Origin of the sequence: Blastococcus sp. LR1 (assembly GCF_020166105.1) — a bacterium.
GTDB lineage: Bacteria > Actinomycetota > Actinomycetes > Mycobacteriales > Geodermatophilaceae > Blastococcus.
In genome coordinates, this window is sequence record NZ_JAIUJY010000004.1 from 560,528 (window position 1) to 605,301 (window position 44,774).

A 44,774-nucleotide genomic window follows, 5' to 3' on the forward strand; every position below is an offset into this window, starting at 1 on the left:
CAGCTGGAGTTCCGCTACTCGGCCACTGCCGACCAGTTCACGACGATCGCCGCGCTCCGCGCCGCCCGACGGCTCTGGGACCGGGTCGGCGAGGTCAGCGGGGTCTCGGCGGAGGTGCGCGGCCAGCGCCAGCACGCCGTCACCAGCTCGGTGATGACGACGAAGCGCGACCCGTGGGTCAACATGCTGCGCACCACCGTGGCCTGCTTCGCCGCGGGCGTGGGTGGTGCCGACGCCGTCACCGTCCAGCCGTTCGACGCCGCCCTCGGCCTGCCCGACTCCTTCTCCCGGCGGATCGCGCGGAACACCCAGAGCCTCTTGGTGGAGGAGGGGCACCTGGGCCGCGTGCTCGACCCCGCGGGTGGCTCCTGGTACGTCGAGTCGCTGACCGACGAGCTCGCCCGCGCCGCGTGGGACTGGTTCACCGAGATCGAGCGGGCCGGCGGGCTCTCCGCCGCGCTCGCCTCCGGTCTGGTGAAGGACCGGATCGCACAGGCGTGGGACGCCCGGGCGGAGCGGCTGGCCACCCGCGCCGAGGCGATCACCGGCGTCAGCGAGTTCCCGAACCTCACCGAGAAGCTGCCCGAGCGGCAGCCGGCGGCCGACCTGCACCCGACCGGCGGGCTGCCGCGGGTGCGCGCCGCGCAGGAGTTCGAGGCGCTGCGCGACGCCGCCGACGCGGCGGGGGAGCGGGCGGGTGGGCGGGCGACGGTCTACCTGGCCACTCTCGGCCCGATCGCCAAGCACACCGCCCGCGCCACCTTCGCCGGCAACCTCTTCCAGGCCGGCGGGCTCGCGACGCCGTCCGGCGACGGGGCGTCCGGTCTCGCCGAGGCCGGGACGACGGTCGCCTGCATCTGCGGCACCGACAAGGACTACGCCTCCGACGCCGCGGCCCTGGTCGCGGAGCTGAAGGCCGCCGGGGCCACGCAGGTGTGGCTGGCCGGCAAGCCCGACCTCGCCGTCGACGGGGTCGACGGGTACGTCTACGCCGGGTGCGACGCCCTCGCGGCGCTCCGGACGGTGCACGAGCAGCTGGGAGTGAAGGCATGAGCGCGATCCCCGACTTCGGCGACGTCGAGCTGGGCCGTCCGGCAGCGGAGGTCTCGGCCGACGACTGGGCCAAGGCGTTCAAGGAGACGACCGGGCGCGGCGTGGAGGAGGCGGCCTGGGAGACCCCCGAGGGCATCACCGTCCCGCCGCTCTACACCCCGGCCGACCTCGCGGACCTGGACTTCCTGGAGACGCTGCCCGGGCTGCCGCCGTTCCTGCGCGGCCCCTACCCGACGATGTACACGACCCAGCCGTGGACCGTCCGCCAGTACGCGGGCTTCTCCACCGCGGCGGAGTCCAACGCGTTCTACCGGCGCAACCTCGCCGCCGGCCAGAAGGGTCTGTCGATCGCCTTCGACCTGCCCACCCACCGCGGCTACGACTCCGACCACCCGCGCGTGCCCGGCGACGTCGGCATGGCCGGTGTCGCGATCGACTCGATCCTGGACATGCGGCAGCTCTTCGACGGCATCCCGCTGGACAAGATGTCGGTCTCGATGACGATGAACGGCGCGGTGCTCCCGGTGCTGGCGCTCTACATCGTCGCGGCCGAGGAGCAGGGGGTGGAGCCGGAGCAGCTGACCGGCACCATCCAGAACGACATCCTCAAAGAGTTCATGGTGCGGAACACCTACATCTATCCGCCCAAGCCCTCGATGCAGATCATCAGCGACATCTTCAGCTTCACCTCGCAGAAGATGCCGAAGTTCAACTCCATCTCGATCTCCGGGTACCACATCCAGGAGGCCGGGGCGACGGCCGATCTGGAGCTGGCCTACACGCTGGCCGACGGCGTCGAGTACCTGAAGGCCGGCCAGGCCGCCGGGATGGACGTCGACACCTTCGCCCCGCGCCTGTCGTTCTTCTGGGCCATCGGCATGAACTTCTTCATGGAGGTCGCCAAGCTGCGGGCCGGGCGCCTGCTGTGGGCGAAGCTCGTGAAGGAGGCCGGGGCGACGAACCCGAAGTCGCTGTCGCTGCGCACCCACTCGCAGACCTCGGGCTGGTCGCTGACCGCGCAGGACGTCTACAACAACGTCGTCCGCACCTGCCTGGAGGCGATGGCCGCGACCCAGGGGCACACCCAGTCGCTGCACACCAACGCCCTCGACGAGGCGCTCGCGCTGCCCACCGACTTCTCGGCCCGCATCGCCCGCAACACCCAGCTGATGCTGCAGCAGGAGTCGGGCACCACCCGCGTCGTCGACCCGTGGGGCGGCTCGGCCTACGTCGAGAAGCTGACCTACGACCTCGCCCGCCGCGCCTGGGCGCACATCCAGGAGGTCGCCGAGCACGGCGGCATGGCCCAGGCGATCGACGACGGCATCCCGAAGCTGCGCATCGAGGAGGCCGCGGCCCGCACCCAGGCCCGCATCGACTCCGGCCGCCAGCCGGTCATCGGCGTGAACAAGTACCGCGTCGACGCCGACGAGACGATCGAGGTCCTCAAGGTCGACAACAAGGACGTGCTCGCCCAGCAGAAGGCCAAGCTGGAGCAGTTGCGGTCCGAGCGCGACGGCAAGGCCGTGGAGGAGACGCTGGCCCGGCTCACCGACGCCGCCCGCGCCGCCGCCGAGGGCACCCGCGGCAATGACCTCGACTCCAACCTGCTGAAGCTCGCCGTCGACGCCGCGCGGGCGAAGGCCACGGTCGGGGAGATCTCCGACGCGCTGGAGGCGGTCTACGGCCGGCACGCCGGCCAGGTCCGCACCATCTCCGGCGTCTACCGCGACGAGGCAGGAGATTCCGGGCCGATGGAGGAGACGCGCCGTCAGGCCGAGGAGTTCGCCGAGGCCGAGGGCCGCCGGCCGCGCATCCTCGTCGCGAAGATGGGCCAGGACGGGCACGACCGCGGGCAGAAGGTCATCGCCACCGCCTTCGCCGACCTCGGCTTCGACGTCGACGTGGGCCCGCTGTTCCAGACCCCGGACGAGGTCGCCCGGCAGGCGGTGGAGGCCGACGTGCACGTCGTCGGCGTCTCGTCGCTGGCCGCGGGCCACCTCACGCTGGTGCCGGCGCTCAAGGACGCGCTGGCCGAGCTCGGCGCCGAGGACGTGCTGATCGTCGTCGGCGGCGTCATCCCGCCCGACGACGTCCCGACGCTCAAGGAGATGGGGGCCGCCGCGGTCTTCCCGCCCGGCACGGTCATCGCCGAGGCGGCGCAGGAGCTGCTCAGCACGCTGTCGCAGCGCCTGGGTCACTGATGCCGAGGGACGTCGACGTCCCGGCGCTGGTCGAGGGCGTGCTCGCCGGGGACCGCCGGGTGATGGCGCGCGCCATCACGCTGGTGGAGTCCCGGCGGGCCGACCACCGCGAGCGGGCGCAGGAGCTGCTGGTCGAGCTGCTGCCGCACGCCGGGGGAGCGCGCCGCATCGGCATCAGCGGCGTGCCCGGCGTGGGCAAGTCCACCTTCATCGACCAGCTCGGCGTGGACCTGACGGCGGCCGGCTCGAAGGTCGCGGTGCTCGCCGTCGACCCGTCGTCGGCCCGGTCGGGCGGCTCGATCCTCGGCGACAAGACCCGCATGGCCCGGCTCGCCGTGGATCCGAACGCGTTCATCCGGCCCTCGCCGACGTCGGGCACCCTCGGCGGGGTCGCGCAGGCGACGCGCGAGTCGATGGTGGTCGTCGAGGCGGCGGGCCACGACGTCGTGCTGGTGGAGACCGTCGGCGTCGGGCAGTCGGAGATCACCGTCGCCGAGATGGTCGACTCGTTCCTGTTCCTGACCATCGCGCGCACCGGCGACCAGCTGCAGGGGATCAAGCGCGGCATCCTCGAGATCGCCGACGTCATCGCCGTGAACAAGGCCGACGGGCCGGCCGCCGCCGACGCCCGCAAGGCGGCCCGCGAGCTCTCCTCGGCGATCCGGATGCTGCGCGGCCGCGGCGAGCCCTGGGAGGTGCCGGTGCTCACCTGCGCCGGGCTCAGCGGCGAGGGGCTCGACGAGGTCTGGGCCAAGCTGGTCGAGCACCAGGAGCGGGCCAAGCTCGACGGCAGCTTCGACGAACGCCGCCGCACCCAGCAGGTGCGGTGGACCTGGCAGCTGGTGCGCGACGGCCTGGAGCACTCGCTGCGTGCGCACCCCGGCGTCCGGGCCGCGGTGCCCGACCTGGAGAAGCGGGTGCTGGCCGGCGAGCTCACCCCCGCGCTCGCGGCGCGGGACATCCTGGAGACCTTTCGGGCGGCCCCGGACGCCGGCCCCGCCTGACCCATCCGGCCCGGTCCCACCCGTCCCATCGTTCACGCCGGACGCAGCGCCCCCGGGGGCCTCCGTGTCGGACGAATCCGTCACGATGCGTCGTCGCCACGCCGATAACGTCGCACTCGAATTCGATCGAGGGAGACGCGTGGTCGCACACCGCGAGCAGGGGATGCACGGACGACTTCGCGTCGTCGACAGCCTGCGCTTCGTTGCGGCGCTCGCCGTGGTGTTCTTCCACTACACCGGCCGCGACAGCGTGGCGTGGGGCGAGAGCGTCCGCGAGGTCTTCCCGTTCCTCAGCCGCTTCACCGTCTACGGCGGCTTTGGCCCCTACCTGTTCTTCATGATCAGCGGGTTCGTGATCCTGATGAGCACCTGGGGCCGGTCGGTGCCCTCGTTCCTCGGCTCCCGCGTCGGACGGCTGTATCCCGCCTACTGGTTCGCCGTGGTGTTCACCGGGCTGGTGCTGGTCACCAACCAGGATCTCCTCGGCGCGGAGTGGGACGCCGTCGGCCCGGCCGGCGCCGCCCTGAACCTCACGATGTTCCAGACGGCCTTCGGCGTCGAGCACCTCGACGGCGCCTTCTGGACGCTCTGGGTGGAGCTGAAGTTCTACCTGCTGCTGCTCGGGATGGCCCTGATCGGGATCACCCGCGAGCGGATGCTCGCCCTGTGCCTGGTCTGGCCGGTGGCCGGTGCGCTGGCCGCGCGCACGGACTCCGTCCTGCTGTCGGAGCTCCTCGTGCCCAAGTACGCGCCGTTCTTCTGCATCGGGATCCTGATCTACCTCGTGTACCGCGAGGGCTGGAGCGCCGGCATCGGCCTGCTGCTCGGCCTCAACTACTGCATCGCCCTGTGGGTGTGCTCGGTGCACTACATCCCGTGGTCCGAGCGGGTCGCCGGCGTGCCGGTGTCCTTCCGGGCGCTCGCGGTGCTGCTCACCCTGTGCATCGCCGCCCTGGTGGTCGCGACCCTCACGCCGGTCAGCCGAGTGGACTGGCGCTGGCTGACGGTGCTGGGCGCGCTGACCTACCCGCTGTACGTCATCCACCAGGTCAGCGGCTGGGTCCTGCTCAACCGGCTGGGCCCGGTGCTGCCGGCCTACGTGGCCGTGGCCGTCGTCATCGCCCTGATGCTGGCCCTGGCGTACCTGGTGCACCGCTACGTCGAGCGGCCGCTGGGCACTCGGCTGCGCCGCGCCGTGGAACGCGATCTGAGCGGCGCCCTGGCGCGCACACAGCCGGCGGTCTCCCGACCGGAGACCTTCGACCGCCACACCGGCACGCTCCACCACGGTGTGGACCGGGGCCGGCGGCTCCCGCCGCTGCCCTCGTCGGGGCTGTCGGCGGGGCCGGCCGGCCGGACCGGCGAGCTGGTGGACGCCTCCCGCGCTCGCTGAGCGCGGGACCCGTCGCCGGGCCCTACTGGCGGACGACGAGGTTGGTGCTGTCCACGAACCGGCCGACGTCGGTGCTCAGCATCTCGATCACCGAGGCCACGTGCTGCGGCTGCATGATCGTCGACGGGTCCTCGTCGGGCGCGAGCGTGCGACGCAGGTCGGTGGCGGTGCGGCCGGGGGAGATGCAGACGACGCGGGTGCCGTAGATCGCCAGCTCCTCCCGCATGACCTCGCTCATGTTGATCACCGCGGCCTTGGACGCCGAATAGGTGAGCCAGCCCGAGCGGCCCTGGATGCCCGCCGTCGAGGCCACGTTCACCACGACCTCGAACCGATTGCCCAGGTGGAGCAGCTCCTGGACCAGGGTGAACGGCGCGTAGAGGTTAACCGCCATGGTCCGCTCGAACTCCTCGAAGCGGATCTGGTGGATCGGCTGCGGATTCGTGTAGCCGGCGTTGTTCACCAGGACGTCGACGTTGCCGTGCGCCGCGTGCATCTCGCGCACCAGCGCCGGCAGCCCGGCCCGGTCGCCGAGGTCGTAGGCGTGCGCGGAGACCGTCACGGACGGATTGACCGCCGCGACCGCGGTGACGGCGTCGTCGAAGGCCGAGGAGCTGCGGGCCACGAGCACCAGCTGGGTGACGTCGTCCCGGGCGGCGAACCGCTTGGCGGTCTCCAGGCCGATGCCCTTGGAGGCACCGGTGATCAGGACCGTGCGCCCGTCACTCATCGTCGGTCTCCCCGTGCAGCAGGGACACCGCGAGGTGGATGTCGGTCGGGGTGGTCACCTTGATGTTGGTGTCCTGGCCGTCGATGTAGTGCACCGGCAGCCCGGCGGCTGCCATCAGCGTGGCGTCCTCGGTGTAGACCGTCTCCTGACCGGCGGCGAACGCGTGGGCCTGGCGCAGGTCGGCGAGGTCGAACTTCTGCGGCAGCTGCACGTTGCGCAGCCGCTCCCGCTCCAGGTAGCCGGTGACCGCGCGCGACGACGGGTCCACCGGCGCCACGGTGAACGGGATCGGGATCATGTAACTGACGTTGCGCTCCGGCGAGCCGATCAGCCGGGCGAAGTCGGCGGTGCGCACCAAGGGGCGGGCCGCCTCGTGCAGCACGACGGCGTCGTTGGTGCACAGCGCCAGTGCCGCCGCCACCGAGTCCTGCCGGGTGCCGCCGGCCGCCACGTACTCGACCGGGGTCTTGATGGCGTAGTCGCGCACGATGCCCTCGACCTCGTCCCGCCAGCCCTCGGGGTAGTTCAGCACGATCTGGTCGATCTCCGGCACGGCGTCGGCCGCGACCAGGGAGTACACCAGGATGGGCAGTCCGTTCACCTTGATGAACTGCTTCGGCTGCGGTGCGCCCATCCGGCGTCCGCTGCCGCCGTTGAGCAGGATCAGTGAGTACACGCCCGTCCTTCGCGTTCGAGGGGCCCGGCCGTCCGGCCGGCCGCGCTGCGGCTCCATACTGACAGGCCCGGATCCCCGGCGAGGGCTCAAGCCCTCGGGCGCCCCACCGGTCACGGACCGGCGGAGCGGCACTCCCTCCCGCGCAGTTCCCGCACGTAGTCGTCCGGCGCGCCGGCCGCCTCCGCGCCGTCGGCGATCGCGCCGAGATGCCGGGCCGAGGGCAGGCCGCCCTCGAAGGCGTCGAGCACGTAGACGTAGGCGACGACGTCGCCGCCGAGGGTGTGCGCCCGCAGGTGCACCCGCCGGTAGAGCCCGGAGTCGGCGCCCTCCCACGCGTCCAGGGCGCGCTCGTCGGCCTCGGTCAGGTCGTACAGCGCGACGAAGACGGCGTCCGACTCCTCGGCCGGGACCAGCGTCGCCAGCGCGCCCTCCCAGCCCAGTTCCTCGCCGCCGAAGGTCAGCCGCCACCCGTGGATCCATCCGGTCCCGGTGTGCGGGGAGGAGGGGCAGCGGCGCAGCATCTGCGCCGGGTCCATGTTCGACCCGTAGGCGGCGTAGGAGGCCATGGGAGGCGAGACTAACCAGGGCCGGGGCGTGCCCGGGCAGGGCGGTTCCACGGAACGGCGTCGGCACCGGGGACAATGGACCCCGACACACGGCTCGGCGACGAAAGATGGACCCCATGACCCGCATCGTCATCATCGGTGGTGGACCGGCCGGCTACGAGGCCGCCCTGGTGGCCGCGCAGCTCGGCGCGCAGGTCACCGTGGTCGAGCGCGACGGGATCGGCGGCGCCAGCGTGCTCACCGACTGCGTGCCCTCCAAGGCCCTCATTGCCGCCGCCGGCGCGATGACGGCGGTCCGGGACTCCTCGGTCCTCGGCGTGCACGGCGCGGAGTTCGCGACGGCCAGCCTCGACCTCGCCGCCGCCAACCAGCGGGTGAAGAGCCTCTCGCTCGCCCAGTCGGCCGACATCCACACCCGCCTCGAGTCCGAGGGCGTGGCGATCGTCCGCGGCCAGGCGCGGCTCGCCGACGACGTCCCGGGCCTGGCCGCGCACGAGGTGGAGATCCTCGACGCGTCGGGTGCGGTGATCGACGAGATCGAGGGCGACGTCGTCCTCCTCGCCACGGGTGCGGACCCGCGCGTGCTCGCCGGCGCCGAGCCCGACCACGAGCGGATCCTCGACTGGCGCGACGTCTACGACCTCGACGAGATGCCCGAGCACCTCGTCGTCGTGGGCTCCGGCGTCACCGGCGCGGAGTTCGCCTCCGGATACCTCGAGGCCGGCGTCCCGGTCACCCTCGTCTCCTCCCGCGACCGGGTGCTCCCCGGCGAGGACTCCGACGCGGCCGAGGTGCTGGAGGAGGTCTTCCAGTCCCGCGGCGGTCGCCTCGAGCGCGGTCGGGCCGCCGCCGTCCGGCGCACCGAGAAGGGCGTCGTCGTCGAGCTCACCGGCGGGCGCACGGTCGAGGGCTCGCACGCGCTGATGACGGTGGGCACCGTGCCGAACACCTCCGGGCTGAACCTCGAGTCGCACGGCATCCAGGTGACCGAGGCCGGCCACATCGTGGTCGACCGGGTCTCGCGCACCTCCGTGCCGGGCATCTACGCCGCGGGCGACGTCACCGGCGTCTTCCAGCTGGCGTCGGTGGCGGCCATGCAGGGGCGGATCGCGATGTGGCACGCCCTCGGTGAGGCCGTGGCCCCGATCAAGCTCAAGACCGTCGCGGCGAACGTCTTCACCCACCCGGAGATCGCCACCGTCGGCGTCCAGGAGAAGTCGCTGGCCGACGACGCCGACGTCGAGGTGGTGCGGCTGCCGCTGGCCACCAACGCCCGCGCCAAGATGAGCGACCTGCGGGCCGGCTTCGTGAAGCTGTTCGCCCGCCGCTCGACCGGCGTCATCGTCGGCGGCGTCGTCGTCTCGCCGGGCGCCTCGGAGCTGGTGCTCCCGATCGCCCTCGCCGTCACCAAGGGGCTGACGGTGGCGGACCTGGCGCAGACCTTCGCGATCTACCCGTCGCTGTCGGGCTCGATCACCGAGGCCGGCCGCCGGCTGATGGGCGCCGACGACCTCGCCTGACAGGTATCGCCTGCCGGCGGTACCGACGGGGCGTCGGGGCGCCGATGGGGAGGGGGACATCCGTCCCCTCGTCGAAGGAGCACCCGAGTGCGCTTCGTCCCCCGGTCGGGAGTGCTGTGCTCCCTCGCCGTCGCGGCAGCCGTCGCCCTGTCGCTGCTGGCGGTGCCGGCGGCTCCGGCGCTCGCCGAGGAGGTGCCGGACGGGGCGACCGTCGTCGGGGAGCTGGTCCAGGCCTGGCCGGAGTACCTGGACGAGGACGAGGCCGAGCACCGCGCCGACGACGGGCTGCTGAGCTGGATCGAGCCCGAGACCGGCGATGCCGTCCGGATCGCGACAGCGGACCTCGCGGAGATCGAGGACGCACAGCCGGGGGCCACCCTGGAGGTGACGGTCGGCGCGGAGGTCGAGGACTCCGCGAGCCGGGAGGACGGGCTGGACGAGGCCCGCGAGGTGGTCGAGGCCGCGGTGGTGGAGCAGGCCCCCGCCCCGGCCCCCGCCCCCGGTACCGCGGCGGCGGCGCCGGTCGGGACGACGAACGCGGTGACCGTCGTGCTCGTGCGCCCGGGGGGTGCTCCGGCCGACAGCCGGACCCCCGCCCAGGTGACCACAGCGGTCGACGGCGCCGTGAAGAGCTTCTGGTCGGGCGAGAGCGGCTCCCGGATCACGGTCGGGGTGGCGGCTGCGCACAACTGGATCAGCACCACGGCCGACTGCTCCCGGCCCCACGACCTGTGGAACGAGGCCGCGGCCGCGGTCGGCTGGACGCGCGGGGCGGGCCGGCACCTGCTGCTCTACCTGTCCTCGAACGCGCCAGGATGCGCCGACGGCCTGGCGGAGGTCGGCTGGGGCCCGCAGTCCGGCGGGCGGCTCTACGTGCGGCACGTGACGACCTCGATCCTCGCGCACGAGCTGGGGCACAACTTCGGGCTGGGCCACTCCTCGCTGCTGCAGTGCGACGCCGCGGTCGACTCCGGAACCTGCATGGTGGAGCCCTACTTCGACTGGTACGACGTCATGGGCGTCTCCTGGGAGCAGGTCGGCTCCCTGAACGTCGCCCAGGCCGACCTCATCGGTGTGCTGCCCGCCGCGCAGCAGCGCACGGCGCGGGCCTTCGACCCCGGCGCCACGGTGCGGTTGACGCCCATGTCCGGGCGGAGCGGTGTCCGGGGGCTGCGGCTGGTCGACTCCCTCGGCTACGAGTACTGGCTGGAGTACCGCACCGCCACCGGCCGTGACAGCTGGCTGGGCACGGCCGCCAACCGGAAGAACCTGCAGCCCGGTGTGCAGCTCCGCCTGGCCGAGCCCGGGGCCGACACGTCCCTGCTGCTCGACGGCACCCCGTCGGCCGCGGCCGGCTGGGCTGCCGACCTGCGCACCAGCCTGCCCGAGGGGCAGACCCTCGCGCTGGCCGACGGTGACCTCGCGGTGCGGGTCGTCGCCGTCGCCTCGGGCTACGCCGACGTGCGGATCAGCACCCTCCAGGGAACGGCTGCCATCGACGCGGCGGTAGCCGCGATGGAGGAGCCCGCTCGGCTCGGCGGGCAGATGGAGGCGGACCGGTGCGACCTGCCGCGGGGCGGGTGCGTCCGCCGCTACGCCGAGGGCGCCGTCCACTGGTCCGCGACGACCGGAGCCCGCTACTCCCTGGGGCACACCTATCAGGAGTACGCCGCCGGCGGCGGCGCGACCGGACCGCTGGGGTACCCCGTCACCGACGGGAACTGCACCGTGGCCGAGTTCGGCTGCGTCCAGTTCTTCGAGAACGGCGCGCTGGTCCGTCCGCTCGACGGCGGACTCTTCCGGGTGGCGGGTGCGGTCGGGACGAAGTGGAAGGCGGTGGGTGCCGAGAACGGGCTGCTCGGCTACCCGGTCGGCAACGAGCGCTGCGGCCTGCGGGACGGCGGCTGCTTCCAGCAGTTCGAGGGCGGAACGGTCCACCGTTCGGCCGCGACCGGGGCGCGGGTCGTGCGCGACGTCGTCCTCGACGGGTGGGGCCGGCAGGGCTGGGAGCTGGGGTCGCTCGGCTACCCGATCCGCGACACCTCGTGCGGCCTGCCCCGGGGTGGCTGCTTCCAGCAGTTCCAGGGTGGCCTCGTGCACTGGTCGCCCGCCTCCGGGTCGCACGCGTCGCGCGGGGCGATCGGCCGCGTCTGGGCGGGACAGGGCTGGGAGGGCGGCTTCCTGGGATACCCGACGAGCGGTGAGCGGTGTGTCCTGCCCGGCGGCGGCTGCTACCAGCTCTTCCAGGGAGGGTCCGTCTACTGGTCGCCGGCATCGGGCGCGCAGCCCGTGCGCGGCGCGATCCGGGACAGCTGGGCGTCGATGGGCTGGGAGCGCAGCACGCTGGGCTACCCCGTGTCCGCGGAGGTCTGCGGATTGCGGGACGGGGGTTGCTTCCAGCGTTTCCAGGGGGGCTCCATGTACTGGTCCGGCGCCTCCGGTGCCCAGTTCGTCATCCCCGGCGGCATCTACGACGCCTGGGCTGCCCAGGGGTGGGAGCGGGGTTCGCTGGGCTATCCGGTCGCCCCGCCCGGCGGGATCCGGGGCGACGGCGGGCAGCTCTTCCAGGGCGGTCGCCTCTACTGGGACTCGTGGACGGGCAGGACCACCCGGTTCGCGCGCTGAACGCGGGGCGACCGAGGTCCTCGAGGCCGGTGGGCCGGATGTGACGGACGGTTCTCCCGTTCGGCTTCATCCGGTGCCATCCGGTGCCGAGACCGCCGATGGACAGGTGGATGCCTACCGTCGTCCGTCCCCGTTCCGCCCGCCTCCTCCTCGGCGGGCTGCTCGCCGTCGTCGCCGGCACCTCGGTGCTGCTGCCGACGACCGTCGCGGCCGCGGCCGACAGTGCGGTCGTCGTCGGCGAGCTGCTCCAGGCCTGGCCCGAGGCGCAGCACCGGCACGCCGACGCCGGACACGAGGCCGAGGGCCCGCTGAGCTGGGTGCGGACCGCGGACGGGACGACGGTCCGGGTGGACACCGCCGACCTCGGCGGCGTGCCGGCCGGCTCCACCGTGCAGGTGGCGGTCGGCGGCGAGAAGGACGACGAGGCCACCGCCGACGGCTACGAGGCGGTCCGCCCGGTGCACACCACCACCCTCGTCAGCACGCCCGAGCCCGCCCCGGTCCTGCGCCCGGCGGCCGGGCTGACCAACCAGGTCACCGTCGCCCTCGTCACCCCGCGCGGCGCGACCCGGGACACCACGCGGCTCGGCGACGTCGTCTCCGCGGTCAACGGCCCGGTTGCCGACTTCTGGGCCGAGCAGAGCGACGGCGCGATCTCCGTCGGCGTCACCGCCGCCCACGACTGGACGACCACGACCGCCACGTGCGCGGACCCGAACGCGATGTGGACCGAGGTCGGCCGCAAGGTCGGCTTCACCGCGGGCCCCGGCCGGCACCTCCTGGTCTACGTCAGCAGCACCCCGGGCGAGCTGGCCGGCTGCAGCTACGCCCTCGCCCAGGTCGGCACGGGACCGGGCAGCGGCGGACTGGTGTACGTGCGGGACGCCCTGCCCTCGGTCATCGCCCACGAGCTCGGCCACAACTTCGGCCTCGGGCACTCCTCGGGCCAGCAGTGCGACGCGGGCGTGGAGACCGGCGGCTGCCGCACCGAGGCCTACCGCGACTACTACGACGTCATGGGCGCCTCCTGGGCGCAGGTGGGGTCGCTCAACGTCGTCCAGGCGGCCCGGCTGGGTGTGCTGCCCGCGAGCGCGCAGCAGGCCATGCCCGTCGACGGCGCCGGCGGCGCGGTCACCCTCGCGCCGCTCGGCGAGCGCTCGGGCACCCGTGCGCTGCGGCTGACCGACGGTGCGGGCACCGACTACTGGCTGGAGTACCGCGCGCCGTCCCGCCGCGACGCGTGGCTCGGTGCCGGGGCGAACGTCTACGGCCTGGACCAGGGCGTCCTCGTGCGCCGGGCGGGCGGCCTGCCCGACACCTCGCTGCTGCTGGACGGCACCCCGAGCACGCTCGGCGCCGCCGACCTGCAGGTCGCACTGCCGCTGGGCCGCCCGGTCGCCCTGGCGGGCGGGGCGTTCACCGTCGTCGTCGACGGCATGTCGCCGGCCGGCGCGACGCTGCGGGTCGCCACGGCCCCCGCCGTCGCGAACGCCCCCGCGCCGGCTGCGCCCGCCGGCGCGTCCGGCGACCTCATGACCGGGCGCGGCACCGGGACCACGTCCCCGGGCGACGCCCCGGTGGCCGTCACGGGCTCGCCGGTGGCCGCGTCCGCGCCCCTGGCTCCCCCGCCGCCCCTGTTCACCGACGCCGAGCCGTCCGCCGTCCGGACCACCTCAGCCGGGATGCCCCTCGGCGTTCCCGCCGCGGCGATGGGCGGAGTCGCGCTCCTGCTGCTCGTCGCGCACCGGGTGCGCCGCGCGCTTCCCCGCCGCTGACAGCGGTCCCCGAACAGCACCGAGGGCGGGGCTCCCGCTCGATCGAGCGGGGACCCTGCCCTCGATGACGTGTCGGCGGGCTACTCGGCGTCGGCGATGGTGCAGATGACGGCGCCGCTGGTCACCGCGGCGCCCACCTCGGCGGACAGGCCCGAGACGGTGCCGGCCTTGTGCGCGGTGATCGGCTGCTCCATCTTCATCGCCTCGAGGACGACGATCAGGTCGCCGGCCGCGACGGTGGCGCCGTCCTCGACGGCCACCTTGACGATGGTGCCCTGCATCGGGGAGGCCAGGGAGTCGCCGGAGGCAGCGGATCCACCGCTTCCGCTCCCACGCTTGCGCGGCTTGGCAGCGGCGCCAGGGGCGGCTCCGCCGCCGCCGCCGGCGGCCAGGCCCGCGGGCAGCGAGACCTCGAGCCGGCGGCCGCCCACCTCGACGACGACGGTCTGCCGCGGCGCCTCCTCGTCGGCCTCGGCCGGAGCGGCGTCGTAGGGCGGGACCTGGTTGTCCCACTCGGTCTCGATCCAGCGGGTGTGCACCGTGAACGGCTCGCTGGTGAAGGCCTCGTCGCGGACGACGGCGCGGTGGAACGGGATGACCGTCGGCATGCCCTCGACGACGAGCTCGTCCAGCGCGCGGGCGGCCCGCTGCAGGGCCTCCTCGCGGGTCGCGCCGGTGACGATGAGCTTGGCCAGCATCGAGTCGAACGCGCCGGCCACCTCGCCGCCGGTCTCGACGCCGGAGTCCCAGCGCACGCCGGGGCCCTGCGGGATCTCCAGGCGGTTCACCGGGCCCGGGGCCGGCATGAAGTTGCGGCCGGCGTCCTCGGCGTTGATGCGGAACTCGATGCTGTGGCCGCGCGGGGTGGGGTCCTCGGTGATCTCCAGCTCGAGGCCCTCGGCGATGCGGAACTGCTGGCGGACCAGGTCGATGCCCGAGGTCTCCTCCGAGACCGGGTGCTCCACCTGCAGGCGGGTGTTCACCTCGAGGAAGGAGATCGATCCGTCGGCGCCCACGAGGTACTCGACGGTGCCGGCGCCGTAGTAGCCCGCCTCGGCGCAGATCGCCTTGGCCGACGAGTGGATGCGCTCGCGCTGCTCGTCGGTGAGGAACGGCGCCGGGGCCTCCTCGACGAGCTTCTGGTTGCGCCGCTGCAGCGAGCAGTCACGGGTGCCGACCACGACCACGTTGCCGTGCTGGTCGGCGATCACCTGGGCCTCGACGTGCCGCGGCTTGTCCAGGAACCGCTCGACGAAGCACTCGCCCCGGCCGAAGGCGGAGACCGCCTCGCGCACGGCGGAGTCGAACAGCTCGGGGATCTCCTCCATCGTGCGGGCGACCTTCAGGCCGCGGCCGCCGCCACCGAACGCCGCCTTGATGGCGACCGGGAGGCCGTGCTCCTCGGCGAAGGCGATGACCTCGTCGGCGCCGCCGACGGGGTCCTTCGTGCCGGGGACCAGCGGGGCGCCGGCCTTGGTGGCGATGTGCCGGGCCTGCACCTTGTCGCCCAAGGCGATGATCGCCTCGGGGGAGGGGCCGATCCAGGTGAGGCCGGCGTCGATCACCGCGCGGGCGAAGTCGGCGTTCTCGGAGAGGAAGCCGTACCCGGGGTGGATCGCGTCGGCGCCGGACTGCGACGCTGCGTCGAGGATCTTCTCGATGACCAGGTAGGAGTCGCCCGGCGTCGTGCCGCCCAGGGCGAACGCCTCGTCGGCGGCGCGCACGTGCAGCGCGTCGCGGTCGGGCTCGGCGTAGACCGCCACGCTGGTCAGACCCGCGTCCTTGCAGGCGCGTGCCACGCGGACCGCGATCTCACCGCGGTTGGCGATCAGGACCTTCTGCACCAGGATTCTCCTTCTCCGTCGACCGCACGGAGAGTAGCCAGGAGCGCCGAGGAAGGCACGACAGGGTCGCCCGTCCGGGAGAACCGCGGGCAGCGGCTCAGCTGCCGCAGTCGATCTCCAGCTCCGCGGTGCCCGCCTCCTGGCCGTCCTGGCTGAGGTCCGCGGCGAGGGACAGGTGGCCGCCCGAGACCTCGTAGCGGCCGGTGCTGAGCTCCGAGGAGGCGGTGACCCCCTGGTCGTCCAGGTCGAGCCGGGCGCCGTCGGGTGAGACCACGAGCGAGATCTCGGCGGTGTCGGCGGTGCCCTCGATCCGGGTGGTGTCGCCGTCCCGGGTGCAGTCGCCGGTGAACGGCTCACGCAGCTCGCCGAGCCCCGAATAGGAGAGCACCGCCGTCCCGCTGGCCGGCCCGGCAGGTAGCGCAGCCAGGACCTCGGCCTCCTCCGGCCCGGCGAGGTCCGGGGCCGGCGGCCCGGACTCCACCGCCGGCGCCGGCTCGCCGTCGCCGGAGGCCGTGCAGCTCGTGGCACCCAGGAGCACGAGGCCCGCGGCGGCGAGCAGCCGCAGCGCCCTCACGGCTCCTGGCCCTCGTTCCCGGCGCTCGGAACGGCGGTGCCGAGCGGCGTCGGAGCGGGAGTGTCCGCCGGCGGCGCGGTGGTCGGCGGCGTCGGAAGCGTCTCCGCCGCGCCCGTGGGAGGAGCCGTCGGCGTGCGCGTCGGCTCGGGGGCGATCGCGCCGGCGGCCGCGGCCTGCGGGGCGTCAGGCGCGATCAGGTGGCCGCCCTGGAAATCCATCCGGGTGCCGCCGTCGACCCGGTAGGCGTCGCTGGTCGGGTAGCCGAGCGAGCCCAGCTCGTAGCCCTGGGCCTTGTACATCGCCAGGAGGTCTCCCCTGACCGCGTGCGCGCCCGTCCGCGGCGAGGAGTAGACGTTGCCGCCCTGGAAGAGTGTCAGGGCACCGCCGCGCAGCGCGATCTCGTTGCTGGTGGGGTAGCCCAGCGGGCCGTTCTCCCACCCGTGGGCGTGGTAGACCTTCAAGGTCTCGCCCCACACCGCGTGGGCGCCCGTCTGCGGCGACCAGTAGACGTTGCCGCCCTGGAAGAGGCTCAGGGCGCCACCGCGCAGCCGGATCTCGTCGCTGATGGGATAACCCAGCCGGCCGTTCTCCCACCCGAGGGCACCGTAGGTCTTCAGTGTGTTGCCCCTGACCGCGTGCGCGCCCGTCCGCGGCGACCAGTAGACGTTGCCGTTCTGGAAGAGGCTCAGGGCGCCACCGCGCAGCGCGATCTCGCTGCTGGTGGGGTAGCCCAGCGGGCCGTTCTCCCACCCGTGGGCGTGGTAGGCCTTCAGGATGTCGCCCCAGACGGCGTGGGCGCCGGTGCCGGGCGACCAGTAGATGTTCCCGCCCTGGAAGAGGCTGAGTGCTCCGGCGCGCAGCCGGATCTCGTCGCTGATGGGGTACCCCAGCCGGCCGAACGCGCCGCCGAGCCGGTGCCAGCGCTCACCGATGTGCCCCTGTACCCGCGGAACGAGGCCTTCGGGGAACATCGCCCGCACCGCGCCGGTGATCGACTGCTCGATGTGCGCGCCACCCCGGCCGGACGGCTCGCGCGTGAGCACGACGACGATGAAGCGGCCGTCCGGGCCGGTGAAGCCGCTGGTGTGCCGGTAGATGTTGCCGTTGACGCAGCACATCCACCCCTGCTTCTGGCCGATCACCTGCTCGCGGGGCAGGCCGTCGCGGAGGCCGAAGAACTGCCGTCCGCCGTCGCCCCACATGGTCGACTGACGCATCTGATCGACGATCCAGTTGCGCGAGCCGACGGACAGGCCGCCGACGCCGTCCATCAGGCCTCGGTAGAAGACGACCATGTCGTGCGCGGTGATGAGCGTGTTGCCCCAGTAGCGGGTGTTCGAGGTCAGTCCGGTCTCGTGCAGGCCGTAGCGCGCGATGACGTCACGGACGATGTTGTTGGCACCGTAGGCGCTCCAGAACCGGTTGGCCGGGGCGTTCGCGGAGTCGCGCAGCATCCGCCCCATGTCGGCCATGTCGGTGGGGGAGAGGCGGATCTGGCCGGCGTCCTGCCGGCGGAGCAGGTGCTCGGCGATGAACACCTTCATCACCGAGGCCGACTCGATGCGGGTGTGCGCCGCGGGTCCGTTGTCCCGGTACTCGCCGGTGAACCGGTCCAGCCAGGCGATCTCGATCGTCGTGCCGCGGTTCGTGGCGGACGTGTGCCCGGCGGACACCCGGTCCTGCCAGTGCTCGGCCCGGGCGACCCCGCCGCCGGCCAGCGCGAGCGAGATGCCCACCGCCGCGGTGACGAGGAGGCTCATCCAGCGCTTGCTCATCGCTTGCAACCTCCGTGTAGGCAGTCAGCCTTGCACAGAGAACAGCCGGTTCCGGTGGACCTGTGACACCAGTGGTGTCAGTGGCGCCAGAGATCGGTGATGGTCAGGCCGCGCTTGCCCAGCTGGGTGCGGAGCACGGTCAGCGAGAGGCCGACGACGGCGGCCGGATCGCCCTCGACGCGACGGACGAACGGCGCGCCCAGACCGTCGAGGGTGAACGCCCCGGCCACGGCCAGCGGCTCTCCGGTGGCGAGGTAGGCCTCCACCTCGGCCGGCGTCGGGTCGGCGAAGTAGACGACGGTCGAGGCGACGGCGATGTCCCGGCTGACCACCGCGCCGTCCTGCACGTCGAAGAGCGCCTGCCCGGTGTGCAGCACGCCGGAGCGCCCGGCCATGCGGCGCCAGCGGTCACGCGCCTCGGCGGCGTCGGCCGGCTTGCCCTGCGGCCTGCCGCCGAACTCCAGCAGCGAGTCCGCGCCGATGACCAGGGCGTCGGTCTCCCGCTTGGCGACGTCGGCGGCCTTGACCGAGGCCAGCAGCGCCACCTGCTCGGCGACGCGGGGAGCCGAGTACTGGGACTCGTCCACGCCGCTGACGACGACCTCGGGCGCGAGCCCTGCCTGGCGCAGCAGCGACAGCCGGGCGGGGGAGGCCGAGGCGAGCACGAGCCGGCGGTCGACGGTCACGCGAACCGCCCCGCGGCGCGCCAGCCGCCCGGACCGGCCTGGGCCGGACGGCGGTGCGCGTCGGAGTGGGACGCCCACGCGCCGACCGGGACGGGCCGGCGGCGGGAGCGGCGCTGGGAGAGCGCCGCCACGACCACGGTGAGCGCGGCGAGCTCCTCCGCGGAGGGCTCACCCGACACCACGCGGAGCAGGGGCCGCTGCTCCTCGCTCACAGCGGGATGTTCCCGTGCTTCTTGGGCGGCAGGGTCTGCCGCTTGTTGGCCAGCACCCGCAGCGCCTTGGTCACCTGCACTCGGGTGTGCGACGGTGGGATCACGGCATCGACGTACCCGCGGTCGGCCGCGATGTAGGGGTTGGCGAGGGTGTCCTCGTACTCCGAGATCAGCTCCGCGCGTCGACCCTCGGGGTCCTCGGCCGCGGCGAGCTCCTTGCGGTACAGGATCCCGACCGCGCCCTGGGCTCCGACGACGGCGATCTGCGCGGTCGGCCAGGCCAGGTTCACGTCGGCGCCGAGGTGCTTGGAGCCCATGACGTCGTAGGCGCCGCCGTAGGCCTTGCGGGTGATGACCGTGACCTTGGGGACGGTGGCCTCGGCGTAGGCGTAGATGAGCTTCGCGCCGCGCCGGATGATGCCCTCCCACTCCTGCGAGGTGCCGGGCAGGAAGCCCGGGACGTCGACGAAGGTGAGCACCGGGATGTTGAAGGCGTCGCAGGTGCGCACGAAGCGTGCGGCCTTCTCGCTGGCGTCGATGTCCAGCGTGCCGGCGAACTGGGTGGGCTGGTTGGCGACGACGCCGACCGGCCGGCCCTCGACGCGGCCGAAGCCGATCAGCAGGTTCGGCGCGAACAGCGGCTGCACCTCGAGGAACTCGCCGTCGTCGAGCACGTGCTCGATGACGAGGTGCATGTCGTACGGGGTGTTGGCCGAGTCGGGGATGAGCGTGTCGAGCTCGAGGTCCTCGTCGGTGAGCGCGCCGGGCAGCACGGTGTCGACCGGGGCGACCTCGACGGCCGGCAGCGGGTCGAGGTTGTTGCTCGGCAGGTAGGACAGCAGCGCCTTGACGTAGTCCAGGGCGTCGGTCTCGTCCTCGGCCAGGTAGTGCGCGACACCGGACTTGGTGTTGTGCGTGCGGGCGCCGCCGAGCTCCTCGAGGGTGACGTCCTCGCCGGTCACGGTCTTCACGACGTCGGGCCCGGTGATGAACATCTGGCTGGTCTTGTCGACCATCACGATGAAGTCGGTGAGCGCGGGGGAGTAGACGTGCCCACCGGCGGCCGGGCCCATCACCAGCGAGATCTGCGGGATGACGCCGGAGGCGTGCACGTTGCGCTGGAAGATCTCGCCGTAGAGGCCGAGGGAGACCACGCCCTCCTGGATGCGGGCGCCACCGCCCTCGTTGATGCCGATGACCGGGCAGCCGTTCTTGATCGCGAAGTCCTGGACCTTGACGATCTTCTCGCCGTAGACCTCGCCGAGCGCGCCGCCGAAGACGGTCACGTCCTGGGAGAAGATCGCCACCGGCCGGCCGTCGACCGTGCCGTAGCCGGTGACGACGCCGTCGCCGAACGGGCGCTTCTCGGCCATGCCGAAGTTCGTCGAGCGGTGGCGGGCGAACTCGTCGAACTCGGTGAACGAGCCCGGGTCCAGCAGCGCCTCGATCCGCTCGCGGGCGGTCATCTTCCCGGCGGCGTGCTGCTTCTCGACGGCGCGCTCGGAGCCCGCGTGCTGGGCCTCCTCGACGCGGCGCTCGAAGTCGGCGAGCTTTCCGGCGGTCGTGTGGATGTCGATGTCGCCGGGGATCTGCTCCCCGGCACCTTCGAGTTCGGCGGCACTCACGCGGTCTCGGTCTCCTCGCTGGCGCTCGTCGGCCGCCTTCGCGGCTCGATCACGGGCCGTAGCGTAAGGGAGTGCCCGACACGCCCTCATCTCGATGGTCCGATCTCACACGACCGGGGCTGGACGCCGCCGCCCTGCAGTCGGCGCTGACCCGGGACGGCGGCTTCTGGCGAACGATCGAGGTGGTCGAGGAGATCGGCTCCACCAACGCCGAGCTGAGCGCCCGGGCCGGTGATCCCGACGACGGCGGAGCGCCCGAGGGCGCCGTCCTGGTCGCCGAGCACCAGGTCACCGGCCGCGGCCGGCTGGACCGCGTGTGGACCTCCCCGCCGCGAGCCGGCATGACGGTCTCGGTGCTGCTGCGCCCGGACGTGCCGGCGGCACGCCGGGGCTGGCTGCCGCTGCTCACCGGCGTCGCGCTGGCCGAGGCCGTCCGGGAGGTCACCGGGGTGCTCGCCTCGGTGAAGTGGCCCAACGACCTGCTGGCCGCGGACGGGCGCAAGCTGGCCGGGATCCTGGCCGAGTCGGGGTCCTCCGGGCGCGCGGCGGCCGTCGTCGTCGGCGTCGGGCTGAACGTCTCCACGACCGCCGAGGAACTGCCGGACACCGGGACGTCGCTGTCGGTCGTCACGGGCGGAGTCGTGGACCGGGCGCCGGTCCTGCTGGGCTTCCTGCGCGCCTTCGAGCGCCGCTACCGCCGCTGGGTGGAGACCCTCGGTGACCCGGTGGCCTCCGGGCTGGCGCAGGACTACCTGCTCCACTCCGCGACGGTCGGCACCGAGGTGGCGGTGACGCTGCCGGACGGATCGATCCTCGAGGGCACCGCGGAGGCGGTCGACTGGGACGGCCGGCTCGTCGTCGCCGGGCGAGCCGGCCGGGTGGCGCTGGCGTCCGGGGACGTGCGGCACGTGCGGAGGGCGTGACGGCCTCCGACGGCGGGGGAGCCAGGGGCCCGACACGCCCGTGCGGAGGTGCGCCGAGGGCCTCGGGTGGCCGGTCGCTGCGTCATCCTTGAGCGGTGCCCTATCCGGACAGGTACCTCGCCGAGGACGAAGAGGTGGTGCGACGGCTGCACCCTCACTGGTCCACCCTCGTCGGACCGGTCCTGGTGCTGCTGCTCGTCGTGGGCGGCGCCTCGTTCGGCGCCGCACTGGTCCCGGTCGGGCCGCAGCAGGGGATGGTCCGGCTCGGCATCGTCGTCGTGTCGTTGCTCGTCCTGCTCGCGCTCGTGCTGCGCCCCCTGCTCCGCTGGCGCACGACGCAGTACGTGATCACGACCCACCGGCTGCTCTACCGCGAGGGCGTGCTGGCCCGGCGCGGGCGCGACATCGCGCTGTCCCGGATCACCGACGTCTCCTACGAGCAGTCGCTCGGTCAGCGGATCCTGCGGTCGGGGACGCTGTTCGTCGAGACCGCCGGCGACGGCGGCCCCACGGTGCTGCGCACCGTCCCCGACAGTGACGGTGTGAGCCAGCTGCTCACCCACATGATCGACGAGGACGCCGATCGGCGGGCGTGGGCCGACCCCCGCGGCGGGTTCGACGAGGACGCGGACCGGGGCGGCTGGGCCTACTGAGGCCCGCGCCGGTCACGTGGCCCTGGGACTGGTGATGCGGATGTGACACCAGCTGTCGACATCTGCCAGGCAAGGCCGGTCGATTCGGTCCTCACTTCGAGTGAACTATTCCCCACAGACCGTTAGCTTCGATACCGGGACGAACCGGTCCCGCTGAGGGGAGGCCGACATGGCTGCTGTGCTGGGAACCGTCCGGACGTCCGCCGTGGAACCGCGCCGTGACATCAAGGCCCTCACCGGCCTGCGCGCCGTGGCCGCGACTCTGGTGGTGCTCTTCCACGCACAGTTCTTCGTCGGCCCCTACACCGACTTCCTGCCGATGATCCGGCCGTTGATCGGTGCCGGGTGGACCGGGGTCGAGCTCTTCTTCGTGCTCAGCGGCTTCGTCATCACCTACACCTACGCCGACCGGCTGGCCCGGCTGACCCCGGGCGGGGTCGTCCAGTTCGTGCTCGCCCGCGTGGCCCGCATCTGGCCGGCCTGGGCCGCGGTGACGCTCTTCATGGGCGCGTGGGTCTGGGTGCTGCGCCGGCAGGGCATGGACGCCGACGTCATCGCCAAGCACCCGGACGCCGACCTGCCCACGCTGCTGAGCCAGCTGTCCATGACGCACATGTGGGGCCACAACAGCCCGATCGGGAACAACTACGTGTTCCCGGGCTGGTCGATCAGCGCGGAGTGGGCGGCCTACCTGGCGTTCCCGCTGCTGCTCGTCCTGCTGCGGCCGCTGCGCCGCCTCCCCGCCGTCGCGCTCATGGTCCTCTCCGTCGCGACGATGATGCCGCTCTCCGTCGAGGCGTTCCGGTTCGGCACCCCCGACTTCGAGCAGGCCTGGCCGGTCCGCATCGCCTGCGGCTTCACCGCCGGCATGCTCGCCGCGATGGCGATCCGGCGGGTCCGCGCCGGCAGCGTGCTGGAGCGGTCGGCGCCGACCCTCCTGTGGGGCAGCATCCTGCTGTTCGTGGCCGGCACCTCGTGGGCCGCGTGGCGCCGGGCCGCGGACATGACCTTCGACTACGCGGGCATCGTCGCCGTGCTCTTCCCGGTCCTGGTCGTCTCGCTCGCACTGACCGAGCAGGGGCCCGCTCGCTGGCTCGCCCGGCCGGCGATGGTGTACGTCGGTCGCATCTCCTACTGCCTGTACCTCGTGCACTTCGTGGTGCTGGACGTGGCGCTCACGATCTGGTGGCAGAACCCCGCCGACGTCGAAATCCTCTCGCCCGGCCTGGCGCTCGCGGTCCCCTTCCTGCTGATCCTGTCCTTCGTGCTCGCCGCGGCCCTGCACCACGGCGTCGAGGAGCCCGGTCGGCGACTGATCCTGCGGCTGACCGGTTCCCGCGCCGGCCGTCGCCGCGCTGGAACCGGCTCGGTCGCCCCCACGACCGCAGCCGCCACCACCGCAGCCGCAGCCACCGACGCCGCAGTCGCCGCCGTCGTGCCTCCGCGGTCGCGGGTCGGCGTGGCCGCGCCTGCTCCGGTGCCTGCGGTCATGGACAGCCGCACCGAGCGGCTGGGGCTCGTCTACCAGCGGACCGCCGAGGAGTCGCTGGACGCCCGGCCCCGGGTGCCGGCCGGCGCCGCGCCCAGCCGCGACCTGGCCTCCCGCTAAGCACCCGACCGCTCGGCGCTCCGGCTCCGCGAACCGGATCTGTCGGACCCTCGGCCTACCGTCGCCCCCATGCGTCTGCTCCACACCTCCGACTGGCACATCGGTCGGTCCCTGCACGGCACCGACCTGCTCGCCGAGCAGGAGGCCGTGCTCGGGGGTCTGGCCCAGGTCGTCACCGCCGAGTCGGTCGACGTGGTGCTCGTCGCCGGTGACGTCTACGACCGCGCGGTCCCCTCGGCCGATGCCCAGGCCGTGCTCGACCGGGTGGTGCAGCGGCTGCGGCGCGCGGGCGCGGAGGTGGTCCTCACCCCGGGCAACCACGACTCGGCGCGTCGGCTCGGCACGTTCTCGGGGCTGCTGGCCGCCGCGGGGCTGCACGTGCGGGCGACGGTCGCGGGGCTGGACGAGCCGGTCCTGCTCTCCGACGAGCACGGCGAGGTCGCCGTCTACGGGTTGCCCTACCTCGAGCCGGAGATCGTGCGGGGCGAGCTCGGGGTGACCGGAGCGCGCTCCCAGGAAGCCGTCCTCGCCGCCGCGATGGAGCGGGTCCGCGCGGATCTCGTCCTGCGGCCGCGAACCCGGTCGGTCGTGCTCGCGCACACCTTCGTGGGGGGCGGGATGTCCAGCGAGAGCGAGCGTGACATCTGCGTCGGCGGGGTCGACCGGGTGCCCGTGAGCGTCTTCGACGGCGTCGACTACGTGGCGCTGGGTCATCTGCACCGTCCGCAGACGCTGACCGAGCGGCTGCGCTACAGCGGGTCGCCGCTGGCCTACTCCTTCGGCGAGGCAGGTCAGCAGAAGCAGGCCTGGCTCGTCGATCTGGACGCCACCGGGCTGGCCGGTGTCCGCGCGGTCCCCCTTCCGGTGCCACGGCCGCTCGTGGTCCTCACCGGAACGCTCGAGGAGTTGCTGGCAGATCCCGCGCACGACGGTGCGGTCGAGGCGTTCGTCTCCGCGCGCCTCACCGACGCGGTGCGCCCGACCGACCCGATGCGACGGCTGCAGGCCCGCTTCCCGCACTGCGCGCATCTGGAGTGGACGGGGAGCGGACGCGTCTCCGACGGGCGCAGCTACACCGAGAGGCTCGCCGGTCGCGGCGATCTCGACGTCGTCGGGGAGTTCGTCAGCCACGTCCGCGCACGCGTGGGGCCGACCCAGGCCGAGCGGGATCTGCTCGCCCGCGCCCTGGGTGCGGCCGCTCACGAGGAGGCCTCCGGATGAGACTGCACCGGCTGACGCTGAGCGCCTTCGGCCCTTTCGCCGGAATGGAGGCGGTCGACTTCGACGACGTGTCCCGAGACGGGCTGTTCCTGCTGTGGGGCCCCACCGGCTCGGGCAAGACGACGCTGCTCGACGCCGTCGTCTTCGCTCTCTACGGCACGGTCCCCGGCGCGCGCGGCGAGGAGAAGCGGCTGCGCAGCGATCACGCCGACGCGGGGATCCGGACCGAGGTCAGCTGCGAGCTCACGCTGGGCTCGGAGCGGCTGCTGGTCACCCGCCGTCCCGAGCAGGCGCGTCCGAAGAAGCGCGGCACCGGCACGACCTCCGAGCCGGCCCGGCTGCTGGTGCAGCGGTACAGCCCCGGGGGCTGGGAAGCGGTGAGCACCCGCATCGACGAGGGCGCCGAGTACCTGCGCACCCGGCTGGGGCTCGACGTCCACCAGTTCTGCCAGGTGGTCCTGCTCCCGCAGGGTGACTTCGCGCGGTTCCTGCGCGCCGAGCCCGAGCACCGCGCGGAGCTGCTGCGCACGCTGTTCGACGTCGGCCGCTTCGCCCGCGTGGAGGACTGGCTCGCCCGGGAGCGCCGGACGGCCGAGGAGGCGTTGCGCGGGGAACGCCTGCAGCTGGCGGGCCTGCTGGCACGGGTGGCGCAGACGGCTGACGCCGAGGTGCCCGAGGAGCTGGCCCCCGAGCTGGTCGGTGCCGATCCGGGCGGGCCGGTCGACGCCTGGTTGGGGCGACTGCGCGGCGAGGCGGCGCGTGAGCTGGCGGCGGCCGAGGCGGCGGCCGACGCCGCGGCCGGGATCGCCACGACCGCCGGCCAGGAGCTGACCGCGGCCCGCCTCCTGGCCGACCGGCGGTCGCGCCGGGAACGTGCCGAGCAGGAGCTCGCCCGGCTGACCGCGGCGGAGCCGTCCCTGGCGCCGGTGCGCGTGCGGCTGGACGCCGGCCGCCGTGCCGAGGCGCTCCGTGACGTGCTGGAGTCCGCAGGACGCGCTGCCCGTGACGCCGAGCGGGCAGCCAGGGAGCTGGGAACCAGCCGCCGGGCCTGGGCCGCCACCGGTGAGGCTCGCGAGCCCGCCGTCGACCTGGCCCGCCGGTTGCGCGACGACGCGGCCGAGGCGCGCGCCCTGCAGCCGGAGGCGGAGCGCGCCACCGACCTGGCCCGGCGCGCAGGCCGTTCGGCGGTCGAGGTCGCCCGGCTCGCCCAGCGGTGCGCGGCCGCCGAGGCGGCGCTGGAAGCCCTGCCCGCAGCGATCGCCGAGGCTCAGTCCGTGGTCGAGCTCGCCGCCGCAGCCGCGGCGGGGGTACCGGTGCGCGCCGCCGACGCCGAGGCCGCCCGCGCTGCGCTGGCCGCCGCTCGCGACGCCGAGCGTCTGCTCGAACGGCTGTCCCGGGCGCGGGCCGCCGTAGAGACCGCGCGCGAGCGTCAGCTGACCGCCCGCGAGGAGCTGGTCGACCTGCGCAGCCGGCGGCTCGACGGCATGGCCGCCGAGCTGGCCGCGCAGCTGGTGGACGGGGGCGATTGCCCGGTCTGCGGCGCGGTGGAGCACCCGCGCCCCGCCGTGCACGCCGGTCTCGCGGTCTCCGCCGAGGACGAGGACCGTGCCCGGGCGGACGTCGAGGCCGCCGAGGCGGAGTCGGCGCGGGTCGTCGCCGCCGCTCAGGAGCTGGAACGGGCGCTGGCTGTCCTGCGGTCACGCGCGGGAGAGCGTCCGCGGAACGAGCTCGAGACCGCTGCGGCGGAGGCCGAGCGGATGCTGGCTGACCTGAGCGCTGTCGCCGAGGAGCTGCCGGCAGCGCGGACGCGCCTGGCCGGGCTGACCGACGAGCGCGACGAGCTGGCGACGCGGCTGACCGCCGACCGGGTGGAGCTGGGCAGCCGCACCGCCGAGCGCGACGCGCTGGAGAGCGAGCTGGCCGTGCTCACGACCCGGCTGGACACAGTCCGGGGAGACGACCCGAAGCTCTCGGACCGGGTGCGCCGGCTCACGATCGCGGCGGAGCGCTGCGAAGCGGTCCTCGACGCCGAGTCGGAAGAACTGCGGGCGCGGGTGGCCGCCGATGCGGCCCGGCGCGCGGCCGAGGAGCGCAGTGACGCGGCCGGTTTCGCCTCTCTCGGTGAAGCGGCCGGTGCGCTGCTCGAGCGGGTCGAGCTCGCGGCACTCGAGGAGCAGGTGACGGCGCACGAGCGGGCTCTCGACGCGGTGCGAGGGGTCCTCGCCGACCCCGAGCTCGCGGCGCTCCCGCCGGCGGCAGAGCTGTCGGCGGCCGAGGCCCGGTGCGCCGAGGCCACCGCCGCCCGGGAGGAGGCCGTGGCGGCGCTGCACCGGTCGCGCCGGTGCAGCGTCGATCTGGACGCGCTCGCCGGTGACGTCGTCGCCGCCGAGATGCGGCTGCACGAGCGCCGTGGCATCGCCGACCAGGTGGCCGGCCTGGCGGACCTGGTCAACGGCCGCGGCGCGAACACGATGCGGATGCGGTTGCAGTCCTTCGTGCTGGCCGCGCGGCTCGAGCAGGTGGCGGAGGTGGCCAGCCGGCGGCTGCTCGAGATGTCGGGCAGCCGGTACACGTTCCGGCACAGCGACGCCCAGGGCCGCAACGGCGCCCGCGGTGGGCTCGGCCTGGAGGTCTTCGACGAGTACACGGGCACGCTCCGGTCCACCAAGACCCTCTCCGGTGGGGAGAGCTTCATGGCCTCGCTGTCGCTGGCCCTCGGCCTCGCCGACGTGGTCACCGCCGAGAGCGGTGGGGTGCAGATGGACACCCTCTTCGTGGACGAGGGTTTCGGCACCCTGGATGCGGGCGCCCTGGACGCCGTCATGGACGTGCTCGACGACCTCCGGCGCGGCGGCCGCACCATCGGCGTCGTCAGCCACGTGGAGGAGCTGCGCACGCGGATCCCCACGCGACTGGAGGTCGTCACCGGCCGGTCGGGTTCACGCCTGGCGGCGTGAGCCCGACCGCCGGTGCCGGAACTCGTGTCAGGAGACCCCGGGCTCCGTTGCTGTGGCCCGGGTGCAGCTGACCCCGTCGAGGTCGGTCAGGACACCGTGACCGTGCCGGTCGCCGTCTGCACGGTGAGGGTGCCGCCCTGGAAACGCTGGGCGACGCCACCCGGGACGGCGCGCTGCTCCTCGACGGGATAACCGAGGGCCCCGACCTCCCAGCCGCGCGCGCCCCAGGCATCCCGGATCGCGCCGCTGACCGCGCGCGCACCGGTCGCCGGGCTCCAGTACACGGAGCCCTTCGCGAACGTCTGGAAGCAGCCACCGCGGACCAGCCCGCACCGCTCTTCGCCGGTCGGGTAGCCCAGGGATCCGGCGCCTCCGCCGCTGGCCGTCCAGGTGGCAGCGATGGCGCCCCGGATCGAGTGGGCGCCGGTGCCGGGGGAGTAGTGGATCGTGCCGTGCTGGAAGTTCTGCGAGCAGCCGGTGCTGCTGGTGCCGCAGTTGTCGCCGCCGGTGGGGTAGCCGAGCCAGCTGCGCTCCCAGCCCAGGGCGCCCCAGGTGCCGAGGATCGCCCCGCGGACGGGCTGTGCGCCGGTGGCCGGGCTGTAGTAGACGGCGCCCTTGGCGAAGGGCTGGAAGCACCCGCGCCCCGGGAGCCCGCAGACCTCACCGCCCGTCGGGTAACCGATCAGCTTCATCGGGCCACTGCCGGACTTCCAGGCGGCGCCGATGGTGCCGCGGACGGGTACCGCTCCGGTGGACGGCGACCAGTGGATGCTGCCGTTCTGGAAGTTCTGCGAGCAGCCGGTGCTGCTGGTGCCGCAGTTGTCGCCGCCGGTGGGGTAGCCGAGCCAGCCGCGCTCCCAGCCCAGCGCACCCCAGGTGTTGAAGATGGCGCCGCGGACCGCGTGAGCTCCTGCCGACTTGCTGGCGTAGATGATCCCGCCCTGGAAGACCTGGAAGCACCCGCTGTCAGGGAGCCCGCACACGCGGTCGGCGACGGGGTAGCCGACGACGCCCCGCTCCCAGCCCTGGGCGTGGTAGCCGGCGGTGATCGGCGCCGCGACCGGCACGGCGCCCGTGGCGGGGCTGTAGTAGAGGGTGGCCTTCTGGAAGCTCTGCAGGCAGCCGCCGCGGACGAGGCCGCAGACCTCGCCGCCGGTGGGATAGCCCAGTGACCCGGTCTCCCAGCCGCGGCCTGCCCAGGCCGCGCCGATGGCGCCACCGACGGCATGGGCGCCGCTGGCATGGCTCCAGTAGATGGCGCCGAACTGGAAGTTCTGGAAGCAGCCACCGCCGGCCAGGCCGCAGATGTAGCCCGACGTCGGACCGCCGAGGCGGCCCGTCGGGCCCCCGAGGGCGCTGTGCGCCTCGAGGATGGCGGCGGCGCCCGGTGACTGCGTCGAGCCGAACCAGTCGGTGAAATAGGTCCAGAAGTTCCGGTTGCCGTAGGTCGCGCACCCGAAGTCGGGGGAGGTCCTGGGGACGCCGGCCGGGCCGGAGAAGAGTGCGGCCTGCGTGGGTCGGTACGGCGTGTAGTTGTAGAGCCCTGCGGTCGCCTGATTGGCGATGTAGACCTGCGAGGTGCCGCATCCGATGTTCGGGTGGTACTGGATGGTGTTGGTCCGGCCGGCCTTGTAGCCGTACCGCGAGGCCTCGACCCGGTACCTCTGGAACTGCCGCGCGGCGAAGTAGACCTGGCTCACCAGCCCCTGGAAGGCCGGGTTGCAGGGGGCGGTGTCGGGGCAGCCGAACCCGGTGGCCTTCTGGTACTCGTAGGTGCCGGGCTTCGTCCGGGTGACGAGGCTCTGCTCCTTCTGGAGCAGTACGAGCAGGACGCGCGGATTGATGCCGCACGCGAGCGACGACTTGGCGATGATCGTCCCGGCGGATTCCCGAAGTGCGCCGCGGTATCCCGCGCACAGGTTGTCCGCGGCCTGGTCGGCGGTGTCCTGCGTGTAGTCCTTGAGGCAGGGCATGGTGCCGGCGACGCAGTTGGTCCCCTTGGCGTCCAGGAAGCGCTCGATGGCGAGAGCGTCCATCGACAGGGCGTCGAAGAAGACGGCGTCGGAGATGATGTTGCCCGCGTCGAACAGGTTCATGTCGGCGGCCCGAGCCGTGCTGTCCGGTGCGCTGCCCGTCGTCGGGACCAGCAGGGCAGTAGCGACCAGGGCTGCGACGGTGACCAGCCGGGTGAGAGCGCGCATCACGGCACCACCACCTCCACCGGCTCGGACGAGGCGGTCGACGTACCGGAGCGGTAGCTGAGGACCGCCGACCACGGACCGGGGGACAACTGGCTGCCGGGGACGGAGGCGCCACCGCACCAGGTCGTGTTGACGTCCGGGGTGGCGGGCACGGTCGCCGTGACCGATGTGCCGGCACGGGTGAGGGTCAGGGTGCAGGTGGCATCGCCCGTGCCGACCACGGTGAGGTGCCCGTCGACCTCGACGGCGCCGACGGCGGGGTTCCAGCCGGAGTAGGTGAGGAAGACGGTGGCGTCGTCCGCAGGGGCAGGGGTGACCCGGGGGTCCGTGGCCACGTCGGTCGGGTCCGGGCGCGTGGGGTCGATCGGCGCGCCGTAGACGCCGGGAGCGTCATCGACCGCCGCCTCGACGGAGGGGGCGGCGGACGTGGTGTCCGCATCGTCGGCCGGACTCTCCGTGGACCCGCAGGCCGCGAGGCCGGAGAGAGCCGCCAGGCCGATGGCGAGAGCGGCAGTGTGCCTTCTGTGGAGCATCGTCTTCCCTTGCTGGATGGTTCGGGGCCTCGTGCTGGATCCCCTCCGCGGCCAGGTCGGTGTCACCCGCAACTTGACTACTCCTCAGGTTCGCACGAGCACGCAGTGCAACCAGGGAGCGACGCGGACCTGTTCGTCTAGGCTCATCGCCCGATGCCTGGACCCACGCCTCTCGACCCGGCCACCGGCCTGCCCGTCGTCGCCATGGTCGGCGGTGGCCAGCTCGCGCGGATGACCCATCAGGCGGCCGTCGCGCTGGGGCAGTCGCTCCGGGTGCTCTCGGCCGGACCGGCGGAGTCCGCCGCCCTGGTGGCCGCCGACGTCCGGATCGGCGCCCACGACGACCTCGACGCCCTCCGCGACCTGGCCGACGGCGCCACGGTGGTCACCTTCGACCACGAGCACGTCCCGACCGAGCACCTGGCGGCCCTCGAGCGCGACGGTGTCCGGGTCGCACCCGGACCGGCGGCGCTGGTGCACGCCCAGGACAAGCTGGTGATGCGCCGCGCTCTGGCTGGAGCGGGCGAGCCGCAGCCGGCGTGGGCCGAGGTGGTCTCGGCCGACGACGTCGCAGCTTTCGCCGACGCCCACGGGTGGCCGGTGGTCCTCAAGACCCCGCGAGGCGGCTACGACGGCAAGGGCGTCTTCGTGGTGGACGACGTCGCCGAGGCCGCCGCGCTGGTCGACCGGCACGGCACGCTGCTCGCCGAGGAGCGCGTCGCCATGGTGCGCGAGCTCTCCGCCCAGGTGGCCCGCTCGCCCTTCGGGCAGGTGGCGGTCTGGCCGGTGGTGGAGACCGTGCAGCGCGACGGCGTCTGCGCGGAGGTCTACGCACCGGCACCCGGTCTCGACGACGACCTCGCCACCGCCGCCCAGGAGCTCGCCGTTCGCATCGCCGACCGGCTCGGCGTCGTCGGCATGCTCGCCGTGGAGCTGTTCCAGACGCCGGACGGCGTCGTGGTCAACGAGCTGGCCATGCGGCCGCACAACTCCGGGCACTGGTCGATCGAGGGCGCTCGCACCAGCCAGTTCGAGCAGCACCTGCGCGCGGTGCTCGACTACCCGCTCGGCTCGACGGCGATGACCGCCCCGGTCGTGGTGATGGCCAACGTGCTCGGCGGCGCCGCGGCGGCCGACGACTGGGCCGGCCCCGGTCTGGACGAGCGGATCCACCACTTCATGGCGCACTGGCCCGACGTGAAGCTGCACTGGTACGGCAAGGGTCAGCGGGCCGGCCGCAAGCTCGGCCACGTGACCGCGCTGGGGGAGGACCTCGACGAGGTCCGGGCCCGCGCCGTCGCCGCCGCCCGGTACCTGGCCGACGGCGTGGTCGATCCGGCGTTCGCCTTCGACGAGGAGCACTGAGGAGCACGATGACCGAGCAGCGCCGCGACAGCGACGACCCCGTGGTCGGCATCGTGATGGGCAGCGACTCCGACTGGCCGATGATGGAGCCGGCGGCCGCGGCGCTGGAGGAGTTCGGCGTCCCCTACGAGGCGCACGTGGTCTCCGCCCACCGCACCCCGCGCCGGATGCTCGACTACGCGGAGAGCGCCGCAGGGCGCGGACTGCGGGTCGTCATCGCCGGCGCCGGGGGAGCTGCCCACCTGCCGGGGATGGTCGCGGCCTCGACCCCGCTGCCGGTGATCGGCGTTCCCCGTCCGCTGGACAGGCTCGACGGGCTGGACAGCCTGCTGTCCATCGTCCAGATGCCGGCCGGTGTGCCGGTCGCGACGGTGAGCATCGGCGGAGGACGCAACGCCGGTCTGCTGGCCGTCCGCATCCTCGCGGCGGGGAACCCGGAGCTCCTCGCCGCCGTGGTCCGCTTCCAGGCCGACCTCGCCGAGTCCGTCGTCGCACGCGACCTGGCCCTGCAGGAGCGGCTCGCTACCGACGGGTGATGCGGCCCCCTGCGGGGGCCCACCGCGAGCGCGCGAGTGGAGGGGGGTAGGGGGTCCCTCAACTACGATCGGTCGCGTGGGAGACAACGCTGCGGGGCTCTACGCCCTGACCGAGGAGCACGACGCCATCCGCGCCGCCGTCCGCGACATCGCCGAGCGGGAGATCGCGCCGTACGCGGCCGAGGTCGACGCCGACTCGCGGTTCCCGATCGAGGCGCAGAAGGCGCTGACGGCGGCCGGGTTCCAGGCGACCCACATCCCCGAGCAGTACGGCGGCGAGGGCGCCGACGCGATCGCGACCTGCATCGTCATCGAGGAGGTCGCCCGCGTCGACGTCAGCGCCTCGCTGATCCCCGCGGTGAACAAGCTCGGCTCGATGCCGATCATCCTGAGCGCCGACGAGGCCCTCAAGCAGAAGGTGCTCGCGCCCATCGCCGCCGGCGACGCGATGATCAGCTACGGCCTCTCCGAGCGCGAGGCCGGTTCCGACGCCGCCGCGATGAAGACCCGCGCCCGTCTCGACGGCGACTCCTGGGTGCTCAACGGCACCAAGGCGTGGATCACCAACTCCGGCATCTCCGAGTGGTACACGGTCATGGCCGTGACCGACCCGGAGAAGGGCGCCAAGGGCATCTCCGCCTTCGTCGTCCACCGCGACGACCCGGGCTTCGCCGTCGGCCCCAAGGAACGGAAGATGGGGATCAAGGGCTCGCCCACCTGCGAGCTCTACTTCACCGACTGCACCATCCCGGCCGACCGGATCATCGGCGAGCCCGGCACCGGCTTCAAGACCGCCCTGCGGACGCTGGACTTCACCCGGCCGACCATCGGCGCGCAGGCCGTGGGCGTCGCGCAGGGCGCCCTGGACGCCGCCGTCGAGTACACCCGCGAGCGCAGGCAGTTCGGCCGCGCGATCGCCGACAACCAGGGCGTGCAGTTCATGCTCGCCGACATGTCCATCCAGATCGAGGCCGCCCGGCACCTGGTCTACGTCGCCGCTGCCCGAGGCGAGGCCGCCCACGCCGGCGGCAAGGTCGACCCGGACCTCGGCCGACTGTGCGCCGCCGCGAAGTCCTTCGCCTCCGACGTCGCGATGAAGGTGACCACCGACGCCGTCCAGCTCTTCGGCGGCGCCGGCTACACCCAGGACTTCCCGGTCGAGCGGATGATGCGCGACGCCAAGATCACCCAGATCTACGAGGGCACCAACCAGGTGCAGCGCATGGTGATCGCCCGCAGCCTGCTGCGCTGAGCCCGACCGGGCGCGAGCTGCGGCTGCCGGTGCCTCAGCCCAGCAGGCGGGAGATGCCCGCGAGGCGCTGGTCCCCGGCCATGGTGGCCAGCCACGCCGACCAGCCGGGTCGCGCCCGCAGCTCCTCCAGGGCCGCCCGCGCCGCGGGGCGGTCCCCGCGGCGCGAGGCGGCGAGCGCGGCGTAGAGGTCGCGGGCGCCCTCCGGGGCGAAGACCGCGAGGGTCTCGTAGTCGCTCTCGGCGTACGCCCGCTGCAGATTCCACAGCATCCGCAGCTGCGCCACCGGATCGCCCGAGTCGTCGACCCGCAGGTCGGTGACCACCCCGTCGTCCTCGTCGGTGGCCGGTGCGGTGCCCACGACCAGCAGCGCCGCGGACTGCCGCCCCCGCAGGTCGCCGCCGGCCTCCTGCCCCGCGGTCAGCGCGGCCAGCAGCCGGTCGGCCAGCGGTCCGGGGCGGCCGGAGAACCCCCGCAGCATCGCCGGGAGCACCTCCGGAGAGGCCAGCATGTTGCCCTGGACGGTGACGCCGTCACCGACCAGATGGCCGCACTCGGGAAAGGATCCCGGCCCGGTGTCGGCGGCGATCCGGCCCGTCGCGTCGACGACGGCGACCTGCCGCTCGGCGTCCTCGGCGGCGTGCGCCGCCCGCCGCACCAGCTCCGCGGGGGCGGCCCCGCCCGCCAGCGCCGTCAGCAGCGACGCCCCGAGCCCGCGGCGGCTCCGGGCCTGGACGGCGACGACGCCGACCCCCGGCGCCGCGCTGGGCACGGCGCGGCCGACGGCGAGGATGCACGAGGAGACGGCGATGCCCATCTCACCGGCGACGGGGTCGTGGCCGAGGACGGAGAAGGTCATGCGCCGGACCGCCCGTTGCAGCTGCCGACGACCATGCCCCTGACCACCGTCCGTCGCGGCGACCGGCGCCCCTGATCAGGCGGGACGGCCCAGCTCGCGAATGCCCTCGATCCGGCGTCCGAGCGTAGCCGTCACCCGCTCGGCCTCGGCGCGCCGCGCCACGCGGTCCTCGGCCGCGTGGCGGTGCAGCACCAGCGAGGCGCCGGCCGCCAGCGGAGCGAGCAGCCAGGCCACCGGCCCGGCCTCCTCGGCGGTGCGTTCCTCCACCAGCACCCGGTCGCCGGCGACGATCCCGAGCCGCCCGGCCAGCTCCGTGGCCGCGGGCACCAGGCCGCCGAGCTCCAGGGCCAGGCCGCCCACCAGCAGCCCGGGCTCCGTGGGCCGCGGCGGGTCGTAGGGCGTGAAGAAGTCGCCGTGCACCCGCACCTCGAGGGCGAAGTCCCGGGCCTCGCCGGTGTACCCGGCCATGCCGAGGCCGAGCGGGTGCAGGGAGAGCCCGAGCAGCTCGCCGGTGCCGGCGGCCGCCTGTGCCTCCTCCAGCGCGTCGAGCCGGTCCCGCGCGGCCAGCACGACGTCGACGTCGGCCAGCCGCTCCTCGTCCTCGGTCGCGGTGTCGAGCACGGCCGCGCCGCAGCTCCACACCGCCAGCAGCACCGCCGCCGTCTGCCAGTGGACCGGGAGGGCCAGCGCCACGGTGCTGCCCGGCCCGACGTCGAACTCGTCCTGCAGCAGGTTGGCGGTCTTGGCGACCCAGTTGGCCAGGGTCGCCGCCGACAGCTCGACCCGCTCGTCGGTCGCGTCGTCGTAGAAGGTGACCAGCGGCGCGGCGGGGTCGCGGCGCAGCGCCGCGGCGAGCAGGTCGGCGGGCAACGCGGCCCCGGAGGTCGGAGACGCGGTGGGTCCTGTGGTGGTCACGGGACCAGAGTGTCAGGACAGGGCGGGACGGATCGGTCCGCCCCGTTTCGTGCCGCGAAGCGCGCGGGCTCCCGTATACAGTCGGCTCCCGATGACTGCAGCACCGGGCACCGCCCTGACCCGCATCGACCACGCACTGCTCCGCTCCACGCGGCGCACGCTGGGCGGCACGCCCGCCGTCCCGGTGGCCCAGGGCCTGTCGCACTTCGGCGAGCACGCTCTCGGCTGGCTGGCCCTCGGGGCCGCCGGCTGGCTCTCGGGCCGCCGTCGCCCGGAGTGGGTCGCCGGCGCCGCCGGCGTCGTCGCCGCCCACGCCGCCGGTGTGGTGGTGAAGCGCGTGGTGCGCCGGGTCCGCCCGGCGCTGGAGGACGTGCCGGCCCTGGTGTCGACGCCGAGCCGGCTGAGCTTTCCCAGCGCGCACAGCTGCTCCACCGCCGCCGCCGCCGTCGGCTTCGGGCCCATGCTGGGTCATCTGCCCATGGCCGCGGTGACCGGCGTGATGCTGGTCTCCCGCGTCCTGCTGGGCGTGCACTACCCCTCCGACGTCGTCTCCGGTGCGGCGCTCGGAGCGGGCGTGGCCGCCGTCGTCCGCCGTCGTCTCATCGGAACCGCAGCCAGGAAGGCATGACCGTGACCGTGCACCCCCAGACGACCTCGAGCGCCGGCCCGCCGGCCGGAGGCGCGCCGCGGGCCGGCGCCGGCAGCGTTCCTGCCCGGCCGCCGCTCGCGCCCCGGCTGGCCGGCTGGCGAGGCACCTTCGCCTGGGGCCTCGTCCGCGCCGTCCGCCCGCGCCAGTGGGTGAAGAACGTCCTCGTGCTGGCCGCTCCGCTGGCCGCCGGGGAGATCTTCAACCCCGACGTGATGGGCCCGACCGCCGTCGCGTTCGTCCTCTTCTGCCTCGCGGCGTCCGCCGTCTACCTCGTCAACGACACCATCGACGTCGAGGAGGACCGCCGGCACCCGCGCAAGCGCTTCCGGCCGATCGCCGCCGGCGTCGTCCCGCGCTGGCTGGCCGTGGTCCTCGCCGCGGTGCTGTTCACCGTCGCGCTGGTCGCCGCGGTGCTGCTGACCCGCCCGGAGCTCGCCTGGGTGCTCGGCGGCTACGTGGTCATCCAGCTGGCCTACTGCGTCTTCCTCAAGAACCAGCCGGTCATCGACCTGGCGGTCGTCGCCTCGGGCTTCCTGCTGCGCGGCATCGCCGGTGGTGTGGCCGCCGGGCTGCTGCTCTCGCAGTGGTTCCTGCTCGTCGCGGCGTTCGGCTCGCTGTTCATGGTCGCCGGCAAGCGCTACTCCGAGCTCGTGCTGATCGGTGACGCCGCCGCCACCCGCAAGACGCTCAAGGAGTACTCCGCGAGCTACCTGCGCTTCGTCTGGAGCCTGTCGGCCGGCGTCGCCGTGACCGCCTACTGCCTCTGGGCCTTCGAGATGGGCCGGACGCAGGACGGCGTGCCGTGGTCGACGATCTCCATCGCCCCGTTCGTCATGGCGATCCTGCGGTACGCCGTGGACGTCGACAAGGGCGCGGCGGGCGCACCCGAGGAGATCGTCCTGCGCGACCGCGTCCTGCTGTTCATCGGTGTCACGTGGGTCGTGACTCTCTCCCTCGGAGTCTTCAATGCCTGAGACAACACTCCCGCAGGTCCCGCTCTACGGCTGGGGCCGCACCGCTGCCACGCCGGCCCTCCTCGCGCCGGTGCACGGCGAGGAGGAGGCCCGCGCCGCGCTGCAGGGTCACGGCGGGCGGGGCGTGGTCGCCCGCGGCCTGGCCCGCAGCTACGGCGACGCCGCGCAGAACGCCGGCGGCCACGTCCTGGACATGACCCGGGCCGACCGCGTGCTGGGCGTCGACCTGGCGACCGGTGAGATCGACGTCGAGGCCGGCATCTCGCTGGACCGGCTGATGACGCTCTTCGTGCCCATGGGCTTCTTCGTCCCGGTCACGCCCGGCACCCGGTACGTCACCGTCGGCGGAGCCATCGCCGCGGACATCCACGGCAAGAACCACCACCGGGTCGGCAGCTTCGCCCAGCACGTGCGCTGGATGGACCTGCTCACCGCCGACGGTCAGGTCCGCCGGATCAGCCCCGAGCAGGACCCGGACCTCTTCTGGGCCACCGCCGGCGGCATGGGCCTGACCGGGGTCATCCTCCGGGCGCGGGTCGCGATGAAGGCGATCGAGTCCTCGAAGATCCTGGTCGACACCGACCGGACCCCGGACCTCGATTCGCTGATGACCCTGCTCACCGAGACCGACCACCTCTACGACTACTCGGTGGCCTGGATCGACTGCGTGGCCAAGGGCGCCCGGATGGGCCGCTCGGTGCTGACCCGCGGCCGGTTCGCCCGCCGTGACGAGCTGCCCGCCAAGCAGCAGGCCGACCCGCTGCGCTACAGCTCCTCGGTGCTGCTCTCCGCGCCCAACGTCTTCCCGCCCGGCATGCTCAACTCGCTGACCGTCTCGGCGTTCAACGAGGTCTGGTACCGCAAGGCGCCGAAGCGCAAGCGCGACCAGCTGCAGAGCATCCCGACCTTCTTCCACCCGCTGGACGGCGTGGGGGAGTGGAACCGGATCTACGGCCCTCGCGGCTTCGTGCAGTACCAGGTGACGGTGCCGTTCGGCCAGGAGGAGGCGATGCGCGAGATCCTGACGCGGATCAGCTCCTCCGGTCACGCCTCGTTCCTCGCCGTCCTCAAGCGCTTCGGCGACGGGAACCCGGGCATGCTGTCCTACCCCTCGCCGGGCTGGACCCTCGCCCTGGACATCCCGGTCGTCGCCGGCCTCGCCGAGCTGCTGGACGGGCTGGACGAGCTGGTCATCGCGGCCGAGGGGCGGACCTACCTCGCCAAGGACTCGCGCGTGCGCCCCGAGGTGTTCGAGAAGATGTACCCGCGGCTGGACGACTTCCGCGCCGTGCGCCGTCGGGTCGACCCCGACGGCGTCTTCACCTCTGACCTGGCCAGGAGGCTCTCCCTGTGATCGACGCTCTCGGATCGGTCGGGTCGCTGCTGCTCGTCGGCGGCACCTCCGACATCGCCGTGGCGACCGCCCGGCGCTACCTGCAGGAGCGGCCGCTGCGCGTCGTCCTCGCCGCCCGCGACAGCGACCGCCGCTCCGCGGTGGCCGAGCAGCTGCGGACGGCCGGCGCCACCGTGGACGTCGTCGACTTCGACGCCGCGGACCCCGCGTCCCCGGAGCGGATGGTGGCCGAGGCGGCTGCCGGCGGTGACATCGACGTCGCCGTGGTGGCGTTCGGTCAGCTCGGCGAGCAGGAGCAGCTGGCCGTGGACCCGACGGCGGTCTCCGCCCTGGGCCAGGTCAACTACGTCGCGCCGATCGTCGTCGGCACCGTGCTGGCCAACCGGCTGCGCGCCCAGGGCCACGGCGTCATCGTGGCGCTCTCCTCCGTCGCCGGGGAGCGGGCCCGCAAGTCCAACTTCGTCTACGGCTCCACCAAGGCCGGCATGGACGCCTTCTACTCCGGCCTGGCGGACTCGCTGGTCGGCACCGGAGTCTCGGTGCTCGTCGTCCGCCCGGGCTTCGTGAAGTCGAAGATGACCGAGGGCCTGCCCGACGCGCCGCTGGCCACCACGCCCGAAGCGGTCGCCGACGCGATCGTCACCGGGGTGCGCAAGGGCAAGCACACCGTCTGGGTCCCGGGCGCGATGCGCTGGGTGATGAGCGGGCTCCGGCACACGCCGCGAGCGGTCTTCCGCAAGCTGCCCTTCTGATCCCTGCACGAACGCCGGTGGCCGCCACTCCCTCGGGAGTGGCGGCCACCGGCGTCTGCGGGGGCGTGCTCAGTAGGTGTCGGCGGACAGCCGCTTCAGCGCCTCGGGGTCGATGTCCCGGTCGTGCAGCGGGAGCACGATCTCGGTGACGACGTCGGCCAGCTCGGCGATGCGCAGGCTCTGCCGGCGGGTCTCCAGCAGCCCCGCCTTCACCTGACGGATCTCCTCCTGGTTGGCCTCGGCCAGCAGCAGGGTCATGTCCAGCCGCTCCCGCAGCGCCTTGGCCTCGGCCTGCAGGTCGGCGATGCCCTGGTGGGCGGCCGACACCGACTCGAAGGCCAGCCCCAGCTCGCGGTTGAGCCGGTCCCGATCGGCCATCAGCTCGGCGAGCTGCGGGACGAAGGCGCGCTGCACCAGCCCCCGCACCCGTCGTGCGGGTCCGCCCGCCAGCCGCTTCACCGTGCTGCGCGCTGCCATGACACCACCATCCTCGTCTTCGTCAGGTCGACCTCGTCGGCCGTGTTGGGCCAGGTGATGGCCTCGGTCACTTCCGACGTCCCCGTCACCGCGAGGCCGAACCCGGCCATCTCCTCGGTGAGGACGTCGATGTCCAGGATCCGGTGCATCGGGCCGCCGATGCGCGGGTCGGGCGCGAGGCTGTGCGACACCGCGAAGTCCAGGTGCGCCGAGCCGCCGCCGCGCAGCAGCATCGACAGCAGCCGCCACAGGTTGGGCCGGCCCACGTCCCAGACGGTCGGGAGCAGGTCGCGGGCGTAGACGGTGGCCGGCATGCCGCGCCCGGCCATCTCCGCCCCGAACGCCAGGATCCGGCGGGGGTCGTAGAGGTTGAGCGTCCGGAAGCCGGCGGGCAGCTCGTTGGCCGCGGCGTACTCAGTGGCGCGGATCATCGGCCAGCGGACGTAGTCGAGCGCCTCGACGACGTGGCCCTGGCGGGCCAGCCAGAGGGCGTCGTGGCCCCGCCCGCAGCCGAGCTCGACGACGAACGAGCCGGGGTCCAGGGTGTCGGCGACGGCGCGGACGTAGTCCGTGGGCGCGGTGCCGAGCTCGACCCGGTTGCCGAGGAGGTCGTAGCGGTACCGGTCCTCCCACGGCGTCCGGTTCATGTGCTGGTCGGACATCCAGCCGTAGAACCGGTCCTGGGTGTCCTGGGGCACGTCGAAGACGAATCCCGGGTCGGGGGTCGCCCAGCCCGGCCCGTAGATGGCGTCGAGCATGAGCTCGGGCTCGCGGCACATGGGCTGCGGGCGGCCCTCGATCATGAGCGTCCGGGGCGGGACCAGCTGCTCGCGGCTGACCTGGGCGCGGATGGGGAAGAGCTGGTACCACCAGCCGAAGTCGTCGATCCAGCCGGTGAAGATGTCGACGTAGCCGTCGGGCCGGCCCTCGTGCTCGAAGTGCAGCTGCAGGTGGCCGGCGGAGCACCGGACCACGGTGATCCCCGCGGCGACCAGGGCCCGGCCAATCTGCAGGCACTCGCGCGCGACGTCGGCGGGGTGCGAGTGCGGGCTCAGGTAGGCGAGGTCGGCGTCGTCGTCGTTGGGCATGACCCGGCCGTCGCGGTACGGCCCGAGCAGCGTGCCGCCGGTGACGTAGACGTCGACCTCGCTCTTGTCGGCGAGGACGTCGCGGATCAGGTCGAGCCGGTCCAGCAGGCGCTGCTCGATGCCGGCCGGGTAGTCGGCCAGCGCGTGGCCGATGTTGCCCCACTTGTTGATGATCAGGCCGAGGCCGTGCGAGTCGGCGAAGTTGACCGGCTCGTCGCTGTCGCCGAAGCGCGCCGAGGCGGTCAGCTCCGGCCCCTCGCCGTCGACCGGGTGGAGGGAGAACGTGGAGCGTCCCTCGAGGTAGGGCGGCATGACCCGCGGCCACGGCATCAGCCGTCGACCGGTCTCGGAGCCGTCCAGCGAGACGGCTTCGCCGACCCGGAACGACCAGATGCGGCGTCCGTCGAGCCGGAGGTCCACGGTGCGGAGGAGGTCCTCGGTGTCCGCGCCGAAGGTCACGCCCTGGGCGTCGACGATGAGATCGGTGAGCAGTGCGGCTCCTCGGTCAGGGGGTTCCTAGCCCGGCCGGCGGGAAAGGCGAGGTGGCGGCCGGTCGACCGTAACAAAACGGCCGCCGACCGTCCCCGGTCAGTTGATGCAGGTCGTGTCGGCCGCGGTGCGGGCGTCCGCGCCGGTCACCTCGCCCGCTGCCTGCGGTGCGTCGACCGGCTGGCCCACGGCGTTGAAGTCCGAGCCGAGGATCAGCTGGACGGTGCCGGGGGAGAGCGCGTCGTCGGCCACCACGGCGCTGCCGGGCAGGGTCGCCGCGACCGTCGCCGCCATCGCCTCGTCGCCCGGGGCGTGGTGCACCTCGGTCAGGTCGAAGTCCATCGAGTCGGCGTTGCCGGTCCCCGGAACGGTGAAGCCCGCCGCGGTGAGCGCCGTCGCCGCCTTGCCGGCCAGGCCCGAGGTCCCCGAGCCGTTCAGCACCTCGACCGACACCGCGGTCGGGTCGAGGGTCGGCGGCGCCTCGGGAGCCGGCGCCTCCTCCTCGCGCTCGGCCGAGAGGTTGGCGAAGAACGTCTGCAGCGTGTCCTCGTCCTCGAGCCGGATGATCGAGCGGTTCTGGTCGTCCCGGTCGGTCCCGATGTAGGGGATCGTCTGGAACTCGATGCTGCCCGCGGTCACCGACTGCATCTGCTCGGCCAGCTGGAGGAGGTTCAGGTTGCGGTCGACGGTCAGGGACTCCGCTGCTGCCTGGACCAGCTCGCGCTGCTTGCCCAGGTCCAGCAGCACCTCGTCGCTGAGCATCTTGCGCAGGACGCCGGCGATGAAGACCTGCTGGCGCACGATCCGGTCGAAGTCCCCGCGGGGGAGGCCGTGCCGCTGGCGGACGAACTTGAGGGCCTCGGCGCCGCTGATCACCTGCGCACCGGCCGGGAAGACCGCACCGGACCACTCGGAGTCGTCGACGGCCTCGCACAGGTTGACCTCGACCCCGCCGACGACGCTGCTGAGGTTGAAGAACCCGAGGAGGTCCACCTCGGCGTAGTGGTCGATCTTCAGGCCGGTCAGCTGGCTGATGGTCCGGACGAGCAGCTGGGCGCCGCCCGCCTGGCGCTGGGACTCCGCGGCCGACTCGTCGGTCTCGGCGTAGCCGTAGGCGTAGGCGGCGTTGAGCTTGTCCCAGCCGTGGTCGGGGATGTCCACGTAGGAGTCGCGCGGGAAGGAGACGAAGGAGGCGCGGGAGCCGTCGGCCGGCACGTGCACCAGGATCATCGTGTCGGTGTTGATCCCGGAGTCCTTGCCGGCGTTGAGCTGGGCCAGCTGCTCCTCGGTGAGCGAGGACCGGCTGTCGTTGCCGACGAGCAGGAGGTTCATCGCCTCGCCGGCGCGGCCGGTGCCGTCGTTGCCCGACGTCGGGATCGCGTCGGTGCGGTTGACGGTCGCCTCGGCGACCTGGCCGAGGTACCACCCCCAGCCGCTGGTGACGAGCAGGACGGTGGAGAGCACCGCCACGACGATGCGGGTGAAGATCACCGGGCGCCGGGAGCGGACACGCCCGGCCGGAGCGGCGTCGGCCGGGCGGCCGGTGTCGGCGGCGCCCCGGCGGCGGGGCGGCAGGCCGGCACGCGGGTCGAGGCGCGGCGGGAGCGCGCGGCTCTCGCGGTCGTCCGGCTCGAAGCGGTCTCGGGTCACGGGGTCCTCACTGCGGTGCGGGGGGCGTCGGCCCCGGTGGTCCTGCGGTCCGGCCGGTGGTTCCGGCGCCCGGAGGCGGGGCGCAGGCCCCGGTTCGTCGACGCGCTCATGGTAGGCACGCGGGCGATCGCGGCCGCCCCTCCGACACGGGAACCGTCCGTCACCTCCGGCGCCCTCCGTCCACCTGGTGCCCCGGACCCTCACTGGTCGCAGCAGTCACACCTCCGGCTCGGCGCGGGTCGGGCGTTTCGGCTCAACAAGCCCTCCGGGGACGACGATGCCCCTGGGTGGAGTGGTCCCGGAAGGGCAGCTCCGAGTACCTGACTTGGAGGACCTGTGCGTCGCCTGCTCATCGGACTGTCCGCCTTCCTGACCCTCACCGGGACGATCCTGGTCGTCCCCGTCTCCGCGGCCCCCGGCCCGGAGGCCCACCCCGTGACGGCGTCGGCCGACCTGGTGCCGATGGGGTCCGCCGAGGACCCCGCCCGGGGTGCGGAGCTCCAGGAGGGCACCACCGAGCCGGTGGTCGGCGTGCCGGAGAGCGCCCCGGCGCTCACCGTGTCCCGCACCGACGTGGAGTTCTCCATGGTCGGGGTCACCTGGGCGCCGGACCCGGCCGTCGACGACACGGTCGTGGCGATCCGCGTGCAGGACGAGGACGGCGCGTGGGGGGACTGGTCCGAGGTCGAGGTCGAGGACATGGAGCCGGACGCCGGGGACGGAGCACCCGCCACCGAGCGCCGGGGGGGCACGGCCCCGCTGTGGACCGGCCCGAGCACCGGCGTGGAGGCCGAGCTCGTCACGCGCTCCGGCGCCGCGCCGACCGACGTCCAGCTCGACCTGATCGACCCCGGCACCAGCGCCGCCGACGGCGCGCTCGGCGAGCCGGCGATGGGCGACGTCGCACACGCCGCGATGACCATGCCCGCGGTCTACACGCGTGCCCAGTGGGGCGCCGACGAGCGGATCCGCTCGTGGGGGCCGCAGTACCCGCCCACGATCAAGGCCGCCACCATCCACCACACCGCGAACTCGAACAACTACACCGAAGCCCAGGTGCCGGGCATCCTGCGCGGCATCTACCAGTACCACGCGGTCAGCCTCGGCTGGGGCGACATCGGCTACAACGTCATCGCCGACCGGTACGGCAACCTGTACGAGGGCCGGTTCGGTGGCCTGGCCAGCACCGTGGTCGGGGCGCACGCGGGCGGCTTCAACACCGGCACGGTCGGCGTCTCGATGCTGGGCGACTACTCGACCGTCGCCGTGCCGCAGGCGCAGATCGACGCGGTCTCCCGCATCGTCGCGTGGAAGTTCTCGCTCTTCGGCATCAACCCCCGCGGGACCACCAGCCTGGTCGGCGGTGGCAGCACGTCGAAGTACAAGGTCGGCAGCACGGTCACGCTGCCGACGGTCTTCGCCCACCGCGACGTCGGCAACACCGCCTGCCCCGGCAACAGCGGGTACGCCCGCATGCCCGAGATCCGGGACCGCGTGGCGGCCCTCATGGCCGGGCAGGTGGCCGCCGAACCGACCATGGCGGCGCGGTACGCGTCCGACCCGGCGCTGCGCTCCCAGCTGGGAGCCCCGATCCAGCCCGAGGCGACGATCGCCGGCGTCACCTACCGGAGGTACGAGCGCGGCAACATGTACTGGACCCCGACGACCGGCGCGCACGCCGTCGTCGGCGACATCCTCGCCCGGTACCTCGCCGGCGGTGGACCGGCGGCGCTGGGCGCGCCCACCACGGACGAACTGGCCACCCCCGACCGGGTCGGCCGCTTCAGCGTCTTCACCGGCGGCACCGCCTTCCCGGGCGGGGTCTCGATCTACTGGACGCCCCGAACCGGTCCCCGAGCCGTCGCCGGGGTGATCCGCGACCTGTGGGCGAGCCAGGGCTACGAGACCGGGCCGCTGGGTTATCCGACCGCGGACGAGAAGGCCACGCCCGACGGCAAGGGGCGCTACTCGGAGTTCGAGCGCGGGGTCATCACCTGGACCCCCGCCGGCGGCGCCCGGTCGATCTCCGGCGACGTCGTCGCGAAGTGGCGGTCGCTG

36 protein-coding genes (1 of these 36 cut by a window edge) are annotated in these 44,774 nt (G+C 73.5%); 20 read left to right on the forward strand and 16 right to left on the reverse strand.

The features are described 5' to 3' along the window. The 4 genes from LBW97_RS14730 to LBW97_RS14745 form a co-directional block, all read left to right on the forward strand. Nucleotides 1-1,053: the 3' portion of a methylmalonyl-CoA mutase family protein gene (locus LBW97_RS14730; protein WP_224500099.1), read on the forward strand. The gene continues 888 nt to the left of window position 1, outside the view; the window shows 1,053 of its 1,941 coding nt (coding positions 889-1,941); its start codon lies off the left edge, out of view; it ends in the stop codon at nucleotides 1,051-1,053. Further along, nucleotides 1,050-3,257, forward strand: a complete 2,208-nt coding sequence (gene scpA, locus LBW97_RS14735; RefSeq protein WP_224500100.1) for a methylmalonyl-CoA mutase — start codon at nucleotides 1,050-1,052, stop codon at nucleotides 3,255-3,257. The genes LBW97_RS14730 and scpA overlap by 4 nt, the downstream gene beginning before the upstream one ends. Beyond that, the gene (meaB, locus tag LBW97_RS14740; RefSeq protein WP_224500101.1) at nucleotides 3,257-4,261 is read left to right on the forward strand and encodes a methylmalonyl Co-A mutase-associated GTPase MeaB; all 1,005 of its coding nucleotides are present in this window, start codon (nucleotides 3,257-3,259) and stop codon (nucleotides 4,259-4,261) included. The genes scpA and meaB overlap by 1 nt, the downstream gene beginning before the upstream one ends. Nucleotides 4,262-4,400: 139 nt before the next feature. Next, nucleotides 4,401-5,654 carry an acyltransferase gene (locus LBW97_RS14745; protein ID WP_224500102.1) on the forward strand — a complete coding sequence of 418 codons (1,254 nt, stop codon included), beginning with the start codon at nucleotides 4,401-4,403 and terminating at the stop codon, nucleotides 5,652-5,654. Nucleotides 5,655-5,676: 22 nt separating this feature from the next. Here the strand turns inward: LBW97_RS14745 and LBW97_RS14750 are convergent, their stop codons facing one another. The 3 genes from LBW97_RS14750 to LBW97_RS14760 all read right to left on the reverse strand — a co-directional run bounded on the left by LBW97_RS14750 (nucleotide 5,677) and on the right by LBW97_RS14760 (nucleotide 7,626). Further along, nucleotides 5,677-6,384, reverse strand: a complete 708-nt coding sequence (locus LBW97_RS14750; protein ID WP_224500103.1) for an SDR family oxidoreductase — start codon at nucleotides 6,382-6,384, stop codon at nucleotides 5,677-5,679. Continuing rightward, nucleotides 6,377-7,060: a 2-C-methyl-D-erythritol 4-phosphate cytidylyltransferase gene (locus tag LBW97_RS14755; protein ID WP_224500104.1), complete on the reverse strand. Its 684-nt coding sequence runs from the start codon at nucleotides 7,058-7,060 to the stop codon at nucleotides 6,377-6,379. The genes LBW97_RS14750 and LBW97_RS14755 overlap by 8 nt, the downstream gene beginning before the upstream one ends. A gap of 110 nt (nucleotides 7,061-7,170) precedes the next feature. Beyond that, nucleotides 7,171-7,626 carry a gamma-glutamylcyclotransferase gene (locus LBW97_RS14760; RefSeq protein ID WP_224500105.1) on the reverse strand — a complete coding sequence of 152 codons (456 nt, stop codon included), beginning with the start codon at nucleotides 7,624-7,626 and terminating at the stop codon, nucleotides 7,171-7,173. Between the two features lie 116 nt (nucleotides 7,627-7,742). On the opposite strand from LBW97_RS14760, the gene LBW97_RS14765 reads away from it, so the two are divergent. The 3 genes from LBW97_RS14765 to LBW97_RS14775 all read left to right on the forward strand — a co-directional run bounded on the left by LBW97_RS14765 (nucleotide 7,743) and on the right by LBW97_RS14775 (nucleotide 13,546). After that, nucleotides 7,743-9,146, forward strand: a complete 1,404-nt coding sequence (locus LBW97_RS14765; protein ID WP_224500106.1) for an NAD(P)H-quinone dehydrogenase — start codon at nucleotides 7,743-7,745, stop codon at nucleotides 9,144-9,146. 87 nt (nucleotides 9,147-9,233) lie between these two features. Further along, nucleotides 9,234-11,771, forward strand: a complete 2,538-nt coding sequence (locus tag LBW97_RS20495; protein WP_224500107.1) for a hypothetical protein — start codon at nucleotides 9,234-9,236, stop codon at nucleotides 11,769-11,771. A gap of 110 nt (nucleotides 11,772-11,881) precedes the next feature. Next, the gene (locus tag LBW97_RS14775) at nucleotides 11,882-13,546 is read left to right on the forward strand and encodes a reprolysin-like metallopeptidase (RefSeq protein ID WP_224500108.1); all 1,665 of its coding nucleotides are present in this window, start codon (nucleotides 11,882-11,884) and stop codon (nucleotides 13,544-13,546) included. Nucleotides 13,547-13,626: 80 nt separating this feature from the next. Here the strand turns inward: LBW97_RS14775 and LBW97_RS14780 are convergent, their stop codons facing one another. The 6 genes from LBW97_RS14780 to LBW97_RS14805 form a co-directional block, all read right to left on the reverse strand. Further along, the gene (locus LBW97_RS14780; protein WP_224500109.1) at nucleotides 13,627-15,390 is read right to left on the reverse strand and encodes a biotin carboxylase N-terminal domain-containing protein; all 1,764 of its coding nucleotides are present in this window, start codon (nucleotides 15,388-15,390) and stop codon (nucleotides 13,627-13,629) included. A gap of 97 nt (nucleotides 15,391-15,487) precedes the next feature. After that, a complete protein-coding gene (locus tag LBW97_RS14785) occupies nucleotides 15,488-15,964 on the reverse strand; it encodes a hypothetical protein (protein ID WP_224500110.1) in 477 nt (158 codons plus the stop codon). Then, a complete protein-coding gene (locus LBW97_RS14790; RefSeq protein ID WP_224500111.1) occupies nucleotides 15,961-17,739 on the reverse strand; it encodes a serine hydrolase in 1,779 nt (592 codons plus the stop codon). The genes LBW97_RS14785 and LBW97_RS14790 overlap by 4 nt, the downstream gene beginning before the upstream one ends. A gap of 77 nt (nucleotides 17,740-17,816) precedes the next feature. Continuing rightward, on the reverse strand, nucleotides 17,817-18,425 hold the full coding sequence (locus LBW97_RS14795; protein WP_224500112.1) for a nucleoside triphosphate pyrophosphatase: 609 nt from the start codon (nucleotides 18,423-18,425) through the stop codon (nucleotides 17,817-17,819). Further along, nucleotides 18,422-18,637 carry an acyl-CoA carboxylase subunit epsilon gene (locus tag LBW97_RS14800; RefSeq protein WP_224500113.1) on the reverse strand — a complete coding sequence of 72 codons (216 nt, stop codon included), beginning with the start codon at nucleotides 18,635-18,637 and terminating at the stop codon, nucleotides 18,422-18,424. The genes LBW97_RS14795 and LBW97_RS14800 overlap by 4 nt, the downstream gene beginning before the upstream one ends. Then, nucleotides 18,634-20,262: an acyl-CoA carboxylase subunit beta gene (locus LBW97_RS14805; RefSeq protein WP_224500114.1), complete on the reverse strand. Its 1,629-nt coding sequence runs from the start codon at nucleotides 20,260-20,262 to the stop codon at nucleotides 18,634-18,636. The genes LBW97_RS14800 and LBW97_RS14805 overlap by 4 nt, the downstream gene beginning before the upstream one ends. Before the next feature lie 71 nt (nucleotides 20,263-20,333). Here LBW97_RS14805 and LBW97_RS14810 point away from each other — a divergent pair, with 71 nt between their 5' ends. The 5 genes from LBW97_RS14810 to LBW97_RS14830 all read left to right on the forward strand — a co-directional run bounded on the left by LBW97_RS14810 (nucleotide 20,334) and on the right by LBW97_RS14830 (nucleotide 27,625). After that, entirely contained in the window at nucleotides 20,334-21,185 is an 852-nt protein-coding gene (locus LBW97_RS14810; RefSeq protein WP_224500115.1) for a biotin--[acetyl-CoA-carboxylase] ligase, read from the forward strand. 95 nt (nucleotides 21,186-21,280) lie between these two features. Continuing rightward, nucleotides 21,281-21,838 (forward strand): PH domain-containing protein, encoded by a 558-nt coding sequence (locus tag LBW97_RS14815; RefSeq protein WP_224500116.1) that lies wholly within the window; start codon nucleotides 21,281-21,283, stop codon nucleotides 21,836-21,838. 169 nt (nucleotides 21,839-22,007) lie between these two features. Next, on the forward strand, nucleotides 22,008-23,447 hold the full coding sequence (locus tag LBW97_RS14820; RefSeq protein ID WP_224500117.1) for an acyltransferase: 1,440 nt from the start codon (nucleotides 22,008-22,010) through the stop codon (nucleotides 23,445-23,447). 69 nt (nucleotides 23,448-23,516) lie between these two features. Next, entirely contained in the window at nucleotides 23,517-24,668 is a 1,152-nt protein-coding gene (locus LBW97_RS14825; protein ID WP_224500118.1) for an exonuclease SbcCD subunit D, read from the forward strand. Further along, a complete protein-coding gene (locus tag LBW97_RS14830; protein WP_224500119.1) occupies nucleotides 24,665-27,625 on the forward strand; it encodes an AAA family ATPase in 2,961 nt (986 codons plus the stop codon). Before LBW97_RS14825 ends, LBW97_RS14830 begins: the two co-directional genes overlap by 4 nt. An 86-nt stretch (nucleotides 27,626-27,711) precedes the next feature. On the opposite strand, the gene LBW97_RS14835 is transcribed toward LBW97_RS14830, so the two are convergent. Next, the gene (locus tag LBW97_RS14835) at nucleotides 27,712-29,826 is read right to left on the reverse strand and encodes an LGFP repeat-containing protein (protein ID WP_224500120.1); all 2,115 of its coding nucleotides are present in this window, start codon (nucleotides 29,824-29,826) and stop codon (nucleotides 27,712-27,714) included. After that, nucleotides 29,826-30,359, reverse strand: coding sequence for a hypothetical protein (locus LBW97_RS14840; RefSeq protein WP_224500121.1), 534 nt, complete (start codon nucleotides 30,357-30,359; stop codon nucleotides 29,826-29,828). The genes LBW97_RS14835 and LBW97_RS14840 overlap by 1 nt, the downstream gene beginning before the upstream one ends. Before the next feature lie 153 nt (nucleotides 30,360-30,512). Between LBW97_RS14840 and LBW97_RS14845 the strand changes: the two genes are divergently transcribed. The 3 genes from LBW97_RS14845 to LBW97_RS14855 all read left to right on the forward strand — a co-directional run bounded on the left by LBW97_RS14845 (nucleotide 30,513) and on the right by LBW97_RS14855 (nucleotide 33,512). Next, nucleotides 30,513-31,724, forward strand: coding sequence for a 5-(carboxyamino)imidazole ribonucleotide synthase (locus tag LBW97_RS14845; protein ID WP_224500122.1), 1,212 nt, complete (start codon nucleotides 30,513-30,515; stop codon nucleotides 31,722-31,724). Between the two features lie 8 nt (nucleotides 31,725-31,732). Next, nucleotides 31,733-32,260: a 5-(carboxyamino)imidazole ribonucleotide mutase gene (purE, locus tag LBW97_RS14850; RefSeq protein WP_224500123.1), complete on the forward strand. Its 528-nt coding sequence runs from the start codon at nucleotides 31,733-31,735 to the stop codon at nucleotides 32,258-32,260. 76 nt (nucleotides 32,261-32,336) lie between these two features. Continuing rightward, a complete protein-coding gene (locus LBW97_RS14855; RefSeq protein ID WP_224500124.1) occupies nucleotides 32,337-33,512 on the forward strand; it encodes an acyl-CoA dehydrogenase family protein in 1,176 nt (391 codons plus the stop codon). Nucleotides 33,513-33,546: 34 nt separating this feature from the next. Here LBW97_RS14855 and LBW97_RS14860 read toward each other — a convergent pair whose 3' ends face one another. Next, nucleotides 33,547-34,368, reverse strand: coding sequence for a DUF1028 domain-containing protein (locus LBW97_RS14860; protein ID WP_224500125.1), 822 nt, complete (start codon nucleotides 34,366-34,368; stop codon nucleotides 33,547-33,549). 75 nt (nucleotides 34,369-34,443) lie between these two features. Further along, nucleotides 34,444-35,283 carry a TIGR03089 family protein gene (locus LBW97_RS14865; protein WP_224500126.1) on the reverse strand — a complete coding sequence of 280 codons (840 nt, stop codon included), beginning with the start codon at nucleotides 35,281-35,283 and terminating at the stop codon, nucleotides 34,444-34,446. A gap of 91 nt (nucleotides 35,284-35,374) precedes the next feature. Between LBW97_RS14865 and LBW97_RS14870 the strand changes: the two genes are divergently transcribed. From LBW97_RS14870 to LBW97_RS14885, 4 genes are read left to right on the forward strand one after another with little or no spacing between them, the layout of a single operon-like run. Continuing rightward, nucleotides 35,375-35,911, forward strand: a complete 537-nt coding sequence (locus LBW97_RS14870) for a phosphatase PAP2 family protein (protein ID WP_224500127.1) — start codon at nucleotides 35,375-35,377, stop codon at nucleotides 35,909-35,911. Continuing rightward, nucleotides 35,908-36,906, forward strand: a complete 999-nt coding sequence (locus LBW97_RS14875; protein WP_224500128.1) for a decaprenyl-phosphate phosphoribosyltransferase — start codon at nucleotides 35,908-35,910, stop codon at nucleotides 36,904-36,906. Before LBW97_RS14870 ends, LBW97_RS14875 begins: the two co-directional genes overlap by 4 nt. After that, nucleotides 36,899-38,260, forward strand: a complete 1,362-nt coding sequence (locus LBW97_RS14880) for an FAD-binding oxidoreductase (protein WP_224500129.1) — start codon at nucleotides 36,899-36,901, stop codon at nucleotides 38,258-38,260. Before LBW97_RS14875 ends, LBW97_RS14880 begins: the two co-directional genes overlap by 8 nt. Continuing rightward, complete coding sequence (locus LBW97_RS14885) at nucleotides 38,257-39,012, forward strand: decaprenylphospho-beta-D-erythro-pentofuranosid-2-ulose 2-reductase (RefSeq protein WP_224500130.1); 756 nt, start codon at nucleotides 38,257-38,259, stop codon at nucleotides 39,010-39,012. Before LBW97_RS14880 ends, LBW97_RS14885 begins: the two co-directional genes overlap by 4 nt. 69 nt (nucleotides 39,013-39,081) lie before the next feature. Here the strand turns inward: LBW97_RS14885 and LBW97_RS14890 are convergent, their stop codons facing one another. The 3 genes from LBW97_RS14890 to LBW97_RS14900 all read right to left on the reverse strand — a co-directional run bounded on the left by LBW97_RS14890 (nucleotide 39,082) and on the right by LBW97_RS14900 (nucleotide 42,716). Beyond that, complete coding sequence (locus tag LBW97_RS14890; RefSeq protein WP_224500131.1) at nucleotides 39,082-39,489, reverse strand: DUF6752 domain-containing protein; 408 nt, start codon at nucleotides 39,487-39,489, stop codon at nucleotides 39,082-39,084. Continuing rightward, nucleotides 39,468-41,036, reverse strand: coding sequence for a hypothetical protein (locus tag LBW97_RS14895; protein ID WP_224500132.1), 1,569 nt, complete (start codon nucleotides 41,034-41,036; stop codon nucleotides 39,468-39,470). The genes LBW97_RS14890 and LBW97_RS14895 overlap by 22 nt, the downstream gene beginning before the upstream one ends. A gap of 129 nt (nucleotides 41,037-41,165) precedes the next feature. Continuing rightward, nucleotides 41,166-42,716 carry an LCP family protein gene (locus tag LBW97_RS14900; protein ID WP_224500133.1) on the reverse strand — a complete coding sequence of 517 codons (1,551 nt, stop codon included), beginning with the start codon at nucleotides 42,714-42,716 and terminating at the stop codon, nucleotides 41,166-41,168. A gap of 336 nt (nucleotides 42,717-43,052) precedes the next feature. Between LBW97_RS14900 and LBW97_RS14905 the strand changes: the two genes are divergently transcribed. Then, the coding region (locus LBW97_RS14905) for an N-acetylmuramoyl-L-alanine amidase (RefSeq protein ID WP_224500134.1) at nucleotides 43,053-44,774 on the forward strand (1,722 nt) is incomplete at its 3' end.

Excerpts from the sequence above, each read along its gene's own strand:
- purE (WP_224500123.1), top strand. The coding sequence starts at position 31,733 with ATGACCGAGCAGCGCCGCGACAGCGACGACCCCGTGGTCGGCATCGTG.
- LBW97_RS14860 (WP_224500125.1), bottom strand. The coding sequence starts at position 34,368 with ATGACCTTCTCCGTCCTCGGCCACGACCCCGTCGCCGGTGAGATGGGC.
- LBW97_RS14880 (WP_224500129.1), top strand. The coding sequence starts at position 36,899 with ATGCCTGAGACAACACTCCCGCAGGTCCCGCTCTACGGCTGGGGCCGC.
- LBW97_RS14790 (WP_224500111.1), bottom strand. The coding sequence starts at position 17,739 with ATGAGCAAGCGCTGGATGAGCCTCCTCGTCACCGCGGCGGTGGGCATC.
- meaB (WP_224500101.1), top strand. The coding sequence starts at position 3,257 with ATGCCGAGGGACGTCGACGTCCCGGCGCTGGTCGAGGGCGTGCTCGCC.
- LBW97_RS14845 (WP_224500122.1), top strand. The coding sequence starts at position 30,513 with ATGCCTGGACCCACGCCTCTCGACCCGGCCACCGGCCTGCCCGTCGTC.
- LBW97_RS14750 (WP_224500103.1), bottom strand. The coding sequence starts at position 6,384 with ATGAGTGACGGGCGCACGGTCCTGATCACCGGTGCCTCCAAGGGCATC.
- LBW97_RS14870 (WP_224500127.1), top strand. The coding sequence starts at position 35,375 with ATGACTGCAGCACCGGGCACCGCCCTGACCCGCATCGACCACGCACTG.
- LBW97_RS14820 (WP_224500117.1), top strand. The coding sequence starts at position 22,008 with ATGGCTGCTGTGCTGGGAACCGTCCGGACGTCCGCCGTGGAACCGCGC.
- LBW97_RS14890 (WP_224500131.1), bottom strand. The coding sequence starts at position 39,489 with ATGGCAGCGCGCAGCACGGTGAAGCGGCTGGCGGGCGGACCCGCACGA.
- LBW97_RS14830 (WP_224500119.1), top strand. The coding sequence starts at position 24,665 with ATGAGACTGCACCGGCTGACGCTGAGCGCCTTCGGCCCTTTCGCCGGA.
- LBW97_RS14835 (WP_224500120.1), bottom strand. The coding sequence starts at position 29,826 with ATGCGCGCTCTCACCCGGCTGGTCACCGTCGCAGCCCTGGTCGCTACT.
- scpA (WP_224500100.1), top strand. The coding sequence starts at position 1,050 with ATGAGCGCGATCCCCGACTTCGGCGACGTCGAGCTGGGCCGTCCGGCA.
- LBW97_RS14765 (WP_224500106.1), top strand. The coding sequence starts at position 7,743 with ATGACCCGCATCGTCATCATCGGTGGTGGACCGGCCGGCTACGAGGCC.
- LBW97_RS14760 (WP_224500105.1), bottom strand. The coding sequence starts at position 7,626 with ATGGCCTCCTACGCCGCCTACGGGTCGAACATGGACCCGGCGCAGATG.
- LBW97_RS14840 (WP_224500121.1), bottom strand. The coding sequence starts at position 30,359 with ATGCTCCACAGAAGGCACACTGCCGCTCTCGCCATCGGCCTGGCGGCT.
- LBW97_RS14875 (WP_224500128.1), top strand. The coding sequence starts at position 35,908 with ATGACCGTGACCGTGCACCCCCAGACGACCTCGAGCGCCGGCCCGCCG.
- LBW97_RS14775 (WP_224500108.1), top strand. The coding sequence starts at position 11,882 with ATGCCTACCGTCGTCCGTCCCCGTTCCGCCCGCCTCCTCCTCGGCGGG.
- LBW97_RS14825 (WP_224500118.1), top strand. The coding sequence starts at position 23,517 with ATGCGTCTGCTCCACACCTCCGACTGGCACATCGGTCGGTCCCTGCAC.